The sequence below is a fragment of the Streptomyces sp. NPDC079167 genome, from assembly GCF_040686735.1.
Taxonomy (GTDB): Bacteria; Actinomycetota; Actinomycetes; order Streptomycetales; family Streptomycetaceae; genus Streptomyces.
Map to the genome: position 1 here is coordinate 1 of NZ_JBFBLO010000007.1, position 57,421 is coordinate 57,421.

Here is a 57,421-nt window from a genome sequence, read left to right on the forward strand (position 1 = left end):
TTCAGGGAGACCAGCGGGGCACCGGCCGAGATGGCCATGTCCATGATCTTGTGGATCTTCGTGGCGTGGGCCTCGCCCAGCGCCCCGCCGAAGATGCGGAAGTCGTGCGCGTAGACGAAGACCGTCCGGCCGTCGACCGTGCCCCAGCCGGTGATGACACCGTCGGTGTACGGCTTCTTGGCCTCCAGGCCGAAGCCGGTCGCCCGGTGCCGGCGCAGCTGCTCGACCTCCTTGAACGATCCCTCGTCCAGCAGCAGCTCGATGCGCTCGCGCGCCGTCAGCTTGCCCTTGGCGTGCTGCGCCTCGGTCGCCCGGTCGCTCGGTCCACGCCGGGCCTGCTCGCGCAGTGCCAGCAGTTCGGCCACCCGGCCACGCGTGTCACTCGGCTCGCCCGGGATTTCGTCCACAACGGTCATACGTCGACCCTACGAACCCGACCGCGCAATTCCTGCCGTCCACACCGAACAGTCTCCTGCCCGGTTTCCTGGTGGCACCTGACAGAAGCGGTGCACCATGCATCCCATCTGCCAGCTCACAGGGCTTCCGCGTTGTAGAGCTTCGACAAAGCGGGGAATGTGTCCCCGGCCACACGCCGCTCCGCGCGCCACGCCGCGGAGCCACCGGGGCGGACGACCGGACCCACCGGAATGGCCCCGCAGCCGGCCGGGGCGGCCGCGTTCAGCATCTGTTCACCCGGTGCACACGGCGAGGGACCATGCGTGGTCAAAACCCGTCCCACGGCGTCGAGTTGTGAAGAACGACAACTTCTTGAGAGCGCTCTCAGTCCTAACTCTTGACGCCCACCGGAGCCGTAGCGAGAGTGGTGCGCACCGCAGACGGCCCCACCGCTCCACCTCCCCGCACCACCCCTGACCCCTGTCTGCGGCCCCCCACACCTCGGGAGTCCTCCGTGATTTCGCGCAGAATGTTCCTGACGGGCGCCGCCGCCTCCGCGACCGCGCTCACCTACCCCCTCTGGGGCAGCGCCCTGAGCCCTCGTACGTCGGCCGCCCCCGCGACCTGCGAACTGGCCCTGGAGAACAAGTCGTTGCCGGGCACCGTGCACGCCTATGTCACCGGCCACGAGCAGGGCACGGACCGCTGGGTGCTCCTGCGCCCGGACGGCAGCGTCTACCGCCCCGACTCCCCCGGCGCCCCGCAGACCCCGCTGCCGGTCGACTGCGCCATTCCGCTGAAGGCCGCGGGAGCCGGCCCGGTCGTCCTGACCCTGCCCCAGATGTACGGGGCGCGGGTCTACTTCGTACGCGACGACAAGCTGGACTTCTACCTCAACCCGGGCCCGTCCCTGGTCGAGCCGGCCTTCGCGACGCCCACCGACCCGAACTACGGCAGGACCTGGTCGTTCTGCGAGTTCACCTTCAACCCGCAGCAGCTCTACGCGAACATCAGCTACGTCGACCTGGTGACGGCGCTGCCGATCGGGCTGACCCTGGAGGGTGACGCCACGCACACGGTGGCCCCGCTCCCGGACGGCGCGGTCCAGCGCATCGCCGACGACCTCACGGCCCAGGCGGCGTCCGACGGGCAGCCCTGGGACAAGCTCGTCACCCGGAGCTCGGACGGGCAGGTCCTGCGGGTCGTCTCGCCGCAGAACCTGATGGCGCCGTTCTTCGACCGGCCCGCCGAGATGCCGTTCCGCGATCTGTTCACCGGACAGATCGACGAGGTCTGGGAGAAGTACCGCTCCACCGATCTGCGGATCGACCTGCAGGGCGGCCGGGGCACGCTCGCCGGCCGGGTCAGCGGGGACACCCTGACGTTCGAGGGCGGCCACACCTTCGTCAAGCCGACGTCGAAGGACATCTTCACCTGCAACCACGGCCCCTTCACCAACAACCCCGGGGACTCCGACGACAAGAAGGCCCTGCTGGCCAGGATCGCGGCCGGCTTCAACCGCTCGATCATGCTCAGCCACCCCAGCCAGCCGAACGGCACGTCGGTGGCGGACTACTACCAGGGCGCGGTGACCAACCACTGGTCACGCGTGGTCCACGCGAACTCCCCGATCGGCTACGCCTTCCCCTACGACGACGTACGCCCGGACGGCGAGCCGGACGTGTCGGGGGCGGCGCACGACGGCAACCCCCGCCGCTTCACGGTGAGCGTGGGTTCCTGATCAGCCACCCGTGACACCGTGGCCCCCGTCCCGCCGGACGGGGGCCACGGTGCGTACAGGGGAGGTCAGCAGCCGCCGCAGTTGTAGTACGTCACGTCCCAGTGGTTGCCCTCGTCGGCGTAGACGTTGCCGGAGCCGGACCGGTACTGGGGCGCGCCGTCACCTCGCACACCGATGTACGTGAAGACGCCCTTCACGTAGTTCGTCAGGCAGGTGCTCTTGCCGAAGTCCAGCTTGTAGCCGTTCCAGTGCGAGTACGTGCCACTGGCGTGCCCGGTCTCCGTGCCCCCGGTGATGTTCAGGGCGCAGCCCGTGGCGCTCTTCAGAGTCTGGGCGCCCTGGGCGCTGGTCAGGTTGAGCTGGTCGAAGGACGTGCAGGTGGAGACGTTCCGGTTGGAACAGCCGCCGGAGGACGACCAGGTGATCCCGGACGAGCTGAAGCGGGAGGTCGCCTGCGAGTGGGTCAGCTTGGTGACGGCGTGCGCCTCGGTGGCGCCGCCGCCGAGGACACCGACGCCGGGCGCGAAGAGCGCGCCCAGGACGAGTGCGAGAGCGGTGAGGGCCGAGCGGAGTCGGGGGCGGGTCAGCATGGGGGATCCTCCTGCTCATGACAACTTATGGGCAGGGAGATAGTGCCCCAGTTCTACGCGCGTCCGCCAGAGGGCGACCGGCGTCCGCGTCATCCGCCGAAGCGGCGCGGAGGCAGACCGCGCCCCGGCTACCTGACGAGGTCGAGCCAGTGGCGGTATGCGGAGGCGAAGGGCTCGGCGCCGTCACCGTCGCGGCAGCCCGCCTCCATCAGCCACTCGCAGGTCTGCCGAGCCTTGCTGACCAGGCTCTCGGGACAGCCGTAAAGCACTCGGTGCTCGGCGAATTCGTCCTCGTCCTCGACCCGGGGCAGACCTCGGCCCGCGGGACCGCCATCACGCACGCGAACCGACTCGTCCAGCCTCCCGTGGCGGAACTGACCGCGACCCCCTGTGCCGTACCCAGCCACACGCCGTGCTCGTCCTCGCCGAGCCGGTCAGCCGTCCACCGCGCACTCAGGCTGCCGTCGTACTTCCGGATGTCGACCGACACGAGGGGCCTGCCCACCTCAGGTCCAGGGGAGCGTGCGCCACGGGCTGGTCGGGTCGCTGGTCAGGGCGCGGTGGGTCGCGAGGACGGTCTCGTACCACTCGCCGAACTCCTCTTCGTCGAAGTGGAGGCAGCGGCCGAGGACGTAGGCGGCCGAGAAGCTCTCCCACGAGCGGTAGTTGAGCTGGACCAGACGGCCGGCGCGGACCACGGCCGCCTCCGCCTCCGGCAGGGAGCACAGGCGGGCGGCGAGGCCCCAGCGGGCCATGCCGGAGGCCCGGCCGTAGTCCCAGGCCTCGACGCTTCGGACGTAGCCGCCTTCGGGTAGCAGGCCGTCGGCGCGGAACCGTGCCTCGTAGCGGGCGATGCGGCCGATCAGCCGCTGCACGCCGGTCACTTGCCCCTCCAGCTCCGCGGCGGTGACGGTGTGGCCCTGGGTGACGCCGTCCGGGGTCAGGCGGGGCTCGGTGGCGGCCTCGGTGCGCCTGCGCACCACGTTCGCCGCGGCCTGGCGCCAGTGGTCGACGTCGACGGGGCCCGCGAAGTCCAGGGCCATGGAGCGGCGCAGTTGCAGGACGAACTCCCAGACGCCGCTGACCATCCCGGCGCGCAGCAGTTGTTCCTGCGCGTCCTGCCAGTCCTCGCGGGTACTGACGCCCCACCAGCGTTCCAGCGTGTTCTTCTCGTTGCGGTAGCCGCTGCCGTGGTACGCCATCGAGTTCCAGTAACGCCCGTTGCGCACGTTGATGTGCGCGCCGACCGCGAGACCGAAGGCGACGGGGCCGCTGCGTGGCCCGCCCACCTCCAGGGTGTGGACGACGTCCTGGGCCAGCCCCGGCAGTTCGACCGGGGCGGAGTGGCGCTGCCACAGGGCGCGGCCCTCCGGCCCGGCCGGCAGGATGCCCTCGCAGGGGCTGCCGGGGTTGACGACGAGGTAGGGCGGGTCGTGCGGGTCCCAGGCGTCCGCGAACCACCCCAGGTCGTAGCAGTTGTAGACCGGGTCCGCGACGGGCGGTGGCAGCATGCCGCCGGTGTAAACGGCCAGGCACATGGTCCGGGTCTGCGGGCTCCAGTAGGGGTGGAAGCGACTGTTGCCCGGGTTCGCGTCGACGTACGCCCGCGACTGCATCATGTACAGGTCGGCCCGGGCGACGAGGTCGTAGTACGCGGGCCAGTCGCCGCGCGCCTTCGCCTCGTACAGCCCCCGCTCGACCGCGCTCGGCGCCTGCCAGCCCTGTACCGGGGCCGGCGGACCGGGCAGGGCTCCTCCCTCGTGACCTGCTGTCAAACCCATGGGCAAACTTTAAGGGGTGATCCGGCACGGTCGGCGTGCCGGATCCTTCGGGCCGGGGCCGGCCTGAGCGAGGGCGCCGAGGCGGGCCTCGAAGGCCTTGTGGGCCGATCCGGATCCTTGATGTTGAACTTTGAACAAGATGGGTCTACAGTCGAAGTCGTTGAAGGTTAAACCAACGCTTCGACGACCACTCGCTGAATCCGTCCCCCGAGGAGGAGCCATGGCTCTGTTCAACCGCAAGAACAACGACGCCCCGGCCGCCACCGCCACCCTCGCGGTGGACCCCGCGCTGGCCGCGCTGACGGGCACCTACACGATCGACCCGGCCCACAGCAGCATCGGCTTCACCGTGCGCCACGCCATGGTCACCAACGTGCGCGGTTCCTTCGGTGAGCACGAGGGCACCCTGGAGCTGGACGGCTCCGACCCGTCCAACTCCTCCGCCTCCATCGACGTGAAGATCGCCAGCGTCGACACCGGCATCGCCGACCGCGACGGCCACCTGGTCAGCGGCGACTTCTTCGACGCCGAGACGTTCCCCCTGATGACGTTCCGCTCCACCGGGGCCGAGCAGCTCGGCGGGGACACCTACCGCGTCACCGGCGACCTCACGATCAAGGACGTGACCCGCCCGCTCTCCATCGACCTGGAGTTCAACGGCTCCGCCACCGACCCCTTCGGCAGCCAGCGCGTGGGCTTCGAGGGCAGCGCCGAGATCCTGCGCTCCGACTGGGGCCTGACCTACAACGCGGCGCTGGAGACCGGCGGCGTGCTGGTCGGCGACAAGGTCAAGCTGAACTTCGACATCTCCGCGATCAAGGCCGTCCCGCAGGCCTGACCCTCCCGCACCGAGCGCGCCCGCCGGCCCTCCCCTTCCCCGGGGAGGACGGCGGGCGCTCGGCGTCAGCGGCCTGCGTTCCGGCGGTTCAGCGGCCCGCGTTCCGGCGCACCTTCAGCGCGTTGTCCGTGCGGGTGGTGGGGTTGCCCTCCGGGTCGTTCTGGATCCGCTCGTGCTCCTCGCTGAGCAGCACCTCCCACTCACCGTCCGGCAGTTCGAGCGAGGCGAGAACCTCGTCCGTCGTCGGCAGCTCCATGTCCGGGTGGTCGTGCTCCCACGAGGGGAAGCCGGCGTGCCCGACGATCAGGAGCACGCCCCCCGGGGCGACCGCCCTCGCCGCCCTGCGCAGGATCTCCTCGCGGGGCAGGTCTCCCATCGAATGCAGGAACTGGGCGGAGACCAGGTCGTACTCCCCTCCGGGGAACGAGGCGCCCAGGTCGTGCCACTGCCAGTCGATCCGGTCGGCGACACCGGCCTCGGCCGCGTGGACCGCCGCCCGCTCCAGTGCGACCCGCGAGATGTCCGTGGCGGTGACCCGCCACCCCCACCGGGCCAGCCAGACCGCGTCCGCGCCCTCGCCGCACCCGAGGTCGAGGGCCCGCCCCGGTGTGAGGCCCTCCACCTCGCGGACCAGGGCGACGTTGGGGTTTCCGCTCCAGATCCGGTCGCTCTCGCGGTACCGGTCGTCCCACATCTCGGCGTCGGTACGGGTGCTGTCGGTGGTCATCGTGAGGTCTCCTGAAGTCCGTGACGGCGGTCTCCGAGCACACGCTCGGTGACCTGGCGCTCGGCCTCGGCCGAGAAGGGTGCGCGGCGGGCGTCGACCGCGCGGCGGGTGTCCTCGGTGACGAGGTCCATGTTGATGGCCGAAGCCGACTTCACCCCGGCGGCAGCAGCCCCGACGACCTGCTCCATGAGGTTGGTGACGTTGCCGGCCACCCAGACCCCCGGCACAGCGGTCGCCCCGGTCGGGTCTGCCGCGATGTACGTGCCGATGACCTGGTCACCCATCGTCATCTCGGTCGGCACCAGCCCGAGGCTCTCCAGGACCGCCGACCGCGCGGTGAAGCGCGGCTGGACCACGAGCGCCTCACGCGGGATCACCGTGCCCCCGGCCAGCCGCACCCCGGTGAGCCGGCCGTCGGCCACCTCCACCGCCGCGACCTCGCCGTCCACCACCGAGATGCCCCGTGCGGCGAACTGCTCGTACTCCTCGTCGCTGAAGTCGGGCTGGTCGTTGCGGAACAGCGCCACGTCGTCGGTCCACTGCCGCCAGAGCAGCGCGTGGTGCACGGCCATGGGGCTGCTCGCCAGAATGCCGACCGGCCTGTCCCGCACCTCCCACCCGTGGCAGTACGGGCAGTGCAGCACCTCGCTGCCCCAGCGCTCGGCCAGGCCCTCCACGGCCGGCAGCTCGTCGACGATCCCGGTGGTCACCAGCAGGCGACGGGCGTGGACGGCGCTCCCGTCCTCCCGCACGACGCGGAAGCCGTCGGACAGCCTCTCCGCCGAGACGACGCTGCCCCGGACGATCTCCGCCCCGTACTCCGCCGCCTCGGCCCGGCCGATGGCCAGCAGCTCCAGGGGCGGGACACCCTCCCGGCCCAGGTAGTTGTGCGCGTGGGACGCGGGGGCGTTGCGCGGGCTGCCCGCGTCGATCACAAGCACGGAACGCCGCGCCCTGGACAGGGCGAGGGCCCCGCTCAGCCCGGCGGCGCCACCGCCGATCACCACTACGTCGTACCGCTGGTTCGTCTCACTCATGCGGATCACCTCCTGTTACGGACGATGGTGCGCGCATGGCGGCGATTCGACAAACCTGCTTGCCGAACCGGCAAACTCGCACCAGACGGTCTTCCCAGGGTCCCTCTCCCCCACTCCCCACGCATCGGCGAGCGCCCCGACGAGCGCGAGCCCTCGCCCGTACTCGGCGAGGGGCCCGGGGTCCGCCGGCTCCCCGACCTGTCCCCCGCCACTGTCGTGCACCTCGATCCGGAGCGCGCTCCCCCAGGTGAGCTGGACCCGGAAACCCCTCCCGGGCGGGACGCCGTGGACCAGCGCGTTGGTCGCCAGCTCGCTCACGCAGAGCAGTACGTCATCGAGGTCCACCTCGCACGCCCAGTCGACCAGAGCCTCCCGTACGAACTGGCGCACAAGCGGCACCGACCTGCGCTCACGGCGGTAGAACGCCTCACGGAAGGAGGCGAGTTGCGTTGTCTCGTTCACGGGACGACTGTCACAGAACGTCACTACTGTTGGTCACCGCGTCAGGTCGTACACCGCGTCTGTACGAGCGCTGACGGGTCAGGCGGTGCTCGCGTACGGGGAGAGGCACGTCATGCACTCGGTGAAGAGGAACAAGCGCGTCACGTCCTGGCACGTCATCGGCGCCCAGCTCGCCGCGTTCCGGCGCGCGGCCGGATACACCCAGGCGTCACTGGCCGACCGGTGCTGCGTGGGCGAGGACACGATCGCCTCCATCGAGCAGGGCCGCCGACCGCTCCAGGCGGACTTCGCGGCGCTGCTGGACGAACTGCTGGACACGAAGGGGGCGTTGGCGGTCGCGGTGGCGAAGGTGCCGCAGAGGGAGCGGTTCCCGGCGTTCGTGCAGGACTTCGTGGAGTACGAGCAGGAGGCGGTGACGCTGCTGTCTTATCAGAACCAAGTGGTTCCTGGGCAGCTCCAGACCGAGGCATACGCGCGCGCTGTATTCACAAGCCTCTACCCTCCCCTTGAGGACGACGAGCTTGAGGAACGCATCGCAGCCCACCTCGACCGGCAGCGCTTCCTCAGCCGTAAGCCCCGGCCGATGGTCAACTTTTTGATCGAGGAGTCTGTTCTGGCGCGGCCCCTCGGAGGCCGGTCCGTACTCCGCGAGCAGATCCTGCATCTGCGAAGGTGCGCCGAACTTCCGTTCCTGGGGCTACAGATCATGCCGACCGACCGCGAGACCCACTCCGCGCTGGACGGTCCGATGGTGCTGCTTGAGACCCCTGACCACGATCAGCTGGCCTACATCGAGGGACAACGCGTCAGCGTCCTGATCGACGACCTCGACGAGGTCAGTGTGCTGCAACAGAAATATGGGATGCTGCGTTCGCAGGCGATTTCCCCCGAGGAAACCATGCGCCTACTGGACGACCTGCTAGGAGAGTCATGACGCGCGCAGCACACGACACAGGCCTCACCTGGTTCAAGTCGAGCTACAGCGGAAGCGAGGGCGGCGACTGCCTCGAAGTCGCCTACGACTGGCACAAATCCAGCTACAGCAGCGATCAGGGCGGCAACTGCGTAGAGGTCGCCGCCCACCCCGCCGCCATCCACATCCGCGACTCCAAGGTCACCGACGGGCCGGTGCTGACCGTGCCGCCGGCCGCCTGGGCCGCGTTCGTCGCCTCCGCAGCCTGAGGGCGCGCGCGTGACCGGCCCGCACGGCTCGCTCGCCCGGATCGCCGAACGGGTACGCCCGCCCGCCGTGGCGGTCGACGGCCGGGGCGACTGGGCCGAGGTGGAGAGGGCCCTGGGCACCCCGCTGCCGGAGGACTACAAGCAGCTGGTCGCAACGTACGGTCGCGGGGACTTCTGGGGCGCTCTGTGCCTTTGCACCCCGTTCGGTGATGACAACCCGGTCCCGCTCACGGCGGAGCTCCTGGACGACTACGGTCCGCTGCGCGACTTCTCCCCCGAGAATTACCCCTACCCGCTCTTCCCGGAGCCCGGCGGGCTGCTCGCCTGGGCGGTGACGGAGAGCGCGGCGCACGTCTGCTGGCTGACCGAAGGGCCTCCCGAGTCCTGGCCCGTGGTCATCTGGTCACGGGACGACGACTACGAGCGGTTCGACTGCGGCGCCGGCGCGTTCCTGGACGGCCTGACGAGCCGCAGCATCACCCCCGGTCTCCTGCATCACACCCCCGAGCTCGCCCCCTGGTTCGACCCCGCAGTCGAGCTCGACCACGTGTACGTCCGGCTGGGCGAGGGGGCCCGTCCGTACGCCGAACGCCTGCGGATCCTGCGCGACGCGCTCGCGCCCACGTCCGACCGTGGCGGCTACGAGCACGACGGCCAGCGGCAGGACCACTTCGCCGTGGAGGCCACCGGCTGGCTCATGACGTACGAGTCGGCCTACGGCCATCAGCTCCGGGTCGCCTTCCCGCCCGCCGACAGCGCGGCGGCCCGCCGTGCCGTGCTCGCGGCCGTGGAACGTATGGGGTGCCCCGTGCAGTCGGCCGACACCGTGCACGGCACATCGTCCTGGGCCTGACCGTTACATCTTCCCAGCTCGCCGCCACAGCGTAGCCATGGCCTCCCGTACCTCTCCTCACCGAAGCCTGCCGGATGTCTGTACGCGCATCCCCACACCGTGTACGGTCTCGGCCCGATGGACCTTGGGAGCGCTCCCACCCCCCACTGTTTCCGCTTCGCACGAGGAGGAGCACCATGAAACGCCTGTTCGCCTTACTCGCGACATTCGCGACCGTCCTGGGCCTCACGGCAGCGTTCAGTTCCCCCGCTGTGGCAGCCACCGGCTGCAAGGTCGACTACACGGTCTCCAGCCAGTGGTCAGGCGGCTTCCAGGCCGGCGTGAAGGTCACCAACCTGGGCGCTCCCGTCACCGGCTGGACGCTCGGCTTCACCATGCCGGACGCGGGCCAGAAGGTCGTCCAGGGCTGGAACGCCACCTGGTCGCAGTCCGGCCCGGCCGTCAGCGTCGCGGGGCTCGACTGGAACCGCACGCTGGCCACCGGCGCGGCGGCGGAGGTGGGATTCACGGGCTCCTTCACGGGCGCCAACCCGAAGCCCACGGCGTTCACACTCAACGGTGTCGCCTGCACGGGCTCCCTCGAAGAGGAGCCCCCGCCGGTCCCGTCCGACGGCACCCCCGTGGACATCAACGGGCCGCTCCACGTCTGTGGCGTGAACCTGTGCAACCAGTACGACCGCCCCGTCCAGCTGCGGGGCATGAGCACGCACGGCATCCAGTGGTTCGACGCCTGCTACAACGCCGCGTCGCTCGACGCGCTGGCGAACGACTGGAAGTCGGACCTGCTGCGCGTCTCCATGTACGTACAGGAGGACGGTTACGAGACGGACCCGGCGGGCTTCACGGCCCGCGTGAACGAACTCGTCGACATGGCCGAGGCCCGCGGCATGTACGCCCTGATCGACTTCCACACCCTGACGCCGGGTGACCCGAACTACAACCTCGACCGCGCGAAGACGTTCTTCGCGTCCGTCGCCGCCCGCAACGCGGCCAAGAAGAACGTGATCTACGAGATCACCAACGAGCCCAACGGCGTGAGCTGGTCGGGCATCAAGAGCTACGCCGAGCAGGTCATCCCGGTGGTCCGCGCGGCCGACCCGGACTCGGTCGTCATCGTCGGCACCCGCGGCTGGTCCTCGCTCGGGGTCTCGGACGGCTCCAACGAGAGCGAGGTCGTCAACAACCCCGTCAACGCGTCCAACATCATGTACGCGTTCCACTTCTACGCCGCGAGCCACAAGGACTCCTACCGCTCCACCCTGAGCCGCGCCGCCTCGCGACTCCCCCTGTTCGTCACCGAGTTCGGCACGGTGAGCGCCACGGGCGGCGGAGCGATGGACCGGGCGAGCACCACGGCCTGGCTGGACCTGCTCGATCAGCTGAAGATCAGCTACGCGAACTGGACCTACTCCGACGCCCCCGAGAGCAGCGCGGCGCTCCGGCCCGGCACCTGCGGCGGCGGTGACTACAGCAGCAGCGGCGTGCTGACCGATTCCGGTGCGCTGCTCAAGAGCCGCATCAGCACCCCGGACAGCTTCCCCACCAGCTGACCGGTGGCGGGAGCACCCCCGCCGCTCCGGCGCCTGCCCTCAGGCAGGCGCCTCCACCGGCAGTCCGGCCTCGCGCGCGGCGTCGGCAAGCCACTTGTCGTACGTGAGGAACGCGGTGAGCCGGGACCGTGTGCGAAGGGCCGTCGCCAGGTGAATGGCGTCAAGGCTGTGCACGGTCGCCGGCTTCACCGTCTGCGCCAGAATCCTTACGCCGGCGTCGATGTCCACCATCTCGATCAGGTCGAGCACCGAATGCAGCCGGACAACGGCTGCGGGTGCGTGGCGAGCCAGCGCTCTGACCGTTTCGATCTCGGTCAGGGCAGAACTCGTCCACGCGGTTTCCACCCGCTCGTCGAGCCATGCCCGCAGCGCGTGTGACTCCGACTCGGCGTGGACAAGCTTCACGACGGCGGCCGAGTCCAGATAGATCATCGACTCTCGCCTTCGCGATCACGGGAGATCTCGGCCGCCACATCGATGCCGTCGGGCTCCCCCAGCGGCATGCGCAGAGCGGCTCGCCGCATCGCAGCTGCCCGTTCCTTGCGCCGGGCAGCTTCCAGCACCGCCTGTCTTATGGCCGCCGACCGGGAATCGCCGTCCGATGTGAGGACCTCAAGAGCGCGCTCGGTCTCCGAGTCGGTGCGGATCGTTACGGTGTCAGCCACGATCCGAGCGTAAGACGATCCGTCTTACGCCGCAACTGCTGCACATCGGGTCACCCATGGGACGGCCCTGCGTGCGCGGGGTCAGATCGTCGTTGGGAATCAAGGGACGGGAGAACCGGACAATACGCCCGACTTTCTGTCCGTGACTTCCCGACGACGGGAGGGGTCCCGGGGGGGGAGGGGAGGGTGATTGTGTGCGTGCGCATCTTGCGGCAGATCGTTGTGCGGGAGATGCCCAGGCGCTGGGCTGCCAGGAGTTTGTTGCCGCCCCCGGCACCGCGGGTGCTCAGGCGACGGCCCGGCGATAGACCTGCCGTGAACCGCCTTCCGGGCCGGGTCCGGCGGCCTCGGCCGGTGTGAAGCCGAGACGCTCGTAGAAGACGCGCGCCCCGCTGTCCACGGCACCCGGGTGGTCGGCCCCGAAGGTGACCACCTCGACGGTGCCCGGACCGCGCACATACCGGCGGAACGCGTCCGCCATCAGTGCCCGGCCGGCACCGGTTCCGCGCGCCTTCTCGGCCACGACGAGCCAGTGCACATGATGGACCGGCGCCTCCGCGCCGAACAGCAGGCCTCCGACGATCTCCGCATCCGGCGAGACCGCGACGAGCGCCGCGGACCGGCGGATGTGTTCCTCCACCGCACGGTGGAAGCCGGGCTCCTCCACCATCGGCCCGAACCACTCCTCGACCTGGGCCGCGAGCGCGATGAAGCCGGCCAGATCCTGTTCCCGCGCGAGTCTGACGATCACTCAAGAAGTCTGGCAGATGAAGTCGTACGGTCATATCGGAATCGGGCGGCTCTTCACCGTCATCCTGGCTAAAGTCCCGCCATGGCCACCACACCCGACGCCCCCGCCCTGCCCTCCCTGACCGTACGCAGCCGAGCCGGCTCCTTCTCGCTGGAGAAGCGGTCGATCCTCCTGGAACAGGGCGGTGTCCGAAGACGCATACCGCTGGAGGCCGTCGAGGAAGTGCGCCTCGAAAGCCGGCGCGGGCCCGGGGTGGAGGTCGTCCTCACCGCTCCCGCGGGGGCGTCGGGCACCGTCTACCGGGTGGGCTGCCGCAACCGGGCGTCGGCCACGGCCTTCGTGGACGCGGCTCAGCGGGCGCTGCCCGTCCGGGACGCGGGCGCAGCACGCGAGGACGGCGCGGCACAGGTCGTCGTGCTTCCCCGACTCGCGGACAAGGACAGGAGAACGGCCCGCGACCGGCTGCTGATCGCCGCCGCGCTGTTGCCCGTGGCGCTCTACGTGGCGGGCCTGGTCGTCCTGATCGCGCACGGGGACATCTTCGGGGTGGTGTTCTGGCTGCTCGGTCTGAAGCCCCTGGCCTTCGGCCTGCTCCTGTACGGCCTGTCGGCCAAGAACCTGTACGACCGGTGGCTCCTGCGCCGTCGGGGCATCTCGGTGCTGGCGACGTCCGACCACGTCCAGGGCAAGAAGCAGATGTACGGCTTCGTCGACGCGGAGGGCGTGAAACGGTTCTGCGAGCCCGACTCCGCCGCTGAGCCCGTCAGCGTCTCGCCCCGGCAGGTCGCCGTCGTGTACGACCCCGAGCACGTCGGACGGGTCAAGGCCGTCCTCCCTCTGCGCACCTGGGTGCTCAGGACGATCGGTGTCGCCTTCGGCGGCACGTCGCTGCTGGTCCTCGGGTTCTTCCTGGTCCCCTACCAGCTCATCGAGGTGCTGTCCCGCTGAGTCACGGTCGTGCGGCCGTCTCCTGCCATGGGACGGCCCGGTGCGGGGAACACGGGCAGGCATGGACATCACCGCTGTCACGCACCGATCGCGATGGGCCGCGCTGCTGGCGGCCGTCCCCCTCCTGGCCGCGTGCGGCGGGGACCCCGGCGCACGGCTCGACGGAGCGCCGCCCGCCCTGGGCCGGGACTCACATCTGGTGATCACGACCGACAACGGCGTGCGTCTGCGGCCCGCCGAGGGCGACCGGGCGGTCACCGGGGCCCGGATCGACAGCCGTTGGTCCCACCGCGACGGCACCTGGGTCCTCGATCTGTCCTGTCCCGGGCACGAGGATCAGGGGGAGCACGAGGACGGGCCGTGTCCCCGTATGCCCGCGGTCGGCGTCCCCGACGGCGTCCCGGTCACGGTCACCGCCAGGAACGCGGGCATCGACGTGGCGGGTGTGGCTGCGGCACTGGACCTGACCACCGTCAACGGGGACGTGACGGTCGCCCGGTCCGGCCATGGTGACGCCACCGTCCGGCTGGCCACCCGCAACGGCTCCGTGCGCACCGGGGCCGTGAGTTCGGCGCGCCTGCGCGCGGAGACCGTCAACGGTGACGTGACGCTCGGCAGCACCACATCGCCGTCCCGTGTCGACGCCGCCACGACCAACGGCTCGGTACGGGTGTCGCTGCCGCACGACGCGCCCCCGTACGCCGTCGACGCGACGACGCGGAACGGCCGGGCCTCGGTGGCCTTCCCTTCCGCCGCGGAGGGGAACGGGCACGAGATGACCCTGGCTACCGTCAACGGTGACGTCACCGCCACACATGACTGAGCCTTTTACGGGTGCGCCCCCGGCCCCTCGGTGTTCGGAGCGAGGCGGGTGGGCGAGAGGGCGGTGTCCTCCTCGCCCGGTTCCAGCAGGGTGGCGGCAGGGCCCACGACGAGGGGGTCCGGCTTGCCGACGGCCTCCTCGCTCTTCGCCGTGTAGTCGACGCGGGCGAGCAGGCTGCGCATCGCTTCGAGGCGGGCCCGGCGCTTGTCGTTGCTCTTCACGACGGTCCAGGGCGCGTGCTCGGTGTCGGTCGCGCGGAACATGTCGACCTTCGCCGTGGTGTAGTCGTCCCAGCGGTCCAGCGAGTCGATGTCCGTCGGCGACAGCTTCCACTGGCGGACGGGGTCGACCTGGCGGATGGCGAAGCGGGTGCGCTGCTCGGCGCGGGAGACCGAGAACCAGAACTTGACCACGATGATGCCGTCGTCGACGAGCATCTTCTCGAACTCCGGGCACTGCCTGAGGAAGAGCTCGTACTCGGGCGGGGTGCAGAAGCCCATGACGCGTTCGACTCCGGCCCGGTTGTACCAGGAGCGGTCGAAGAAGACGAGCTCGCCGGGTGCCGGCAGATGGGCCACGTAACGCTGGAAGTACCACTGGCCGAGCTCGCGGTCCGTGGGCTTGTCCAGGGCCACGATGCGCGCGCCACGCGGGTTGAGGCGCTCGGTGAACCGCTGGATGGTGCCGCCCTTGCCGGCCGCGTCCCGCCCCTCGCAGACCACGACCACCCGCGCGCCGGTGTTCTTGGTCCACCGCTGGAGCTTGAGCATCTCTATCTGCAGGATGCGCTTGATCCGCTCGTACTCGTTGCGGCGGATCTTGCGGTCGTACGGGTAGTTCTCACGCCAGGTCCTGATCGGCCGGCCCGTCTCGTCGAGCAGGATCGGCTGCTCAGGCCGGCTGGTGTCGACGGTCAAGCCGTCCAGCAGTTGCTTCTCCACCTGGTCACGGTCCACCTGATCAAGCTTGTCACCCGTTCGGCCCTCGCGCCACCAGGAGGTGGGGGCGGCGGGCAGCGGCCCGCCCCTACGTAAGGTTGTCCTCACAGTGCCAGGTCAGCGATCCGCTGCTGTGCCCCCGCGAGGTACGGAGAACCCCTTGTCGAACAGCGCGCCCGTGGCCGCCACCACCGACGCCCCCTCCCCGGGCGGTGAGCCCCTGGCCGGGGCGGTCTTCCTGGAGTCGGCCGAGCAGCTGCGGGAGATCCTCGGCACCCCGTGGCCGCTGGTCATCGACAAGGTCCACGACGAGCTCACCGAGGACGACCTGGACCTGCTGGCCCGCGCGCCGTTCTGCGCTGTCTCGACGTCCGACGCCGACGGCAACTGCGACACCTCCCCGCGCGGCGGCGCACCGGGCTTCACCCGGGTCCTGGACGCGCGGACGCTCGCCCTGCCCGACCTGCCGGGCAACCGTCGTGGCGACAGCTTCCGGAACATCCTGTCCAACCCGCACGTCGGCCTGCTCTACCTGATACCCGGCGTGATGACCGTCCTGCGGATCAACGGCCGCGCCCGCGTCCTCACGGACGCCCCCTTCTTCGACGCGATGACGGTGAAGGGGCGGCGCCCCGACCTCGCCCTGGTCGTGGAGATCGACGAGATATATCTGCACTGCCCGGCCTCGCTCAAGCGCTCGGGCATGTGGGCTCCGGAGACGTGGGAGGGCGCGGCGGGAAAGGCCGAAAGTGCCCGGGGTCTAGAACCCGCCGCCGTCGAAGCCTCCGCCGCCTCCGAACCCTCCGCCGTCGCCGAAGCCGCCACCGCCGAAGCCGGACGAGTCGAAGTCGGAGCCTGAGACGTCTCCGCCGCCCCAGTCACCGCCCCCGCCGCCTCCGCCGAAGTCACCGCCGCCGTACTCGGCCGCGTACGCCGGGGTGGCGAGCATCGAGCCGAGCATGGTGCCGACCAGCAGGCCCGGGAGCAGGCCGCCGCCGAAGTAGCCGCCGGCCCAGGGGCCGTAGGCCGGGCCCGCCTCCCAGTAGGGGCGCCGTCGGCCGTCGCCCACGTCGACCGTGCGGCTCATGGGGTCCTCGCCGTCGCGCAGCCGCACCTCGTCGGCGCCGCAGACCGGGACCTCTCGGGCCGCTCCGCCGGACGGCGTCCACAGGACGTCCGCGACCGACGGGCCGTGGCGCGGGTCGAAGAAGCAGGGCGGGCGGCGGGCCGGGAGCGCGCGGCCCTTGCGACGGGCCTCCAGGACGGCGAGCGAGAAGCGGCCGTCCTCCAGAGCCTGGGTCACCCCTCGTACGTCGGAGGGCTGCCGGGCGTTGCCCATGCGGGACTTGGCGTCCTCGTAGGAGTCGAGCGCGCGTTCGTAGTCGACGCGCATCGCGTCGTTCGCGCCCTTCTCGGCGGGGTGGAAGTCCAGCCGGTCCAGGGTCTCGCCGTACGCCGTGATGTCCTCGTCCACGACGACACGGAGCTTCTCCAGGGCGGCCCGCTCCTCCTCCTCCTTGCGCTTCCTGTTGCGGCGGACGACCGCGAGCGCGGTGCCTCCGCCCACCAGGACCACGCCTCCGAGGACGATCAGACCGGCCACCGGAGTGCCGTCCTGCGCGCCGTCGCCGGCGCCGCCGCCGGACCAGGAGGCCGGGGCGCTGCCCCTGGCCTCGTCGACGGCGCGGTCGACGAAGGCGTTGAGCTGGGTCGCGGCGTCGGTGTCCGTGCCGGGTGCCTTCACGGCTGTGGTGAGGTTGTCGACGGCCCGGACCGGCATCACCTGCGGGTCGGCGCCCGCGTCGAAGCCGTCACCGAGGCGGACCGCGTAGACGCCGGTGACTCCGGTGTCGGTGCGCAGGTTCTGCAGGAGGTTCTCGGGCGGGTACTCGGACGTCGCGGGCAGCACGGCCACGAAGACCGGCTTGTCGGCGTCCTCGATCTTCTTCTCCAGGGCGGCCTCCTGGGATGCCGAGAGCTGACCGGTCGCCGCCGGGTCGACGTAGACGGGGTCCTCGCGCAGGGCGGTGGCGACGTCGTCGATCGTCGAGGGGGCGGCGGCCTGGGCAGCTGGGATGATCGCCAGCACGGCCGCCGAAACCATCAGCAGCAGGCAGGCCCACAGGGGAGCGAACAGCCTCTTCCGCATACTCCGAAAGTAACCCGAACGGGCGAAAAATGCGTCGCCCGCCCGGGTCCCTTCCATGCTGTTACGCGGCTTCCCGCTGTCACACGGCGCGGTACGCCGTGCGCAGCTTCGCCACCGCCCCGGTGAGATCGCCGGTGAGCAGCAGGTGGTCGGCCTCGGCGAACGGCTTGGACACCGCCGCGGTCAGCTTGCCGCCGGTGTTCCGCTGGACCAGGAGTCTCGCCCGGTCCACGATCTCCTTGCCCACCGCGGTCCTCCCGAGGCCGGCTCGCTCGGCGAGCTGCGCGGCGACGGCGAGGCCGGTGAGGGTGGCTTCGCCGCCCTGCGGGACCTTCCGCAGGGTGGTCAGTCCCCAGCCGTACGGGAACTGCGGGTCGTACGCGGCGTCGCCGACGTTGACCGGCAGCTGCGACTCGGACTTCGGCCAGGTCACCGGAAGCTGCCCGGTGAAGGCCCGCTTGCCGTAGAGGACGTCGGCGACTCCGTCGCCCTCGGTGCCCGGCAGCCAGGAGGCGACCAGGGCGTCGATGTCCCCGAGCCGGTCGCCGATGAGCTGGGGGCGGCCCGACACGACGAGGACCGCGCACCTCATGGCGGCGCAGACCGTGTCGACGGCCTTCTTGTCGGCGTCGGTGAGCTCCAGGTCGTGGCCGTTGCCGACGTCCCCGATGCCTTCGGCGTACGGCTTCTCACCGACCACGACGACTCCGGCGTCGTATCCCTCGGTCGGGGCGGAGGCGTCCTGGGAGAAGGTGGCCGAGGAGGTGTTCTTCTCGATGCCCTTCAGGATCGTCGTGCCCGGGGTGGTGGCGCCGGAGGCACCCTGCCAGCTGACGGTCCAGCCTCCGGCCTGGTTGCCGAGGTCGTCGGCGTTGGATCCGGCGACGTAGACCTTCTGGGACGCCTTGAGCGGCAGTACCGCGCCGTCGTTCTTCAGGAGCACCTGGGACTTGGCGGCTGCCTCGCGGGCGACCGCGCGGTGCTCGGCCGAGCCGACCTTGCCGAGGTTCGACGTGTCCGCGTACGGCTTCTCGAACAGTCCGAGGCGGAACTTCTGGGTGAGGATCCGGGAGACGGCGTCGTCGATCCTGGCCCGGCTGATCCGGCCGTCGGTGACCTCGTCCTGGAGCGTCTTCGTGAAGTCCTGGTACGCCGTAGGGACCATGATCATGTCCAGGCCCGCGTTGACCGAGGTGCGCACGTCGCTCGCGTAGTCGCCCGGGATCTGGTCGATGGCCTGCCAGTCGCTGATGACGAAGCCGTCGAAGCCCATCCGGTCCTTGAGCACGCCGTTGATCATCTCGGCGTTGGCGTGCATCTTCACCGGGCCGGCGTCGTCGCCGAGGACGTCGAGCGAGGAGTACGACGGCATGACCGTGCCGACGCCGCGCTTCACGGACTCGGCGAACGGCGAGAGGTGCACCGCTTCGAGCTCCTGGCGGGTGACCTTCGTGACCCCCTGGTCGATGGTGTAGGACCCCGTGGTGGAGGAGCCGAACTCCGTGCCGCCGTCGCCGACGAAGTGCTTGGCGCTGGCCAGCACCTTGTCGTTGCGGTCGAGGTCCTTGCCGGAGGGGTGGCCCTGCATGCCGGTGATGACCGTCTCCATGGCCTCGACCAGCGCCGGGTCCTCGCCGTACGCCTCGTAGGAGCGGCCCCAGCGCTCGTCGCGGGTGACGCAGACGCAGGGGGCGAAGTCCCATGGGATCCCGGTGGCGCGGACCTCGTTCGCCGTGACGGCGCCGGTCCTCTCCGCGAGCTTCGGGTCGCGGCCGGCGCCGATGCCGATGTTGTGCGGCATGATCGTCGCGCCGATCACGTTGTTGTGGCCGTGCACCGCGTCCACGCCGTAGATCAGCGGGATCTGGAAGCGGGTGGCCTGCGCGCGCAGCTGGTAGGCGTCGGTCATCTTCGCCCATGCCTCGGGCGTGTTCGGCGTGGGTACGGAACCGCCGCCGGAGAGCAGCGACCCGAGGTCGTACGTGGCGATGTCGCCCGGCGACCTCAGCGCGTTGCGCTCCGCCTGGGTCATCTGGCCGGCCTTCTCGGCCGGGGACATCCGCCCGAGCAGGTCGGCGACGCGCTTCTTCACCGGGAGCTTCGCGTTCTGGTACGGCAGCCCGTGGGCGTCGATGACGACCTGGGGGTTCTCCTTGGGCGCCTTGGCCCCGGTGACGGTGAGTTCGAGCGGGATCGTCTCCGCCGACTCGGCGCCCTTGTCCTTTGTGGTGGCCACGGAGACGGTGTGGGTGGTGCCGGAGGCGGTGCCCGCCGGGAAGGTGTGCGTGCCGGTGACGGGTGTGTAGTCCTTGCCGGACCCGGCGCTGCCGCCCTCGGTGGTGTACGCGACCGTGACGGGCTCCTCCGTGGGGGCCGATCCGGTGGTGGCGACGGAGATCCTGATGTCCGCCGTGGCGCCCTCCTCGACCGGGTGCACGGCGGAGTCGACGACGACGCTCGACTTCAGGGCCGGGTCGGCCTTGCCGTACAGCTCCACGGCGTCCATGGCGAAGGAGCCGGGGGCGCCGGTCGGGAGGGTGAGGGCGTAGCCCCACATCTCGTTCAGGCCGAGGATCTGGTCGATGCCGCCGACGGGCTGGTAGTCGGCCCGGTAGACGAAGTCGGCGAAGGGGATCTCGACCTGGTGCCAGCCCTCCCAGTCGTCGGTGAAGGAGGTGGTCCACAGCTCGGAGGCGCCGCCGTTGGCTCCGCCGTCCTTGATCTCGAAGTTGATCCGCTTGCCCGAACCGGGCGGCAGGGGCGCGGTGTTCTGGCCGTACCACCAGAAGCGGATGCCCTTGTGGGCCGTCCAGTCCTTCGGGGGCTGGTCCACGGCGAACTCGTGGCTGAGCCCGCCGTAGGCGCTGATGTCGTAGGTGCCCTGGAGGACCTTGGCGCCCTCGGGGGCGTCGGCGCGCTCCTTCAGCTCCAGAGCGGGGTGGTCGTCGGTGTCGCCGCCCCAGGTGAAGAGGGCGTCGGCGGGTGGGTTGCCGAGGGGGACCTCACCCTCGAAGCGGTCGACGAGGACGGGGGCGGGGTCCTCGGCGCCGGCCGCCGCGCTGGGGACGGCCCCGGCGAGCAGGGAGGCGAGGACGGTGGCGGCGGCGAGCGCGGCCGTGGCCGGTCTCGCCCGGTGGCGGGCGCGGGTGTGCGGTGTACGGGGCATGTGCGGCTCTTCCCTACTCCGGTGACGGTGCGGGCGGTGGACTGCTGCGGCGGGCTACTGTCCGGTGTCGGGCCGGCCGTCGCGGGTGAGGCGGATCGTGTCGCGGTACCACTTGGCGCTGTCCTTGAGCGTCCGCAGCTGTGTGTCGTAGTCGACGCGGACGATGCCGAACCGCTTGTCGTACCCGTAGGCCCACTCGAAGTTGTCCATCAGCGACCAGGCGAAATAGCCGCGGACGTCGGCGCCCTGCGCGCGGGCCTCGGCCACGGCGGTGATGTGGTCGGCGAGGTAGGCGGTGCGGTCGGTGTCGGGCACGGAGCCGTCGTCGGCGACGGTGTCGTCGAAGGCCGCCCCGTTCTCGGTGATGACGGTCGGCAGCGCGTAGTCGCGCTGGAGCCGCAGCAGCAGGTCGGTGAGCTCGGTGGGGGTGATCTCCCAGTCCATGGCGGTGCGGGGCAGGTCGCGCTCCACCCCGCGGACGACGGGGAGGCCGTCGGCGTCGGTCGGTGAACCGTCCTCGGTCACTCCGGAGAACAGGGCGCCGCGGTAGAAGTTGACTCCGAGGACGTCGAGGGGGGTCGCGATGGCGGCCAGGTCGCCGTCCTGGACGGGCAGCTCGATGCCCTGGGCGGCGAGGTCCTCGACGACGTCCTGCGGGTAGCTGCCGTGGACGATCGGGTCGAGGTAGAGGCGGGTGCCCATGCCGTCGGCGCGGCGACAGGCCTCCCGGTCGGCCTCGCTGTCGGTCTCCGGGGTGGCGGTGCCGAGGTTGAGGGTGATGCCGAGCTCCAGCGGGCTGCTGCCCGCCGCCTCGCGCATCTGCCGGGCGGCGAGCCCGTGGCCGAGCAGCAGGTGGTGGACGGCGCTCACGGCGTCGCCCATGTCGGTGCGGCCGGGGGCGTGGGCCCCGTAGGCGTATCCGAGCATCGCCGAGCACCACGGCTCGTTCAGGGTCGTCCAGTGCTCGACGCGGTCGCCGAGCGCCTCGTACGCGAGCATGGCGTACTCCGCGAAGCGCAGGGCGGTGTCGCGGGCCGGCCAGCCGCCGGCGTCCTCCAGCTCCTGCGGCAGGTCCCAGTGGTAGAGGGTGATCCAGGGGGTGACGCCGCGCCCCCGGAGCTCGTCGGCCAGCCGCTTGTAGAAGTCGAGGCCCTTGGCGTTGGCGGGGCCGCGGCCACCCGGCTGGATGCGCGGCCAGGCCAGCGAGAAGCGGTACGTGTCGACCCCGAGGCCCGCGATCAGCTCGACGTCCTCGGGCATCCGGTGGTAGTGGTCGCAGGCCACGTCGCCGTGCTCCGCGTTGTGCACGGCGCCCGGCACCCGGCAGAAGGTGTCCCAGATGGACGGGGTGCGGCCGTCCTCCGAGGCCGCCCCCTCGATCTGGTACGAGGAGGTGGCCACGCCCCAGCGGAAGTCGGCAGGGAGTCCCTGGACGGCGGCGGGCTGCAGGCTGCTGCGGGGCGTGACGGGATTCATGGGTCTTGGGACTCCGGTTCTGCTGTGGGTGGTGGGCGTCGTGCGGTCGGTCAGTGGTGCAGCCAGCAGGCGACCTCGCGGTCCTGGCCGGCGTCCGGCGGGGCCAGCACCGGCACCCGCACGGCGCACGGCTCGAAGGCCTTGCCGCAGCGGGGGTGGAAGGCGCAGCCGGCGGGCATCGCGGAGAGGTGCGGGGGCGAGCCCGGGATGCCGGTGAGCTCGCGGCGGGGGCCGTGCAGCGCGGGGAAGGAGTGCAGCAGGCCGTCGCTGTAGGGGTGGCGGGGGTCGCGGTATATCTCGGCCGCGCCGGCCTGCTCCACGATCCGGCCGCCGTACATGATCGCGATGCGGTCGGAGAACTCGATCAGCAGCGAGATGTCGTGGGTGATGAACACGACGGAGAAGGAGAGGCGCTCCCGCAACTCCACCAGCTTGCGAAGAATCTGACGCTGCATCACGACATCGAGCGCGGTGGTGGGCTCGTCCATGATGACGATCTCGGGTTCCAGCGCGAGCGCCATCGCGATCATCACACGCTGGCGCATGCCGCCGGAGAGCTGGTGCGGGTAGGCGGCGAGCCGGTCGGCGGAGATGCCGACGAGGCCCAGCAGCTCCTCGGCCCGCGCGGTCCGCTCGGCGGCCCGCATGCCGGGGCGGTGCGCGGTGAGCACGTCGGTGAGCTGGCTGTGGACGGTGTGCACGGGGTTCAGCGAGTTCATCGCCCCCTGGAACACGATCGACAGCTCCTGCCAGCGGAAGGCGCGCAGCTCGTCCGGGGTGAGGGAGAGGAGGTCGACGGCCTCGCCGCCGCCGGGCCGGTGGTAGTGGACGTCGCCGCCGGTGATCACCCCGGGCGGGGAGAGCAGCCGGGTGACGGCGTAGGCGAGGGTGGACTTGCCCGAGCCGGACTCGCCCGCCAGGCCGAGGACTTCGCCGCGGTGCAGGGTGAGGTCGATGTCCCTCAGGGCGCGGACGCCGTTCGCGCCGGTGCCGTAGTCGACGTTCAGGCCGCTGATGGTGAGGATCGGCTCGGCGGTCATGCGCTGTGCTCCTTGCTGGGCGTTCCGGGCGACTCGGGCGTTCCGGGCGTACCTGGCGACTCGGGTGCGGCGGACGGCCCGGGTGCGGCGGGCTCGGCGGTGCGGGCCACCGGGGTGAAGCCGGGCGCGGTCCCCTCGGGCGCGGAGGTCCGGGCCACGGGGGTGAAGCCGACGCGCATCCGGACCTTCCGGGAGGAGCCCGTCGCGGTGCGCAGGCGCGGGTTGACGAACTCGTCGATGCCGAAGTTGATGAGCGAGAGGGCGGTGCCCAGCAGGGCGATGCACAGCCCGGCGGGAACGAACCACCACCAGGCGCCCTGGGCCAGGGCCTGGTTGGACTGGGCCCAGAAGAGCACGGTGCCCCAGTTCCAGTGGGAGATGTCGGCGACGCCGATGAAGGCGAGCGTGATCTCCGAGAGGACGGCGAAGATGACGGTGCCGACGAACCCGGACGCGATGACGGCCGTGAGGTTCGGCATGACCTCGAAGAGGATGATCCGCCATGTGGACTCGCCGGTGGCCCGCGCCGCCTCCACGTAGTCGCGGCGCCGCAGCGACAGGGTCTGGGCGCGCAGGACGCGCGCGCCCCAGGCCCAGGAGGTGAGGGCGATGACGGAGGCGATGAGCATGTCGCCGGTGTCCTCGACGAAGCTCGCGATGATGATGATCAGCGGCAGGCCGGGGATGACGAGGAAGATGTTGGAGAGCATCGAGAGGATCTCGTCGGCGGCGCCGCCGAGGAATCCCGCGCTGACCCCGATGAGCACGGACAGCACGGTCGCCAGGATGCCGGCGAGGAATCCGACGAGCAGCACCCCGCGGGTGCCGACGAGGATCTGCGAGAGGACGTCCTGCCCGGTCTGGGTCGTGCCGAACCAGTGCTCGGAGGACGGAGGCTGCAGCAGCTGGTCGCTCATCGCGTCCGGGTCGTACGGGGCGAGCCAGGGGCCCGCCACGGCGAGGATGACGAAGAAGGCGAGGATGAGCAGCCCGGTGCGGGTCTTCCCGCCCCGCAGGAAGCGGAATCTGGCCCGGGAGGCGGCGGGGACGGCGTCGCTGACGACGACGTCGGTGGTGGTGGTGACGGACATCGGCGTCACGCCTCCTTGCGGGTACGGGGGTCGAGGAGGGCGTAGGCCATGTCGGCCAGCAGGTTCGCGGCGAGGACGGAGAGCGTGATGATCAGGAAGACGCCCTGCATCAGCGGGTAGTCCTTGGCTCCGACGGCCTGGAACAGCTGGTAGCCGATGCCCGGGTAGGAGAAGACCATCTCGACCAGCAGGGTGCCGCCGACGATGAAGCCCAGCGAGAGGGCGAAGCCGGAGATGTTGGGCAGGACGGCGTTGCGCGCGGCGTAGGAGAACATCACGCGCCGCTCGGACAGCCCCTTGGCCTGCGCCACCATGACGTAGTCCTCGGAGGAGACGGTCACCATCATGTTGCGCATCCCGAGGATCCAGCCGGCGATGGCGCTGAGCACGATCGTCACCCCGGGGAGCACCCCGTGGTAGAGCGCGCTGGAGACGAACGGCCAGTCGAAGGCCGGGATCAGGGAGTTGTCGTACCCTCCGGCGGCCGGGAAGATCTGCCACTTCACCGCGAACAGGGCGATGGCGATCAGGCCGAGCCAGAAGTACGGGATGGCCGAGATGAAGGTGGTCACGGGCAGCAGCCCGTCCAGCCAGGAGCCGCGCCGCCAGCCGCTGTAGACGCCGATGCCGGTGCCGAGCAGGAAGCTGATCAGGGTGGTGATGCCGACCAGGGCGAGCGTCCAGGGCAGCGACTGGGAGATCACCTCGCCGACCGGCGTCGGGAAGAAGGTGAAGGACAGTCCGAGGTCGCCGTCGAGGAGATGCGACCAGTAGTCGGTGTACTGCGCCCAGATCGACTGGTTCTCGTCGAGACCGAACAGCGCCTTCAGCGAGGCGATGGCGGTGGTGTCGAGCTGCCCCTGGTAGCGGCTCATCAGGGCGTCGACAGGATCACCCGGCATCATGCGCGGGATCAGGAAGTTGATGGTGATGGCGGCCCACGCGGTGACCGCGTAGAAGGCGATCCGCTGGAGGATGTACTTCACTTCGCTGCTCCCTCGGCGGTCGTGCCGTCGTACAGCCAGCAGGCGGCCCACTGGCCGTCCGCCAGGTCGAAGCGGGGCGGCAGTTCGGTGCGGCAGCGCTCCATGGCCTTCGGGCAGCGGGGGTGGAAGCGGCAGCCGTCGGGCGGGGCGATCAGGGAGGGCGGTTCGCCGCTCCCGGTCTCCTCCTGCGCCCCCTCGTCCGCCACCCGGTCGGGGTCGGGCGCGGAGGCGATCAGCAGCTGGGTGTAGGGGTGCGCGGGGTGCTGGGTGACCTGCTCGCTGTCGCCGCCCTCGACGATGCGGCCCGCGTACATCACCAGGGTGGTGTCGGCGAAGTAGCGGGCGGACGCGATGTCGTGGGTGATGTAGAGGATCGCGAGGTGCAGGCGTTCCTTGAGGTCGCGCAGCAGGTTGAGGACGCCGAGCCGGATCGACACGTCGAGCATCGAGACCGGTTCGTCGGCGAGCAGCACCTGAGGGTCGGCGCCGAGCGCGCGCGCTATCGCGACGCGCTGGCGCTGCCCTCCGGACAGCTCGTGCGGGAACTTGTCGAGGAACTGGTGAGGAGGAGTCAGCTGGACGCGTTCCAGCAGGGCCGCCAGGTTCGTCTCCAGCTCCGCGTCCCCGCTCCCGGCCCGTCCGTGGATCTTCAGGGCGCGGGTCAGGTGGTAGCGCACGGTGTGCACCGGGTTGAGCGAGGCGAACGGGTCCTGGAAGATCAGCTGGACCTGCTTGACGTATCTGCGGAAGGACCGGCCACGCCCGGCCTTCACCGTCGTGCCGCCCAGCTGGATCTCGCCCGCGGTGAGCGGGTACAGCTGGGCGAGCAGCCGTGCGACGGTGGACTTTCCGGAGCCCGACTCCCCCACCAGGGCCGTGACGGTGCCGCGCCGGAGCTTCAGCGAGACGTCGTCGACGGCGTGGACGGTGCGGCGTCTGCGGGCGACGAGGTCGCCCGCCGTGCGCCGTACGGGGAAGTGCTTGGTGACTCCGCGTGCTTCGAGCACCACATCGGTCTCGGTGCGCACGTCTGCGGACTGTTCGGTGGTCATGGCCGGTTCTTCCCCGTGACTACTTGGCGGGCTTCAGGTTCAGCACGACTTCCAGCGCGTCCGGCTGGGTGTGCTGCGGGGCTGCGTACTGGTCCTTCTCGGTCGGCCAGCCCACCCAGTTCTTCGTGGAGTACTCGGCACCGATGGGGGCCGCGGCGGTCGGGATGAGCGGCGCCTGCTCGACCATGATCTTCTGGAGGGCGTTCATGGCCTTGGTGCGCGTGGGGTCGTCCGTGGCGTTGGCGTACTCCTTCAGGGCGGCGGTGGCCTCGGGGCTCTTGAAGCGGCCGAAGTTGCCGAGCTGGGAGGGCTTGCCGATGGGCTGGAGGATCGCCCCGTCCATGATGTTCTGGTACATGTCGTACGGAGTGGCGCCGCTGTTGGTCCAGTGCAGGGTGGCGTCGAAGTTGCCGGCGGCGACGTCGTTGGTCCAGGCCTCGGCGGTCTGCGTCTTGACCTTGGCCTCGATGCCGAGCTGCTTGATGTTGTCCTTGATGATCGAGAGCCCGGTGATGTAGTCGTTCCAGCCGGCCGGGTCGGTGAAGGTCAGCTCCACCGGCTTCCCGCTCGGGTCCTTGAGGACACCGCCGCTGAGCTGGAACCCGGCGTCCTTGAGGAGCGCCTTGGCGCCGTCGACGTCGGGCTTCGTGGTGGCGCTCCTGTACTCCGGGGCGAGGAACTTCTCGCCGGCGGGCAGGGGGATGCCGGTCGGGTTGGTGATCTCCGGGTAGAGGGTCGCCTGCGCCTGTACGTGGATCGCGTTGCGGTCGACGACCATGGCCATCGCCTTGCGCAGCGCCGGGTTGTCGAACGGCTTGCGGGCGGTGTTGAACCACAGGCCGTGGATGCCGAGCCCGGAGGGGAACCAGAGCTTGTGGTTCTTCGGGTCCTTGGCGACGTACAGCTGCTTGTAGTTCGGCATGAAGACGAACGACCACTCGAGCTTGCCGTTGGCCAGGGCCGTGGTCGCGGCGCTGTTGTCGTTGTACGTGCTGTAGCGCAGCTCCTTGACCTTGGTCTCGCCCTTCCAGTAGGTGGGCGTGGCGGTCAGGGTGGTGGTCTGCGGGGTGAAGGTCTTCAGCTTGTACGGGCCGGAGCCGACCGGGGTGCGGTTGGGCCAGGTCTCCGGGTTCTCGACCTTCTCCCAGATGTGCTTGGGCACGACGAACGTCGTGATGATCTTGTTCTGGTTGACGAACTGGGATTCCTTGAAGGTCAGGACGACCTTCTTGCCCTCGACGGTGATGCCGTCATACGGGATGCCGTTGCCGTTGAGTGCCGGGTGCTTCTTCAGCAGCTCGAAGGTGAACGCGACGTCCTCGGCGGTCAGCGGCTTGCCGTCGGCCCACTTGGCCCGCTCGTCCAGGGTGAAGGTGACCTTGGTGAAGTTGGCCTCCCAGTCCCACGCGGTCGCCAGCCACGGGTCCCCCTTGTCGGTGGGGCGGATCAGGTTCGTCATGACCAGCGGCTCGTAGATCATGAAGCGGTAGCCGAGGGTGGCGCCCGCCGACGTCGCGAGGAACGGGTTGCTGTTGTTCGTCTGCGGCCCGTCCGGCTTGCCGAGGGTCAGGACGCCGGACGCGCCGGCACCGCCTCCCTTGTTGGCACCCGAGTTGGCGGACGAGCAGCCGGCGGCGAGCGCGACCACGGCGGTGGCGGCTGAGAGCGCTCTCAGGGTGTGACGACGGCGTACGGACATGGCGACTCCAGGAGGACTGCGGGTCTGGGAGATCCGGCGGTGGTGGCAGCGCTGGACGCGCGGGGTGCGGGTGAGGCGGGTGCGGCTGGTTCGGGGATACGGACGGGTGACCGGCGGGACCGGGTCCGTTACGGCGCCGAGTGGCGCACGACCAGTTCGGTGGGCAGCACGACCGGTCCGTCCGGTACGGCGGTGCCGCCGAGGTGGGAGAGCAGCAGGCTCGCCGCCGCCTCGCCCATCTGCCGCGTGGGCTGATGCACGGTGGTCAGCGGTGGTTCGGTGTGCTCGGCCATCGGGATGTCGTCGAAGCCGACCACCGCGATGTCGTCGGGGACGCGGCGGCCGGCGGCTCTCAGGGCCCGCAGGACCCCGGCCGCGGAGATGTCGTTGTGGGCGAAGACGGAGTCGAACTCCGTGCCGGCCGCCAGGAGTTCCTCCACGGCGAGACGGCCACGGCGCTCGGTGAAGTCCCCGTCCACGACCAGCTCGGCGGGCAGGACCGAGCGGAAGCCCGCGAGCCGGTCCCGGACACAGCCGAAGTGGCGCGGGCCGGTGACGACCAGCGGTCTGGTGCGCCCTCCGTCCCGCAGATGGCGGGCGACGGACGCGCCTCCTTCGTGGTTGGTGGTCACGACGGAGGGGAATTCCGGGTGGTGGCCCCGGTCGTCGATCAGGACGATCGGCAGACCGGAGCGGTGCAGTGCGGTGAGCTGGTCGAGCGTGTTCTCCGGTTCGACGACGACGAGTCCGTCGAAGGCGCGTGCCGACACCTGGGTGGTGAAGCGCTCGACGGACCGCGCGCCCCGGGTGCACGTGAAGAGCAGGAGCCCGTAGTCGGCGGCCTCGACCGTGTCGACGATCCCCTGGAGCACCTCACCCATCCAGGGCCAGGTGAACGAGGGCACCAGCAGCCCGACCGTACGACTGCGTCCGCGTGCCAGCCCGACGGCGCCGGAGCTGGGTACGTAGCCGAGGTCCGCGATCACTTCACGAACGCGGGCGGCGGTCGAACCGTCCACTTCGCCCTTGAGGTTGATGACCCGCGAGACGGTCGTCTTGCTGACGCCGGCCTCACGGGCGACATCGGCGATGGTGACGCGCAACGGGGCCTCCAGGGACAAGGCAGGACAGGGGGTGGCACGGAATTCGGTACCGGTTCCGTAACCGGTACCGGAACCGGTACCGGCGTTGCGGCTGGAGTTAACCGCGCCGGAACAGGGTCGTCAATACTTCACACCGAGATTGGTCCGTACCGATGATCGAAGCAGGTCCAGGAGAGCTTCCGTTCATTTGTTGAACGAATGAAGCTCTTGACGCGAACACGTAAGAGCAGTTCACTCACGGCTCGTTCGACGGCAATTCCCCACGCCCCTGCCGAGAAAGGCAGCAGCCCATGATTCGGACAAGCAGAGCGGCGAGCGTCCTCGTCGCGACGGCGCTCGCGACCGCGGGACTGGCCGGGCTCTCCTCCGGCACCGCCCAGGCCGCGGGCGAGACCGTGAACATCGTGCTGACCACCACGGACGACTCCGGCGGCCGGCATGTCACCCGGGGTCTCCAGGCGCAGACGCCGGCCTCCTTCGGCGCCGGCAACGGCGGCTCCGGCACGAACATCACCGTCGACGAGAACACCCGCTACCAGACGTTCACCGGCGGCGGGGCCTCGTTCACGGATACCGCGGCCTGGCTGATGAAGGGCAGCGGCGCGCTGAGCCAGGCGACCCGCGACGAGACGATGAAGAAGCTCTTCTCCCCCACGGAGGGCATCGGGCTGTCGTTCGTACGCAATCCGATGGGCGGTTCGGACCTGGCGCGGTTCGGTTACACGTACGACGACCTGCCGGCCGGGCAGACCGACCCCGGCCTCACGAAGTTCTCGATCGCACACGATCTCCAGGACGTCCTGCCGCTCACCAAGCAGGCCCGGCAGCTCAACCCGGCGCTGACGACGGTCGCCTCCCCGTGGACGGCGCCGGCCTGGATGAAGGACAGCGGGCAGCTCAACGGCGGGTGGCTGAAGGCCGAGAACTACGGCACGTACGCCGACTACTTCGTGAAGTACCTCCAGGCGTGGAAGGACCAGGGCGTCCCGGTCGACTACGTCACCGCGCAGAACGAGCCGACCTGCTGCTCCGGCTATCCGTCGATGAGCTGGAACGGCTCGGGCCTCGCGTACTTCACCAAGAGCGAGCTGCTGCCGAAGCTTCAGGGCGCGGGGCTCCCCACCAAGGTGCTGGCCCACGACTGGAACTGGGACACCTACGACGCGTACGCCGCCCCGACGGTCGACGACGCGGCGGTGCGCAGCCACCCGAACTTCGGCGGGATCGCCTGGCACGGGTACGGCGGTGACATCGCCAAGCAGACCGCGGTGCACGACAAGTACCCCGGTCTGGACGCCTTCCAGACCGAGCACTCGGGCGGTACGTGGATCGCCGACCAGCAGCGCGAGGACATGCTGAACATCATCGACTACACCCGCAACTGGGCGAAGTCGGTGACCAAGTGGTCGCTGGCCGTGGACCAGAACCGCGGCCCGCACAACGGCGGCTGCGGCACCTGCGACGGGCTGGTCACGGTGCACAACGGGGACGGCAGGCACGGGCAGGTCGACTACACGGTCGAGTACTACACGATGGGCCACCTCACGAAGTACGTCCGGCCCGGCGCCTCCCGCATCGACTCCACCGCGAGCTCCGCCGTACCCAACGTGGCCTGGCGCAACCCGGACGGCTCCAAGGCCCTGATCGCCTACAACGGCTCCTCGTCGGCCCAGCAGCTCACGGTCAACTGGGGCGGGCAGAAGTTCACGTACTCCCTGCCCGGCCGCACCTCGGCGACTTTCACCTGGTCGGGAACCCAGTCGGGCTCCTCGGGCAGCAGCGGCGCCCTCGCGGGCACCGGCGGGAAGTGCCTGGACGCCACGGGCAGCACCGGAGCCGACGGCACCCCCGTCCAGATTTGGTCCTGCAACGGCGCGGCCAACCAGCGCTGGACGGTCAGCGGCGACGGAAGCATCACGGTGCTCGGCGCCTGCCTGGACGTCACCGGGGGCTCCACGGCGAACGGAGCAAAGGTCCAGCTGTACACCTGCAACGGGACGGGCGCGCAACGCTGGCGGTACGACGCCGGGACGGGGGACGTCGTCAACACGGCGGCGGACAAGTGCCTGGACGTGACCGACCAGTCCACGGCGAACGGCGCCCGCGTCCAGATCTGGACCTGCACGGGAGCCGCGAACCAGAAGTGGCGGCTCCGGTAACGGGCCCTGCTCCAGGCCCGCTCACACGCGTGCCGCCCGTCCCCGGCGGGGACGGGCGGCACGCGGGGTCGCTCAGTCGGTCGGCTCGACGCCCGCGCGCAGCAGGCCGTACGTGTACGCGTCCTCAAGGGCCTGCCAGGACGCGGCGATGACGTTCTCGGCCACGCCGACCGTCGCCCAGTCACCGGTTCCGTCACCCGTCGTGATCAGCACCCGGGTGGTGGATTCGGTGCCCGTGCGGCCTTCCAGGATGCGGACCTTGTAGTCGATCAGCTCCAGCTTGGCGAGCTGCGGGTAGATGCGTTCCAGGCCTACGCGGAGCGCCCGGTCCAGGGCGTTGACCGGGCCGTTGCCCTCGGCGGTGGCGACGATGCGCTCGCCCTTGGCCCAGAGCTTCACGGTCGCCTCGTTGGCGTGGGTGCCGTCGGGGCGGTCCTCGACGATGGCCCGCCAGGACTCGGTGCGGAAGTAGCGGCGGGGCCTGCCGTCGACCTCCGAACGCAGCAGCAGTTCGAAGGAGGCGTCGGCCGCCTCGTAGGTGTAGCCCTTGAGCTCCCGCTCCTTGACCCGCTCGACGACCCGCTGGACGAGTGCGCGGTCGCCTCCCAGGTCGATGCCGAGCTCCTTGCCCTTGAGCTCGATGGAGGCGCGGCCCGCCATGTCGGAGACCAGCATCCGCATGGTGTTGCCGACGCGCTCCGGGTCGATGTGCTGGTAGAGGTCGGGGTCGACCTTGATCGCGGAGGCGTGCAGCCCGGCCTTGTGCGCGAAGGCGGAGACACCGACGTACGGCTGGTGGGTGGAGGGCGTGAGGTTGACGACCTCGGCGATGGCGTGGGAGATGCGGGTCATCTCGGCGAGCGCGCCCTCGTGCAGGACGGTCTTGCCGTACTTGAGCTCCAGCGCGGCGACGACGGGGAAGAGGTTGGCGTTGCCGACCCGCTCTCCGTAGCCGTTGGCGGTGCACTGCACATGGGTGGCGCCGGCGTCGACGGCGGCCAGGGTGTTGGCGACCGCGCAGCCCGTGTCGTCCTGGGCGTGGATGCCGAGCCGGGCGCCGGTGTCGGCGAGGACGGTGGAGACGACGGCCTGGACCTGGGCGGGGAGCATCCCGCCGTTGGTGTCGCAGAGGATGACGACGTCGGCGCCGGCCTCGTGGGCGGTGCGCACGACCGCCTTGGCGTACTCCGGGTTCGCGCGGTAGCCGTCGAAGAAGTGCTCGCAGTCGACGAAGACCCGGCGGCCCTGCTCCCGGAGGTGGCTGACGGTGTCGCGGACCATCTCAAGGTTCTCGTCCAGGGTGGTGCGCAGGGCCAGTTCCACATGCCGGTCGTGCGACTTGGCGACCAGCGTGATCACCGGGGCGCCGGAGTCCAGGAGCGCCTGCACCTGCGGGTCCTCGGCTGCCTTGCCGCCGGCCCTGCGGGTGGCGCCGAAGGCGACGAGCTGGGCGTGCTCGAAGTCGATCTCCTGCTGGGCGCGGGCGAAGAACTCGGTGTCGCGGGGGTTCGCGCCGGGCCAGCCGCCCTCGATGAAGCCCACGCCGAAGTCGTCCAGATGCCGGGCAATGGTCAGCTTGTCCGCGACCGTCAGGTTGATGCCTTCACGCTGCGCACCGTCGCGCAGGGTGGTGTCGAAGACATGGAAGGCGTCGTCGGGGGCCGTGGCCTTGGTGGTCATGCTGATCTGACTCCTGTCGGGTGAGCGGATCCGGACGAATCGGCTCCACTTGCCCCCATCATCTCGCGTGCCTCGCCCCGGCCGTGGTGTGGGCCGGAAAACGAAAAAACCCCTCGCGGGTGCGAGAGGTCTGCGCGCGGGTCTGGGGCACGATGTCCGTTCCGTACGTGGTGGTACGGGACGGTCACTGCGGACCGGCGCGCCTGCTGCCGATAATCATGGCGAACGAGGACACGCCCGCAGTCTGGCACAGCGGCGCTCCCGCGTCCCGGCCCGTCTCAGGATGCGGGCGTGATGTCCGTCGCAGGCGCGGCCGGGCCGGGAGGCGTGAGCGTCTCGTCCGCATAGCCGCGCATCTGGTCCAGGACCTGCTCCCGCCCGGTACCGGGGATGCCCACGGTGACATGGACGCTGAAGCCGTCCAGCAGGGCCCGCAGGCGGGTGGCGGCCCGGTCGGTGTCGACGGCGCGGAACTCGCCGCGCGTGATGCCGTCGGCCAGCAGCTCCGTGAGGTCGCGGTGCCAGGCGTCCTCGATGGCGGCCTGCCGGGCGCGGGCGTCGTCGTCGGCGTCCTGCGAGCGGTTCCAGACCTCCAGCCAGAGCGTCCAGTGCGGGTCGCGGTGGCCGTCGGGGACGTACAGCGCGATGTAGGCGTCGAGCCGCTCGCGTGCGGTGCCTGGGCCGGTGAGCAGGGCCCGGCGCTCGGCGCCGAGCCGTGCCTCGCTCCACTCCAGTGTCTGGAGAAGCAGCTCGTCCTTGGTGCGGAAGTAGTAGAGGAGGTGGCCGCTGCTCATCCGCACCTCGCGGCCGAGCCCCGCCATGGTGAGGCCGTCGAGTCCGCGCTCGGCGACGGTGGCCATGACGGCGGCGAGCACGTCCTCCCGGGGCGGGGCGATGTTGCGACTGCGACGGCGCGGGGTACTGGGCACGGTTTCAGATCCTGGGCTGTTGCTGCGTGATGCAGTGGATGCCTCCACCACCGGCAAAGATCGTACGGGCGTCGACGGGTGTCACCGTACGGCCGGGGAAGAGGTCGCCGAAGACGGCCGCCGCTTCTTCGTCCCTCGGGTCGTCGAACGCGCAGAGGACCACTCCGCCGTTGCAGAGGTAGTGGTTGATGTAGGAGTAGTCCACCCACCCGCCCTCGTCGTCGGTGAGCGCCGTGGGCGCGAGGACCTCCACGACCTCCAGCCGGCGGCCCCGGGCGTCGGTCGCGGCCCGCAGGATCCGTACGGTCTCCCGGGTGACCGCGTGGTCCGGGTGGGAGGGGTCCGGCTGGACGTGGGCGACGACGACACCGGGGCGGGCGAAGGCGGCGACGATGTCGACATGGCCGAGGGTGCCGTACGTCCCGTAGTCCCCGGCCAGGCCCCGGGGCAGCCAGATCGCCTTCTCGGTGCCGAGGCGTGCGTGGATCTCGTCCTCGACGGCCTGCCGGGTCCAGCCGGGGTTGCGCTCCTTGCCGAGCTGGACGGTCTCGGTGAGCAGCACGGTGCCTTCGCCGTCCACGTGGATCGCGCCGCCCTCGTTGACCAGGGGCGAGCTGTGCACGGGGACGCCGGCGAGGTCGGCGACTGCCCGCGCGATGTGCCGGTCGTGCTCCCAGCGGGCCCACCCCTGCGCGCCCCAGCCGTTGAACGTCCAGTCCACGGCCGCGAGTTGCCGGCCGTCGGTGACGAACGTGGGGCCGATGTCGCGCATCCAGGCGTCGTCGAGAGGGCGTACGGCCGTCTCGATGTCCGGGCCGAGGAGCTCCCGGGCGCTGTCCTCCTGGCCCGGCCCGACGATCACGGTGACGGGTTCGAAGCGGCGTACGGCTCGGGCGACGCCGGCCCAGGCCCGGCGGGCCTCTTCGAGCTCGGCTCCGGTGGCGAAGGTGGGGTTGGGGCCCGGCCAGGCCATCCAGGTGCGCTCGTGGGGGGCCCACTCGGGCGGCATGCGGAAGGTCATGGCGGGTCCCTAGAGGAAGTAGAGGCGGTTGAGGGAGACGGAGTCGGCGGCCGGTGAGCGCAGCGGGTCGCCGTCGAGGGTGACCAGGCCGGTCTCGCCGTCGACTCCGACGTGGCCGGTACGGGAGTTGAGGCGCAGGTCCGCGGGGCCGATCCCGCGTGTGCCCCGGACCGCGACCCTGCGGCGGCGGGTGGGCATGAGGTCGGCGCCCAGCTGGGTGGCGGCCTCGGCGACGAAGGCGACGGAGAGGTCGGCGGCCGTGGCCCCGTAGGCGCCGAACTGCGGCCCCAGGACGAGGGGTTCACAGGTGTCCGTGGCCGCGTTGGGGTCGCCCGTGACTCCGTAGGCGGGGAAGCCGGACTTCAACACCAGCTGGGGCTTCGCGCCGAAGAACTCGGGGCGCCAGAGGACGATGTCGGCGAGCTTCCCCGGCTCGATGGAGCCGACCTCGTGCGACAGTCCGTGGGCGATGGCCGGGTTGACGGTGAGCTTGGCGATGTAGCGCAGCACCCGCGCGTTGTCGTCGCCGGGGCCGTCACCCTCCATCGGGCCGAGCTCGGCCTTCATCTTCGCGGCCATGGCGAAGGTGCGGCGTACGGTCTCGCCGGCCCGGCCCATGCCCTGCGCGTCGGAGGAGGTGATCCCGATGGCGCCCAGGTCGTGGAGCACGTCCTCGGCACCCATCGTGCCCGCCCTGATCCGGTCGCGGGCCATCGCCGCGTCGCCGGGGAGGTCGGTCTTGAGGTCGTGGACGGAGACGATCATCCCGTAGTGCTCGGCGACCGCGTCCCGGCCGAAGGGGAGCGTCGGGTTGGTGGAGGACCCGATGACGTTGGGGACCCCGGCCATCTTCAGCACGTTGGGCACGTGTCCGCCGCCGCAGCCCTCGATGTGGAAGGCGTGGATCGTGCGGCCTTCCAGCACGCTCAGGGTGTCCTCGACGGACAGGCACTCGTTCAGCCCGTCGCTGTGCAGGGCGACCTGGACGTCGTACTCCTCCGCGACCCGCAGCGCGGTGTCCAGGGCGCGGGTGTGGGCGCCCATGTCCTCGTGGACCTTGAAGCCGCAGGCGCCTCCCTCGGCGAGCGCCTCGACCAGCGGCGCCTCGTGGGAGGACGAACCCCGGCCCAGGAAGCCGATGTTGACGGGCCAGGCGTCGAAGGCGCTGAAGGCGTGGCGCAGGGCCCACGGGGAGTTGACGCCCACGCCCCAGACAGGGCCGAACTCCTGGCCGATGATCGTGGTGACGCCCGAGGCCAGGGACGCCTCCATGATCCGCGGGGAGAGCAGATGGACATGAGGGTCCACGGCGCCTGCCGTCGCGATCAGCCCCTCGCCGGAGACGATCGTCGTACCGGTGCCGACCACCACGTCGACCCCGTCGAGGGTGTCCGGGTTCCCGGCCCGTCCGATCGCGGCGATACGGCCCTCCCGGATGCCGATCGACACCTTCCGGATACCGAGCACGGCGTCGATGACCAGGACGTTGCTGATGACGACGTCACAGGTCTCCCGGACTGCGGCGGCCTTGAGGTGCAGGCCGTCGCGGGCCGTCTTGCCGAAGCCGGCGAGGAACTCGTCGCCCTGCTTCTGGGCGTCGGACTCCACGCGCACGGTCAGCCCGGAGTCACCGAGCCTGACCCGGTCCCCGGCGCGCGGTCCGTGCGCGGAGGCGTATGCGTACGGGTCCATCACTCCCCCTCCCCCGTTCCGAGGTAGCCGCAGGCGGCCGCTCTGCGCAGCGCCTCCTCCTTGGCGCCCGGCGCGTCCAGCGGTCCGTCGACGAGCCCGGCGAAGCCGATCGCGACCCGGTCGCCGCCGATCGGCACGAGGGCCGCCTCGGCGCTCTCCCCCGGACCGAAGCGGACCGAGGACCCGGCCGGCACGCACAGCCGCATCCCGTACGCCGCCGCCCGGTCGAAGTCGAGCCGGGGGTTGGCCTCGAAGAAGTGGAAGTGGGACGTGACACTGACCGGGACCGTCGCGGTGTTACGGACGGCGATCCGCACGGCGGGCTCCGGCTCGGGCGTCGTGGGCCCCGGGAGGAGCGCGCCGGGGGCGTCGTCGCCGAGCGTCCCGCCGTCGAGGGGATCGCTGACGACGGCGAGCCGGGAACCGTCGTCGAACACGGCCTCCACCTGCACCTCGGTGACCACGTCTGCCACGCCAGGCAGTACGTCGTCCGGCCCCAGCACGGCGCGGGCGGCCTCGATCGCCTCGGCCAGCCTCCGTCCGTCCCTGGCCGCCTCGCAGACGGTGTCCGCGATCAGAGCGGTCGCTTCGGGGACGTTGAGCCGCAGACCACGGGCGCGCCGGGCCCTGGCCAGCTCGGCCGCGCCGAAGAGCAGCAACCGGTCACGTTCGGTCGGGGTCAGTCGCACGTCACGGCACCTCCTGGTTGGAGCAGCACTCTAACCAGCCTTTGAGCAACACTCAAACCCCCCGTCCCCCGACCCCCGCCCCCCTCGCTCCGCTCCGCCGCTCGTTGGGAAGTAACGGACGGAGGAAACGGACAGAAGCACCCGCGATCGGTCCGCAACTTCCCAACGACCTGCACCACGACGAAGGCCGCGACCCGGGGTGGGGGCGCGGCCTTCGGGGGTACGGCGGGTGGCTAGCCGAGCTTGTGCATCCAGCCGTGGGTGTCCTCGGCGGTGCCGCGCTGGATGTCCAGCAGGCGGTCCCGCAGCTTCATGGTGACCTCGCCGGGGGTGCCGTCGCCCTGGGTCCACTCGCCGCCCGCGGACTTCACGGTGCCGACGGGCGTGATGACGGCTGCGGTGCCGCAGGCGAAGACCTCGGTGAGGGTGCCGTTCTCGGTGTCCGCGCGCCACTGGTCGATGGAGACGCGGGCTTCCTCGGAGGCGTAACCGAGGTCACGGGCGACGGTGAGGAGGGAGTCGCGGGTGATCCCGGCGAGCAGCGAACCGGTGAGGGAGGGGGTGACGATCCGCTTGCCGCCGTCCTCCTGCCCGTAGACGAAGTAGAGGTTCATGCCGCCGAGCTCCTCGACCCACTTGTGCTCGACCGCGTCGAGGTACGCGACCTGGTCGCAGCCCTGCTCCGCCGCCTCGGCCTGGGCGAGGAGGGAGGCGGCGTAGTTGCCGCCGGTCTTCGCGTCGCCCACGCCGCCGGGAACGGCGCGCACCCGGTCCTGGGAGAGCCAGATCGAGACCGGCTGCACGCCGCCGGGGAAGTAGGCGCCGGCGGGAGAGGCGATGACGACGAAGAGGTACTCGTTGGCCGGGCGGACCCCGAGCCCCACCTCGGCGGCGATCATGAACGGGCGCAGGTAGAGGGACTCCTCGCCACCGTGCGGCGGGACCCATGCCTGGTCCTGCTGGACCAGGACGTCACAGGCTTCGATGAAGGTCTCGACGGGCAGTTCCGGCATCGCCATGCGGGCGGCGGACCGCTGGAAGCGGGCGGCGTTGGCCTCGGGCCGGAAGGTGGCGACCGAGCCGTCGGGCTGCCGGTAGGCCTTGAGTCCCTCGAAGATCTCCTGCCCGTAGTGCAGGGTCATGTTGGCCGGGTCGAGCGACAGCGGGCCGTACGGCACGAGCTGCGCGTCGTGCCAGCCGCGGCCCTCGGTCCAGCTGATCGTCACCATGTGGTCGGTGAAGTGCCGGCCGAACCCGGGGTTGGCCATCGCCGCCTCGCGCTCCGCGTCGGACAGCGGGTGCGAGGAGGGCTTGAGCTCGATCGTGGGCGTCGTCATGAGTGCGTGTCCTTCACCGGTCTTGTGTGTGATGGACCGCGCTCACGCCCGATCCCGCCCGGCGGCGGCCGGGCAGGTTGTAGGACGTCCGAGCTCTACCGCGTGCCGCGGTCCCGCGTTCGATTATCTCCCGGGGGCGGCTGTGCACGAAATGATGTGATTGCGGTGAAGCTCACGGTGACGTTCACGCGACGCGAAAACGCGGTCCTGGGGTCGATGGTGGCACCCGGGGACCGCGAGAAGAAGCCGCCGGGTGCGGTTGCGACCCGGCGGCTTCGAAGTGGAGTCGTCGGGTCAGCTCGCTACGCGTACCGCGAGCGCGTCGCCGATCTCGTCGGTGGTACGTGCGTTCTTTCCGTCACGCTCCGCGAGGTCGGCGGAGACGGCCTCCTCGATGCGCACGGCCTCGGCCTCGTAGCCGAGGTGGCGCAGCAGGAGGGCGACGGAGAGGATCGTGGCCGTCGGGTCGGCCTTGCCCTGGCCCGCGATGTCGGGCGCGGTGCCGTGCACCGGCTCGAACATGGACGGGAAGGCGCCCGTCGGGTTGATGTTGCCGGACGCGGCCAGGCCGATGCCGCCGGTCACGGCTGCGGCCAGGTCGGTGAGGATGTCGCCGAAGAGGTTGTCGGTGACGATGACGTCGAAGCGCTCCGGCTGGGTGACGAAGAAGATCGTCGCGGCGTCGACGTGCAGGTAGTCGGTGGTGACCTCGGGGAACTCGGCCGCGACCTTGTCGAAGGTGTTCTTCCACAGGTGGCCGGCGTGCACGAGGACGTTGTTCTTGTGGACCAGCGTCAGCTTCTTGCGCGGGCGGGCCGCGGCACGCGCGAAGGCGTCACGCACGACGCGCTCGACGCCGTAGGCGGTGTTGACGCTGACCTCGGTGGCGACCTCGTGCTCCGTGCCCGTGCGCAGGGAACCGCCGTTGCCCGTGTACGGGCCCTCGGTGCCCTCGCGGACGACGACGAAGTCGATCTCGGGGCGGCCCGCCAGCGGGGTGGCGGTGTTCGGGAAGAGCTTCGACGGCCGCAGGTTGATGAAGTGGTCGAAGGCGAAGCGGAGCTTCAGCAGCAGTCCACGCTCCAGCACGCCCGACGGCACGGACGGGTCGCCGATGGCGCCGAGCAGGATGGCGTCGTGGCCCTTGAGGGCCTCGAGCTCCGCGTCGGGAAGGGTCTCACCGGTGCGGTGCCATCGCTGGGCGCCGAGGTCGTACTCCTTGGTCTCCAGCTTCACATCCTGCGGGAGAACAGCGTTGAGAACCTTGAGGCCCTGGGTGACGACCTCCTGGCCGATACCGTCGCCGGGGATCACTGCGAGATCGATGCTGCGAGACATACAGGCACCCTAGCTTCCGTCCCACCCCATGACATTCGGCGTCCATGATGCGGACAGCGGGTGTCCCGTGCGAGGGACGGACGCCACGGGGCGGGACCAGGACCTCAGTGGCCGGTCGACCCGCCGTTGTCCCGGCGGTCGAGGGCACGCTGCAGGGCGGCGGCGGCGTTCTTGCGCTCCGACTCGGCGGAGCGGGTGCTGTGACGGACGCGGCGGACAGTGGTCTCGGCCATGAGGGATCGACTCCTTGAGATCGCGTGGATTTCGAGATCGGGACTTCGCACGACGGATATCGAGATCGGGATTTCGAGGCGCCGGCAGGGCGGGGAGCTGCCGCAGGGATTGCCTGCTCGGGGCACGCTCACACACGCCGGTCGCTGGATCAGCGATTCGTTCGGCTTCTACAAAGCTAGGACAGCTCGGGCCATCTGTCTCTACAGATACTCGGACTTCCTACTATCTGAGACGGCGGCGCCCGCCGGACCGCGCGGCCGGGCCTCAGAACTCCACGGTGAGCTGCGCCTCGATGTGCGCGCGCAGGACGCCCGCCATGTCCGTGGCGCAGTCGCTGAGCAGCCACTGCACCTGGAGCCCGTCCATCAGCGCGATCAGCTGCCGGCCCGCCGCGGCCGGGGCGATGCCGGGCCGCAACGCGCCTTCCAGGCGCACCTGCTCGTAGGTGAGCTGTGCGCCCGCGACCGAGTTCTCGTATCGGCGGACGAAGTAGCGGTGGGCGGGGTGGTCGGCGGCCGTCGCCTCGGTGGAGACCACCGAGAAGAGTTCGACGATCCCGCGCCGCCCGGCGTTCCGCTCGGCCAGCTCGGTGAAGCGCCGCAGTCTTTCCACGCCGGTGGTGCCGCCGAGCGAGAGCCATACGTCGTCCACCTCGTCACGGTGTTCCAGCACGGCGAGCAGCAGCGCCTCCTTGGTCGGGAAGTGATGCAGCAGGCCGGTGTGCGAGATTCCGCTGCGGGCCGCGATCACCCGCAGCGACGCCCCCCGGTAACCCGCCTCGCCGAACAGGGCCATGGCCTGATCGAGGATCTCGCGCCGCTTGGCGCGGCCCTTCGCGTAGCCGCGCGGTGCTTCGGCCGGCACTCGCCACTCTCCCGGTCCGCCGGCCATCGGTCAGGCCGGCTCTTCGGTCCGTCGGACACTCACGCGACCGATCGGACACCCATTCAACCGCCCACAGGTCCGGCCCCGGAGATTGGACCCCGGAGATACTTACCAGGTGGTCGGTATTGACTCTATGGTGAAGGCGAACCATGTCGCGAAAGGACCCCCCGGTGGCCCCCTCCCTGCCCTATCTCGACCCCGCTCTCCCCGTCGCCGAGCGGGTCGACGACCTCCTCGGCCGCATGACCCTGGCCGAGAAGACCGGTCAGATGCTCCAGCTCAACGCCAAGGACGGGGTACGTCACCTCATCGAGGACCTGCACGCCGGCTCGATCCTCCACGCCTCCCCCGAGCGTGTCCTCGAAGCCGCGGCGGTGAACGGGCGGACCCGGCTGCGCATCCCTCTGCTCGTCGCGGAGGACTGCATCCACGGCCACTCCTTCTGGGAGGGGGCCACGATCTATCCCACGCAACTGGGGCTGGCGGCCACCTGGGACCCGGAGCTCGTGGAGCGCGTCGCGAGGGCGACCGCCGTCGAGGTCGCGGCGACGGGCGTCCACTGGACGTTCTCGCCGGTGCTCTGCATCACGAGGGACCTGCGCTGGGGCCGGGTCAGCGAGACCTTCGGCGAGGACCCCTTCCTGATCGGCGAGCTGGCCTCGGCCATGGTCCGCGGTTACCAGGGCGAGGGGCTGAGCGACCCGACGGCGGTGCTGGCCTGCGCCAAGCACTTCGCGGGGTACTCCGAGACGCAGGGCGGCCGTGACGCCAGCGAGGCCGACATCTCCCGGCGCAAGCTGCGGTCCTGGTTCCTCCCGCCGTTCGAGCGGGTGGCCCGCGAGGGCTGCCGTACGTTCATGCTCGGCTACCAGTCCATGGACGGGGTGCCGATCACCGTCAACGACTGGCTGCTGAGCGAGGTGCTGCGCGGCGAGTGGGGCTACACCGGCACGCTGGTCACCGACTGGGACAACGTCGGCCGCATGGTGTGGGAGCAGAAGATCTACGCCGACCACACCCAGGCCGCCGCGGCGGCGGTCCGGGCGGGCAACGACATGGTGATGACCACCCCCCAGTTCTTCGAGGGCGCGCAGAGCGCGGTCGCCGAAGGCAGCCTGGACGAGGCGGAGATCGACGCGGCGGTGCGGCGTGTCCTGACCCTGAAGTTCGAGCTCGGCCTCTTCGAGAACCCCCGCCACCCCGACGCCGCCCGGCAGGCCGCCGTCATCGGCAGCGCCGGGCACGCCGCGCTGAATCTGGAGGCGGCGCGCCGCTCGCTGGTCCTGCTCACCAACGACGGCACCCTGCCGCTGGCCGGCGGTCTCACGGCCGGCCAGGACGGACGTGCCGTCGCGGGAGCCGGCTCCGCGCCGCGTACGGTCGCCGTGATCGGCCCCAACGCCGATGACGCGCAGACCCAGCTGGGCGACTGGGCGGGCTCCTCCGGCCAGGCGGACTGGCTGCCGGACGGTCACCCCCGCGCCATGATCCGTACGGTCCTCGACGGCTTCCGCGAGCACGTCCCGGACAGCTGGCACGTCACCTACGCCCGGGGGGCCGAGATCCTCTCCGTGGGGCCCGACCCCGAAGGGGCGTACTTCCCGGACGGGCAGCCCCGCCCGGACGTGGTCGTCCCCGCGGAGCCCTCCGAGACCCTGATCGCCGAGGCCGTCGCCGCTGCCGAGGCCGCCGACCACGTCGTCGCGGTGGTGGGCGACCGCATCGAACTGGTCGGCGAGGGGCGCTCGACCGCGACCCTGGAACTCGTCGGCGGCCAGGTGGCGCTGCTCGACGCCCTCGCCGCGACCGGCAAGCCGCTGGTCGTCGTGGTCATCAGCTCGAAGCCCCTGGTGCTGCCGCCGTCCGCGCTGGGCGCGGCGGCGATCCTGCACGCCTTCAACCCGGGCATGCAGGGCGGCCGTGCGGTGGCGGAGGTGCTGCTGGGCCTCGTCGAGCCGTCGGGCCGGCTGCCGGTCTCCTTCGCCCGGCACGCGGGGCAGCAGCCGACGTACTACAACCAGATCCGCGGCCAGCACGGCTCCCGGTACGCCGATCTGACGCAGCGTCCCGCCTTCGTGTTCGGCGAGGGCCTGAGCTACACGACCGTCGCGTACTCCGGTCTCGAGGTGCTCACCGCGAGCGTCGGGGAGAGCGACACGCTGCGGGCCCGCGTCATTCTGCGCAACACGGGTGAGCGGCCGGCCCTGGAGACCGTGCAGGCGTACATCAGCGACATGGTGACGTCCGTGACCTGGGCCGAGAAGGAGCTCAAGGCCTACCGGCAGGTGACGCTGGCGCCGGGAGAGGAGCGCGAGGTGCTGCTGGAACTGCCCGTCTCCGAGTGCACCCTCGTGGACGCCGCCGGCCGGCGCGTCGTCGAGCCCGGCGCCTTCGAGCTGCTCGTCGGTCCGTCCTCGTCGGACGACGCCCTCCTGCGGGCGGGCTTCACCGTCAAGGGCTGAGGTTTCACCGTGCGGGGGCGAAACGGCCCCTGACATGGAAACCGCCTCCCGGCCGGCGGGGGGAGCCGGTCGGGAGGCGGAGTGCGGGGGCGCCCCTGAGGGCGGCCGTCAGCCCTGGTGGGGGTAGGTGTACTCGGTCGGCGGGACCAGCGTCTCCTTGATGGCGCGGGTCAGCGTCCAGCGCTGCAGGTTCTGCGGGGCGCCCGCCTTGTCGTTGGTGCCCGAGCCACGGCCGCCGCCGAAGGGCTGCTGGCCGACGACGGCACCGGTCGACTTGTCGTTGATGTAGAAGTTGCCCGCGGCGTAGCGGAGCTTGTCCATCGTGTACGCGGCGGCCGCGCGGTCGTTGGAGATGACCGCTCCGGTCAGCGCGTAGTCGGAGACCGACTCCATCTGCTCCAGCATGGCGTCGTACTTCTCGTCCTCGTAGACGTGCACGGCGAGGATCGGGCCGAAGTACTCGGTGGTGAAGACCTCGTTGGCCGGGTCGTCGCAGACGATGACGGTCGGGCGGACGAAGTAGCCGACGGAGTCGTCGTACGTGCCGCCGGCGACGATCGTGCACGTCGGGTCGGCCGCGGCGCGGTCGATGGCGGCCTTGTTCTTCGCGAAGGACCGCGCGTCGATGACGGCGCCCATGAAGTGCGACAGGTCGGTGACGTCACCCATGGTGATGGAGTCGACCTCGGCCGCGAACTCCTCCTTGAAACCGGAGTTCCAGATGGAGGCCGGAACGTAGGCGCGGGAGGACGCGGAGCACTTCTGGCCCTGGTACTCGAAGGAGCCTCGGGTCAGCGCGGTCTTCAGGACGGCGCGGTCGGCGCTCGGGTGCGCGACGACGAAGTCCTTGCCACCGGTCTCGCCGACGAGCCGCGGGTAGGTGCGGTAGTTCTCGATGTTGTTGCCGACCGTCTTCCACAGGTGCTGGAAGGTGGGGGTCGAGCCGGTGAAGTGGACACCGGCCAGGTCGCGGTGGTTCAGCGCGACCTCGGAGACGGCGATGCCGTCGCCGGTGACCAGGTTAATGACGCCCTTGGGCAGCCCGGCCTCCTCCAGGAGCTGCATCAGCAGCACGGCGGCGTGGGTCTGCGTCGGGGACGGCTTCCACACCACGACGTTGCCCATGAGGGCGGGCGCGGTCGGCAGGTTGGCGGCGATGGCCGAGAAGTTGAACGGCGTGATCGCGTAGACGAAGCCCTCGAGCGGGCGGTGGTCCATGCGGTTCCACACGCCGGGGGAGTTCGCCGGCGGCTGCTCGGCGAGGATCTGGCGCGCGTAGTGCACGTTGAAGCGCCAGAAGTCGACGAGCTCGCAGGGGCAGTCGATCTCGGCCTGCTGCGCGGTCTTGCCCTGGCCGAGCATCGTGGAGGCGGCCAGCGTCTCGCGCCAGGGGCCGGACAGCAGCTCGGCGGCGCGCAGGATGATGGCCGCGCGGTCGTCGAACGACATGGCGCGCCAGGCCGGAGCGGCGGCGAGGGCCGCGTCCACGGCGTCCTGGGCGTCCTGCTCGGTGGCACCGGCGAAGGTGCCGATGACGGCCTTGTGGTTGTGCGGCTGCACCACGTCGACACGCTCGCCGCCGCCCATGCGCTTCTCGCCGCCGATGGTCATCGGCAGGTCGATGGGGTTCTCGGCGAGCTCCTTGAGCTTCGCCTCCAGGCGGGCGCGCTCCGGGGAGCCCGGGGCGTAGGAGTGGACCGGCTCGTTGACCGGCGCGGGGACCTGGGTGACAGCGTCCATGAGTGCCTTGTCTCCTTGGTTGAGGTGGGTGGTCGGCCGGGCGGGTCAGCCCTTGGTGACGACGGAGCGGGCGAAGAAGAGCAGGTTGGCCGGCTTCTCCGCGAGGCGGCGCATGAAGTATCCGTACCAGTCGGTGCCGTAGGCCGTGTAGACGCGCATCCGGTGGCCCTCGGCCGCGAGCCGGATGTGCTCGTCGCTTCGGATGCCGTACAGCATCTGGAACTCGTACTCGTCCAGTTTGCGCCCTGCCTGGCGCGCGAGCTCCTGGCCGATGGCGATGAGACGGGGATCGTGCGAGCCGATCATCGGGTAGCCCTCGCCCAGCATCAGGGTCTTCAGGATGCGGACGTACGCCTTGTCGATCTCCGGCTTGCTCTGGTACGCGACGGAGGCGGGCTCCTTGTAGGCGCCCTTCACCAGGCGGACCCGGCTGCCCGCGGCGGCGAGGCGGCGGGCGTCGGCCTCGGTGCGGAACAGGTAGGACTGGATCACGCAGCCGGTCTGCGGAAAGTCCTTCCGCAGCTCCTCGTGGATGGCGAACATCGAGTCGAGGGTGGTGTGGTCCTCGGCGTCCAGCGTGACCGTGGTGCCGATCGCGGCGGCGGCCTCGACGACGGGGCGGACGTTGGCGAGAGCCAGCTCGTGGCCGTTCTCCAGCGCCTGGCCGAACATCGACAGCTTGACGGACATCTCGGCCCGGGTACCGAGACCGAGCTCCTCGAGGCGGCCGACGAGCTCCAGGTAGGCGTCGCGCGCGGCGGCGGCCTGCTCGGGGGTGGTGATGTCCTCACCCACGACGTCCAGGGTGACCTCGAGGCCCTTGGCGGCCGCGTCCTGGATGACGGGGACGACCTGGTCGACGCCCTCACCGGCGATGAAGCGGTCGACGACCTGCTTGGTGCCGGGCGCGGCCGAGATGAAACGACGCATCTTGTCGCTGCGTGACGCGGCGAGAATCACGGGACCCAGCACGGGGCACCTCCACGGAGTACGGACGGGGCCGGACCGGTACGCGTATGAACAGACCGGGACGGCACGGAGAACCACTGTGAAATCTAGGGACCCGCGTACCCGCCTGCCATCGACAGCTGTCACGCATCCGTGTACTGGATCTCAGACATTTGTCTGAAGGGGTGCGAGAATGGCGGGGTGAAGGGCGATTACCAGGAGCTGGTCGACGAGATCTCCGCGCTGCTCAGCGCCCCCGCGACGCTGGAGAACCGCGATTTCGGCCTGGTCGCCTTCGGAGCCCACGACAGCGACGACGACACGGCCATGGACCCCGTGCGTACGCGCTCGATCCTCACCCGGCGCTCCACCCCCGCGGTCCGCGCCTGGTTCGAGGGCTTCGGCATCACCCGTGCGACGGGCCCGGTCCGCATCCCGGCCGCCCCGGAGGCCGGGGTGTTCCGGGACCGCATCTGCCTTCCGGTACGCCACAGGGGTGTCGTCCTGGGCTACGTCTGGCTGCTGGACGCCGACCCGGGGCCGACGGACGGGCAGCTGGGAGCGGCGATGGATGTGGCGTCCCGGATCGGGGCCCTGCTCGCCGACGAGGAGCGGGCGGGCGCGGATCTGTCGCGGGAGTTCGGCGCGGTGCTCGTCGCCGGGCGCGGCTGGCAGCGCGACATGGCGGTGGCCGCGCTGCACGACGCTCTGGGAGCCGACGCGGCCGGGCTCCACACGGTGGTCTGCGTGACCCCGTGGCCCGGCGAGACCCCGTCCGTACGTACGGTGCCCTCGGCGGCGGCCCTCGCCACGGCTCCCTGGACGGGCGGCCAGGCCCTGGCCGCCCTGGTCCGGCTCCGCTCCCCCGAGGCGCTCGACCCGGCGACGACGGCCGCTGAGCGGCTGCGCACCACCGCCGGGCCGGCCGCGACCGCGGGCCTCGCCGCCGCCCGCCGGGGCCTGGCGGAGCTGGCGGACTCCTGGCACGAGGCCCTGTCCGCCGCCCGCGCCGCCGCGGCGGAGTCCCGCTTCGGCCCGGTCGCCGACTGGTCGGCCATCGGCCCGTACCGGCTCCTGACCGCGCTGCCCCGCACCCTGGACGACGCGCCTGACCGGGCCGTCCGCCCCCTGCTGGCCCCGCCCCACGCGGAGCTGGCACGCACCGCCGAGGTGTTCCTCGACCTGGCGGGCCAGGCGAGCCGGACGGCCACGGAGCTGGGGATCCACCGCCAGACGCTCTACTACCGGCTCGCCCGGGTCCAGCAGCTCACCGGCCTCGACCTGAACGACGGCGAGGACCGGCTCCTGCTGCACATGGCGCTGAAACAGGCCCGGCTGTGAGTCCCGGACCGTGAGAACGGCCGCGCCCGGGGACAGAGCGAAGAGTCTGTCCACCGGGCGCGGCCGTCGTGCGTGCGAGGACCGGTCAGTCGGTGAGGTTCACCGAGCGGGCCGAGGCCGCGCCGATCTCGTCGGCGATCTCGTTGAGGACCGACTGCGGGATGGTGTCGTCGACGGTGAGGACGACCAGCGCCTCGCCGCCCGCGTCCTGCCGGGAGACCTGCATGCCGGCGATGTTCAGCCCGGCCTCACCGAGGATCTTGCCGACCGCGCCGACGACGCCGGGACGGTCCTCGTACCGCAGGACGACCATGTGGTCGGCGAGGGCCAGGTCGACGTCGTGCTCGCCGATGGCGACGATCTTCTGGAGGTGCTTGGGGCCGGCCAGCGTCCCGGAGACCGCGACCTCCTCACCGTTCGACAGGGTGCCGCGGACCGTCACCACGTTGCGGTGGTCCGGCGACTCGGAGCTGGTGGTGAGGCGGACCTCGACACCGCGCTCCTGCGCGAAGAGCGGGGCGTTGACGTAGCTGACGGTCTCGTCGACGACGTCCTCGAAGACACCCTTGAGCGCGGAGAGCTCCAGCACCTTCACGTCGTGCTGGGTGATCTCGCCGTAGACCTCGACGTCGAGACGGGCCGCGACCTCGCCCGCGAGCGCGGTGAAGATCCGGCCGAGCTTCTCGGCGAGCGGCAGCCCGGGACGCACGTCCTCGGCGATGACGCCGCCCTGGACGTTGACCGCGTCGGGTACGAGCTCGCCGGCGAGCGCCAGGCGGACGGACTTGGCGACCGCGATGCCCGCCTTCTCCTGCGCCTCGTCGGTGGAGGCGCCGAGGTGCGGGGTACAGACGACCTGGTCGAACTGGAAGAGCGGGGAGTCCGTGCAGGGCTCCTTGGTGTACACGTCGAGGCCGGCGCCGGCGACCCGGCCCTCCTTGAGGGCGGAGGCGAGTGCCTCCTCGTCGACGATGCCGCCGCGCGCGGCGTTGACGATGCGCACCGAGGGCTTCACCTTGTGCAGCGCGTCGTCGCCGATCAGGCCGAGCGTCTCGGGGGTCTTGGGCAGGTGCACCGTGATGAAGTCGGAGACCTCGAGCAGCTCGTCCAGCGTGAGGAGCTTGACGCCCATCTGCGCGGCGCGCGCGGGCTGCACGTAGGGGTCGTACGCGACGATCTTCATGCCGAAGGCCGACATGCGCTGCGCGACCAGGACGCCGATGCGGCCGAGGCCGACGACGCCGAGGGTCTTCTCGCTGAGCTCGACACCCGTGTACTTGGAGCGCTTCCACTCGCCGTTCTTCAGGGCGGTGTTGGCCTGGGGGATGTTGCGCGCGGTGGCGACGAGCAGACCGCAGGCCAGCTCGGCGGCGGTGACGATGTTGGACGTCGGCGCGTTGACGACCATCACGCCGGCCTTGGTGGCCGAGGAGACGTCGACGTTGTCCAGACCGACGCCCGCGCGGGCGACGACCTTCAGCTTCTTCGCGGCGGCGATGGCCTCGGCGTCGACCTTGGTGGCGGAGCGCACCAGGATCGCGTCGACGTCGGCGATCGCGGGGAGGAGTTCGGCGCGGTCAGCGCCGTTGCAGTGCCGGATCTCGAAATCCGGACCCAGGGCGTCAACCGTGGCGGGCGACAGCTCTTCGGCGATGAGTACGACAGGTTTCGAGCTCACGTGTGTCCTCACAAGTCCAGTGCGGACGGCCGTCCCGACGGCCGCAGGCGGTGGAGGGGCTAGCCGCGTGGAAGACGCACGACACTGTGGGCCCTGACGCGTGTATGTGTTTGAGAGTGTAGTCATGCGGCCGGGCGCGGACTGCGCCCCGGTGGAAGGATCACCCGCACGGGGTGGACGGTCTGTACAGACGTACGGTGCCGCCTCCTGCCACCCGCCCCTCCCCGCAGTGACACGGGGTGTGAGGCCGGCCTTGCGCCGGAGGGCAGGCCCTTTCGGACCTGCCCTCCGGCGAGAACTCAGGCGTCCTCGTTGTCGACCCAGCTCATGAGCTTGCGGAGCTCCTTGCCGGTGGTCTCCAGCAGGGACTCGCTGTCGGCCTTCTTGTACTCGTTGTACTTGGGCAGACCGTTGTGGTACTCGGCCATCCACGCCTTGGCGAAGGTGCCGTCCTGGATCTCGGCGAGGACCTTCTTCATCTCGGCCTTGGTGGCGTCCGTGATGATGCGCGGGCCGGTGACGTAGTCGCCCCACTCGGCGGTCTCCGAGATGGACCAGCGCATCTTCTCCAGGCCGCCCTCGTACATGAGGTCGACGATGAGCTTCAGCTCGTGGAGGCACTCGAAGTACGCGATCTCCGGCTGGTAACCGGCTTCGGTCAGCGTCTCGAAACCGGCCTTGACCAGGGCGGCGGTGCCACCGCAGAGGACGGCCTGCTCACCGAACAGGTCGGTCTCGGTCTCCTCGGTGAAGGTCGTCTTGATGACGCCGGCGCGGGTGCCGCCGATGCCCTTCGCGTAGGAGAGGGCGAGCTCCAGGCCCTTGCCCGAGGCGTCCTGCTCGACGGCCACGATGCACGGGACGCCGCGGCCTTCCTCGTACTGGCGGCGGACCAGGTGGCCCGGGCCCTTCGGGGCGACCATGCAGACGTCGACGTTGGCCGGCGGCTTGATGAAGTCGAAGCGGATGTTCAGGCCGTGGCCGAAGAACAGCGCGTCGCCGTCCTTGAGGTTGTCCTTGACGGACTCCTCGTAGACCTGGGCCTGGATCGGGTCCGGGACGAGGATCATGATGACGTCGGCCTCGGCGGCGGCCTCGGACGGGGTCACCACGCGCAGGCCCTGCTCCTCGGCCTTGGCCTTGGACTTCGAACCCTCGTGCAGACCGACACGGACGTCGACACCCGAGTCACGCAGCGACAGCGCGTGGGCGTGCCCCTGGCTGCCGTAACCGAGGACCGCGACCTTACGGCCCTGGATGATGGACAGGTCGGCATCGTCGTCGTAGAACAGCTCGGCCACTGGGTCTTCTCCTTGGTGTGCAGGTGTTGCGTCCCACCGTACGGCGGGGTGCGTCGGATACGTTGCCGGGTCTCGCCATACGAGCGGCGGAGCGACCCGTGCGGGGTCACGCCGTACGGTCGAGTGCGCGCAGAGAACGGTCGGTGATCGAGCGCGCGCCGCGCCCTATGGCGATGGTGCCGGACTGGACGAGCTCCTTGATGCCGAACTGTTCCAGCATCTTGAGCATGGCCTCCAGCTTGTCGGCGCCCCCTGTCGCCTCGATCGTGACCGCCTCCGGGGAGACGTCCACGGTCTTGGCGCGGAACAGCTGGACGATCTCGACGATCTGGGAGCGGGTCTCGTTGTCGGCGCGGACCTTCACCAGGACGAGCTCCCGCTGGATCGCTGCGGAGGGCTCGAGTTCGACGATCTTCAGGACGTTCACCAGCTTGTTGAGCTGCTTGGTCACCTGCTCCAGGGGCAGGCCCTCGACATTCACGACAATGGTGATGCGTGAGATGTCGGGATGTTCGGTGGTACCGACCGCCAGCGAGTCGATGTTGAAGCCGCGCCGGGAGAACAGGGCCGTGATCCGGGCGAGGACACCCGGCTTGTTCTCGACCAGGACGGAGAGCGTGTGCTTGGTGGACATGGAGTCGGTCTCTCTCTGTCTCTCAGTCGTCTTCGTTGTCGCCGAAGTCGGGGCGGACGCCGCGCGCGGCCATGACCTCGTCGTTGGAGGTGCCGGCGGCGACCATCGGCCACACCATGGCGTCCTCGTGGACGATGAAGTCGATGACGACCGGGCGGTCGTTGATCGCGTTGGCCTCGGCGATGACCTTGTCGAGGTCGGCCGGGTCCTCGCAGCGGATCGCGTAGCAGCCCATGGCCTCGGACAGCTTGACGAAGTCCGGGACGCGGGTGCCCTTGGCGGCGTTGCCGTCCGCGTCCGGGCCCGAGTGCAGCACGGTGTTGGAGTAGCGCTGGTTGTAGAACAGGGTCTGCCACTGGCGGACCATCCCGAGCGCGCCGTTGTTGATGATGGCGACCTTGATCGGGATGTTGTTGAGCGCGCAGGTGGTGAGTTCCTGGTTGGTCATCTGGAAGCAGCCGTCGCCGTCGATCGCCCAGACCGCGCGCTCGGGCATGCCGGCCTTGGCGCCCATGGCGGCCGGGACGGCGTAGCCCATGGTCCCGGCACCGCCGGAGTTGAGCCAGGTCGCGGGCTGCTCGTACTGGATGAAGTGCGAGGCCCACATCTGGTGCTGGCCGACGCCCGCCGCGAAGATCGTGCCCTCGGGGGCGAGTTCGCCGATGCGCTCGATGACCTGCTGCGGCGAGAGGCTGCCGTCCTCCGGCAGGTCGTAGCCGACGGGGTAGGTCTCGCGCCAGCGGTTGAGGTCCTTCCACCAGGCGGCGTAGTCGCCGGTGTTGCCCTCGGTGTGCTCCGCCTGGACGGCCTGGACGAGGTCGGCGATGACCTCGCGGGCGTCACCGACGATCGGGACGTCGGCGGCGCGGTTCTTGCCGATCTCGGCCGGGTCGATGTCCGCGTGGACGATCTTGGCGTACGGGGCGAAGCTGTCCAGCTTGCCGGTGACCCGGTCGTCGAACCTGGCCCCGAGCGCGACGATCAGGTCGGCCTTCTGCAGCGCGGTGACGGCGGTGACCGAACCGTGCATGCCGGGCATTCCCACGTGCAGCGGGTGGCTGTCGGGGAAGGAGCCGAGCGCCATCAGGGTGGTGGTGACGGGCGCTCCGGTGAGCTCTGCCAGGACCTTCAGTTCCGCGGTGGCGCCGGCCTTCATGACGCCGCCGCCGACGTAGAGCACCGGGCGCTTGGCCTGGGTGATGAGTTTGGCGGCCTCGCGGATCTGCTTGGCGTGCGGCTTGGTGACCGGGCGGTAGCCCGGCAGGTCCATCGTCGGCGGCCAGCTGAAGGTGGTCTTCGACTGCAGCGCGTCCTTGGCGATGTCGACGAGGACCGGGCCCGGACGGCCGGTCGAGGCGATGTGGAAGGCCTCGGCGATCGTGTGGGCGATGTCCTCGGCGCGGGTGACCAGGAAGTTGTGCTTCGTGATCGGCATGGTGATGCCGCAGATGTCGGCTTCCTGGAAGGCGTCCGTGCCGATGGCCGCGGAGGCCACCTGACCGGTGATCGCGACCATGGGCACCGAGTCCATGGCCGCGTCGGCGATCGGGGTGACCAGGTTGGTCGCACCGGGACCCGAGGTGACCATGCAGACACCGACCCTGCCGGTGGCCTGCGCGTAACCGGTGGCCGCGTGACCGGCGCCCTGCTCGTGACGGACCAGGATGTGACGGACCCGGGTGGAGTCCATCAGCGGGTCGTACGCCGGGAGGATGCAGCCGCCGGGGAGGCCGAATACGGTGTCGGCGCCGACTTCCTCGAGAGAACGGATGAGGGACTGCGCGCCCGTGAGGTGCTCAACGGTGGCGGAGGACGGTCCGCCGTTACGGGCCCGCGGCTGCGGGTGCTGGGCCCCGGTGGCCTGCTCGGTCATCGGCATTCTCTTCTCGAAGCTGAGGGTTTATGCGGTGTTTTTGTGGGGTTTCGAAAGGTCCCGGTGCAACAAAAAACCCCTCGTGCCGTGAGGCAAGCGAGGGGAGCGCGCCGGTGCGGTCTGCAAGGTTTCCATGAGTGACCCTGCTTCAGCCGACGCGCTTTCCAAGTACGAGAATTCGGGTGCGCATGGCATTGACCCTCTCTCCGGCACGCACACGGTGTCAAGTGGGTGGGACGGGAGTCTCATCATGTGAGCGTCCCTGGAGCGGGAGCGCGCCGCCCGCCAGCACCGGCTGAGCGGCCGGGCCGACGCCCGGGACGGGGTACTTCCCCCTGGTCAGCGTGCGCCGCAGCCGGTACTCGTCCAGTGGGCCGGCGAAGGCCATCCCCTGGCCGTGCGTGCACCCCATGGCCCGCAGGGCGCGCACCTGTTCGGGGACGTCCACCCCGTCGGCCACGGACTGCATCCCGAGGTCTCCGGCGATGCGCAGCAGTCCACTGGTGATCTTGTGCAGCCTCGCCGACTCGACGACGCCCTCCACCAGGCACCGGTCCAGCTTCAGCACGTCGACGGGGAGCCGGCGCAGGGCGTTGACCGCGGCATAGCCGCTGCCGAAGCCGTCGAGCGCGATCCGGACACCCAGGCGGCGGAGCGCGACCAGCCGTCGCTCCAGCTCGTCGATGGAGATCCGCGGGTCGCTGTCGGCCACTTCGATCATCAGGGCGCCGGAGGGCAGCCCGTGCCGGGTCAGGAGCGCCTCCACGGACCTCAGGGGGAGGGTGCGGTCCAGGAGCCGGGCGGCCGACACGCGCACCGACACGGAGACCGGATGCCCGGCCCTGGACCGGTCGGCGGCCTGCTCGACGGCCTCCTCCAGCAGCCAGGTGCCGAGCTCGGCGGCGCGGTCGCTGCCCTCGGAGACCCGGAGGAATTCGGCGGGGGTGAACAGGATGCCCTGGGCGGAGCGCCAGCGGGCCTGGGCGGCGACGGCCGCGACCGTGCCGCTGGCCAGGTGGACGACGGGCTGGTGGAACAGGGCGAACTCGCCGTCGCGCAGGGCCGTGCGGAGCCGTGAGGCGAGCTCCGAGCGGCGGACGACGTCCGCCTGCATCTGGGGGGCGTACAGCTCGACCCGGTCCTTGCCGCTCGCCTTCGCCCGGTACATGGCGAGGTCGGCGTTGCGCATGAGGTCCTTGGGCGTGATGGAGGGCTCGGCGAAGGCGACCCCGATGGAGGCGGCCACCCGGACCTCGCCGGTGCCGATCCGGTACGGCTGGGAGAGCCTGAGGCGCAGCCGGTCGGCGATCTCGTGGACCTGGTACTCCCTGGCGGCCTGGTCGCGCGTGCCGTCGCCGACGATGAGCGCGGCGAACTCGTCTCCCCCGAGGCGGGCCGCTGTGTCCGAGGTGCGTACGGACTCCTGGAGGCGGCGTGCGGCCTGGACGAGGAGCTCGTCGCCCGCCTGGTGGCCGATGGAGTCGTTGACCGCCTTGAAACCGTCGAGGTCGATGAAGAGCACGGCGGTGCCCGGGTCCCCGGCCCGGCGTCCGCCGAGCGCCTGGCCGACGCGGGTGGTGAAGAGCGCGCGGTTGGGGAGGTCGGTGAGCGGGTCGTGTTCGGCGTTGTGCTGCAGCTGTGCCTGCAGTCTGACCCGCTCGGTCACGTCGCGGCTGTTCAGGAGCAGGCCGCCCTGGTGGCGGTTGACGGTGGACTCGACGTGGAGCCAGTCCCCCGTGCCCGATCTGAAGCGGCACTCGATCCGTGTGGTGGGCTCCTCCCGTGACGGCACGGCGAGGAAGCGCCGCAGCTCGTGGACCACTCCCCCGAGGTCGTCGGGGTGGATGATCGACGAGAGCTCGGCGCCGACGAGGTCCTCGGCGTCGCGGAGGTAGACGCCGGCCGCCGCGGGACTGACGTAGCGGAGCCTGCCGCTGGGTTCGGCGATCATGATGACGTCGCTGGAGCCCTGCACCAGGGAGCGGAAGTGGTTCTCCTTCTGGGCGAGTTCCTGGGTGAGCGCGATGTTGTCGAGGAGCATGATGGCCTGCCGGAGGACCAGCGCGAGCACGACCGTGCACCCGGTGAGGACCACGACCCGGTCGACCCTGCGGCCCTCCACCACGTTGTACAGGATGCCGAGGGTGCAGACCGCCGCGGCCAGATAGGGCGTGAGCGCGGCGAGGGACCCCGCGATCGGGCGGCTCACGGCCCGCGGCTCCAGGGCGGGGGCCTCGACAGCGTTGTCCTGGCCACGGCGGACACCCCAGGGGGCGTAGGCGAGGAGCAGGGAGCCGGCGAACCAGCCCGCGTCCAGCAACTGGCCCGACTGGTAGGCCGAGCGCAGCAGCGGGGCCGTGAACAGGGCGTCGCACAGCACGGTCAGGGCGAGGCCGGCGATGGCGGTGTTCACCGCGGAGCGGTTCATGTTGACCCGCCGGAAGTGGAGCGCGAGGACCATGGAGACCAGCACGATGTCGAGCAGCGGGTAGGCGAGCGAGAGCGCCGCCCTGGCCACGCTCTCACCGGCGGCGTTGGCGACATGGGCGGTGTGGGCCAGTGCGAGGCTCCAGGAGAGCGTCAGCAGGGACCCTCCGATCAGCCAGGCGTCCAGCACCAGGCAGACCCAGCCGGCCCGCGTGACGGGCCGTTTGGCCAGGACGAGCAGCCCGACGATGGCGGGCGGCGCGAAGCAGAGGAAGAACAGGTCCGCGAGGGAGGGGGCGGGCACGGGCCGGCTCAGCACCACCTCGTACCACCCCCAGACCGCGTTGCCCCCGGCGGCCATGGCCGAGGAGAGCGAGAAGAGGAGCCAGGCGGGCCGGAACCGGCTGCCGCCGGAGCGGGCGTAGAGGAAGCAGGACACCGCCGCGATGAGGGCGGCTGCGCAGAGTCCGAAGTCGCCCATGAAGAGGGCGACTCCGGGCGAACCCCAGCCGAGGGCGGCCCCCACCGCGTATCCGGCGCAGACGGCGCCGAGGACGAGCTGGGAGCGGAGCCCCACGGCCCGTCCCGAGGCCGGCCGCCTGGAGAGCAGGGCCGCGAGGGCGCTCACCGGAAAGCTCCACGGTCGGACCCCGGGGCCCTCGCCGCCGCCTGCCTCGCCTGCCCGTCACGCCGCGTCGGATCGTCTCTCCGCTGGCCGAACATGCCCGTCGCCCCCTCGCGTTCCGCTTCCCCCCCGGCACCGTCCCTTCCACGGTGCAGCCCTCTTGTGGACGATACACCAGAGCCGTCACTCAGGGACATACCTTCTCTACTCTCCGTTACCACCTGCGGCGTTGTCGGGACGGAGAGCGCCGGAACCGCTCCGGAGCGTGGTCACCCGGTGGTGAGTACGAGGTTGGCGACCGGCTCCCCGGCGGCGAACCGGGTGAGCTGTCCGGCCAGCAGGCGCTTGGCCCGGGGCATGAACGCGGAGGTGCTTCCGCCCACATGAGGGGTGATCAGTGTGTGGGGAGCATGCCAGAGAGGGTGGCCGGCGGGCAGCGGTTCGGGGTCGGTCACGTCGAGCGCGGCACGCAGTCGCCCGGACTCGAGTTCGGCCAGCAGGGCCGCGGTGTCGACGACGGCCCCCCGCGCGACGTTCACGAGCAGTGCGCCGTCGCGCATCGCGGCGAGGAAGCCGGGGCCCACCAGCCCCTGCGTGGAAGGGTTCAGCGGGGTGGACAGGATGACGATGTCGGCCTCGGGGAGAAGGGCGGGCAGCTCGTCGAGCGCGTGTACGGGTCCGCGCGCGGTTGTCCGTGCGGAGCGCGCGACGCGCACCACCCGCGCGCACTCGAAGGGTTCGAGCCGGTCCTCGATGGCCGCGCCGATCGATCCGTACCCCACCACGAGAACGGACTTGTCGGCGAGCGCCGGATAGAAGCCGGACCGCCACTCCTCCTTGTCCTGGCCGTGCACGAAACCGGGGAACCCCCGGAGCGAGGCGAGTATCAGGGCGAGCGCCAGCTCGGCCGTCGAGGCCTCGTGCACGCCCTTGGCGTTGCACAGCCGCACCCCGGGGGGCAGCAGGCCGAGTCCGGGCTCCACGTGGTCGATGCCCGCGGAGAGGGTCTGGACGACCTGGACGGCCTTCATCCCGTCGAGCGGGCGGACCGCGACCTCGGAACCCTTCATGTAGGGAACGACGTAGAAGGCGCAGTCGGCGGGGTCCGCGGGGTAGTCCCGGCCGCCGTCCCAGAAACGGTAGTCGAGACCCTCGGGAAGGCCGTCGATCTCATCGGCGGGGAACGGCAGCCATACGTCGGAAGCAGATGTAGAAGTCATGGTCAGGAGGCTATGCGAAGGGCGCGGAGCCGCAGAGGTTACTTTGGGGTGCTGGTGGCCCGTGATCATGGGCCGAGGGAGGGTTCGGGGAGTTGGAGCGCAGGACTATCGGTGCGGCGGCACTCGCCGTGGGCGCGGTCGGGCTGGGCTGTATGCCGATGAGC

49 protein-coding genes and 2 pseudogenes (1 of these 51 cut by a window edge) are annotated in these 57,421 nt (G+C 70.6%); 13 read left to right on the plus strand and 38 right to left on the minus strand.

From position 1 onward, the window contains the following. Positions 1–416: carboxyl transferase domain-containing protein (locus tag AB0P41_RS16295; protein ID WP_365932558.1), on the minus strand; the 416-nt coding region annotated here is incomplete at its 3' end. A gap of 509 nt (positions 417–925) precedes the next feature. Between AB0P41_RS16295 and AB0P41_RS16300 the strand changes: the two genes are divergently transcribed. Continuing rightward, a complete protein-coding gene (locus tag AB0P41_RS16300) occupies positions 926–2,137 on the plus strand; it encodes a glycoside hydrolase family 64 protein (RefSeq protein WP_356711776.1) in 1,212 nt (403 codons plus the stop codon). Between the two features lie 65 nt (positions 2,138–2,202). Here AB0P41_RS16300 and AB0P41_RS16305 read toward each other — a convergent pair whose 3' ends face one another. From AB0P41_RS16305 to AB0P41_RS16315, 3 genes are all read right to left on the minus strand, one after another. After that, positions 2,203–2,727, minus strand: coding sequence for a hypothetical protein (locus AB0P41_RS16305; RefSeq protein WP_356711283.1), 525 nt, complete (start codon positions 2,725–2,727; stop codon positions 2,203–2,205). 128 nt (positions 2,728–2,855) lie between these two features. Then, complete coding sequence (locus AB0P41_RS16310) at positions 2,856–3,068, minus strand: hypothetical protein (protein WP_356711285.1); 213 nt, start codon at positions 3,066–3,068, stop codon at positions 2,856–2,858. 165 nt (positions 3,069–3,233) lie between these two features. After that, positions 3,234–4,508, minus strand: coding sequence for a DUF1266 domain-containing protein (locus AB0P41_RS16315; protein WP_356711287.1), 1,275 nt, complete (start codon positions 4,506–4,508; stop codon positions 3,234–3,236). A gap of 220 nt (positions 4,509–4,728) precedes the next feature. On the opposite strand from AB0P41_RS16315, the gene AB0P41_RS16320 reads away from it, so the two are divergent. Further along, positions 4,729–5,346, plus strand: a complete 618-nt coding sequence (locus AB0P41_RS16320) for a YceI family protein (protein WP_365932561.1) — start codon at positions 4,729–4,731, stop codon at positions 5,344–5,346. Between the two features lie 88 nt (positions 5,347–5,434). Here the strand turns inward: AB0P41_RS16320 and AB0P41_RS16325 are convergent, their stop codons facing one another. The 3 genes from AB0P41_RS16325 to AB0P41_RS16335 are packed head-to-tail and all read right to left on the minus strand — an operon-like array spanning position 5,435 to position 7,572. After that, positions 5,435–6,073, minus strand: a complete 639-nt coding sequence (locus tag AB0P41_RS16325) for a class I SAM-dependent methyltransferase (protein WP_365932563.1) — start codon at positions 6,071–6,073, stop codon at positions 5,435–5,437. Beyond that, positions 6,070–7,110, minus strand: a complete 1,041-nt coding sequence (locus AB0P41_RS16330) for an NAD(P)/FAD-dependent oxidoreductase (RefSeq protein WP_365932564.1) — start codon at positions 7,108–7,110, stop codon at positions 6,070–6,072. Before AB0P41_RS16330 ends, AB0P41_RS16325 begins: the two co-directional genes overlap by 4 nt. Positions 7,111–7,125: 15 nt before the next feature. Further along, complete coding sequence (locus AB0P41_RS16335) at positions 7,126–7,572, minus strand: ATP-binding protein (RefSeq protein WP_365932566.1); 447 nt, start codon at positions 7,570–7,572, stop codon at positions 7,126–7,128. A 112-nt stretch (positions 7,573–7,684) separates the two neighbouring features. Here AB0P41_RS16335 and AB0P41_RS16340 point away from each other — a divergent pair, with 112 nt between their 5' ends. The 4 genes from AB0P41_RS16340 (at position 7,685) to AB0P41_RS16355 (ending at position 11,157) form a co-directional block, all read left to right on the plus strand. Then, positions 7,685–8,506, plus strand: a complete 822-nt coding sequence (locus tag AB0P41_RS16340; protein ID WP_365932568.1) for a helix-turn-helix transcriptional regulator — start codon at positions 7,685–7,687, stop codon at positions 8,504–8,506. Further along, on the plus strand, positions 8,503–8,754 hold the full coding sequence (locus AB0P41_RS16345) for a DUF397 domain-containing protein (protein WP_356711298.1): 252 nt from the start codon (positions 8,503–8,505) through the stop codon (positions 8,752–8,754). Before AB0P41_RS16340 ends, AB0P41_RS16345 begins: the two co-directional genes overlap by 4 nt. A gap of 10 nt (positions 8,755–8,764) precedes the next feature. Beyond that, positions 8,765–9,607, plus strand: coding sequence for an SMI1/KNR4 family protein (locus AB0P41_RS16350; protein ID WP_365932570.1), 843 nt, complete (start codon positions 8,765–8,767; stop codon positions 9,605–9,607). Between the two features lie 176 nt (positions 9,608–9,783). Next, the gene (locus AB0P41_RS16355; protein WP_365932572.1) at positions 9,784–11,157 is read left to right on the plus strand and encodes a cellulase family glycosylhydrolase; all 1,374 of its coding nucleotides are present in this window, start codon (positions 9,784–9,786) and stop codon (positions 11,155–11,157) included. 39 nt (positions 11,158–11,196) lie between these two features. Here AB0P41_RS16355 and AB0P41_RS16360 read toward each other — a convergent pair whose 3' ends face one another. From AB0P41_RS16360 to AB0P41_RS16375, 4 genes are read right to left on the minus strand one after another with little or no spacing between them, the layout of a single operon-like run. Continuing rightward, positions 11,197–11,589 (minus strand): type II toxin-antitoxin system VapC family toxin, encoded by a 393-nt coding sequence (locus AB0P41_RS16360; RefSeq protein ID WP_356711304.1) that lies wholly within the window; start codon positions 11,587–11,589, stop codon positions 11,197–11,199. Further along, positions 11,586–11,822: a hypothetical protein gene (locus tag AB0P41_RS16365; protein ID WP_356711306.1), complete on the minus strand. Its 237-nt coding sequence runs from the start codon at positions 11,820–11,822 to the stop codon at positions 11,586–11,588. Before AB0P41_RS16365 ends, AB0P41_RS16360 begins: the two co-directional genes overlap by 4 nt. Before the next feature lie 50 nt (positions 11,823–11,872). After that, positions 11,873–12,112, minus strand: a complete 240-nt coding sequence (locus AB0P41_RS16370) for a helix-turn-helix domain-containing protein (RefSeq protein WP_365932824.1) — start codon at positions 12,110–12,112, stop codon at positions 11,873–11,875. Next, a complete protein-coding gene (locus AB0P41_RS16375; RefSeq protein ID WP_365932575.1) occupies positions 12,109–12,573 on the minus strand; it encodes a GNAT family N-acetyltransferase in 465 nt (154 codons plus the stop codon). Before AB0P41_RS16375 ends, AB0P41_RS16370 begins: the two co-directional genes overlap by 4 nt. A gap of 81 nt (positions 12,574–12,654) precedes the next feature. Between AB0P41_RS16375 and AB0P41_RS16380 the strand changes: the two genes are divergently transcribed. Both AB0P41_RS16380 and AB0P41_RS16385 read left to right on the plus strand, forming a co-directional pair. Next, entirely contained in the window at positions 12,655–13,521 is an 867-nt protein-coding gene (locus AB0P41_RS16380; protein ID WP_365932577.1) for a hypothetical protein, read from the plus strand. Positions 13,522–13,582: 61 nt separating this feature from the next. Continuing rightward, positions 13,583–14,344 (plus strand): DUF4097 family beta strand repeat-containing protein, encoded by a 762-nt coding sequence (locus AB0P41_RS16385; RefSeq protein WP_365932579.1) that lies wholly within the window; start codon positions 13,583–13,585, stop codon positions 14,342–14,344. Positions 14,345–14,349: 5 nt separating this feature from the next. Here the strand turns inward: AB0P41_RS16385 and ppk2 are convergent, their stop codons facing one another. Continuing rightward, on the minus strand, positions 14,350–15,300 hold the full coding sequence (gene ppk2 / locus AB0P41_RS16390) for a polyphosphate kinase 2 (protein WP_365932581.1): 951 nt from the start codon (positions 15,298–15,300) through the stop codon (positions 14,350–14,352). Positions 15,301–15,442: 142 nt separating this feature from the next. Here ppk2 and AB0P41_RS16395 point away from each other — a divergent pair. Next, positions 15,443–16,015, plus strand: a pseudogene (locus tag AB0P41_RS16395) (MSMEG_1061 family FMN-dependent PPOX-type flavoprotein); the annotation flags it as partial. Between the two features lie 27 nt (positions 16,016–16,042). Here AB0P41_RS16395 and AB0P41_RS16400 read toward each other — a convergent pair. The 9 genes and pseudogenes from AB0P41_RS16400 to AB0P41_RS16440 form a co-directional block, all read right to left on the minus strand. Continuing rightward, complete coding sequence (locus AB0P41_RS16400; RefSeq protein WP_365932582.1) at positions 16,043–17,431, minus strand: hypothetical protein; 1,389 nt, start codon at positions 17,429–17,431, stop codon at positions 16,043–16,045. A 79-nt stretch (positions 17,432–17,510) separates the two neighbouring features. Continuing rightward, entirely contained in the window at positions 17,511–20,597 is a 3,087-nt protein-coding gene (locus AB0P41_RS16405) for a glycoside hydrolase family 3 N-terminal domain-containing protein (protein WP_365932584.1), read from the minus strand. Positions 20,598–20,651: 54 nt separating this feature from the next. After that, positions 20,652–22,073, minus strand: coding sequence for a GH1 family beta-glucosidase (locus AB0P41_RS16410; protein WP_356711319.1), 1,422 nt, complete (start codon positions 22,071–22,073; stop codon positions 20,652–20,654). Positions 22,074–22,123: 50 nt separating this feature from the next. Continuing rightward, positions 22,124–23,113 (minus strand): ABC transporter ATP-binding protein, encoded by a 990-nt coding sequence (locus tag AB0P41_RS16415; protein WP_356711321.1) that lies wholly within the window; start codon positions 23,111–23,113, stop codon positions 22,124–22,126. A 149-nt stretch (positions 23,114–23,262) separates the two neighbouring features. Then, a pseudogene (locus AB0P41_RS16420) lies at positions 23,263–24,204 on the minus strand (ABC transporter permease); the annotation flags it as partial. A gap of 5 nt (positions 24,205–24,209) precedes the next feature. Then, positions 24,210–25,190: an ABC transporter permease gene (locus AB0P41_RS16425; protein ID WP_356711325.1), complete on the minus strand. Its 981-nt coding sequence runs from the start codon at positions 25,188–25,190 to the stop codon at positions 24,210–24,212. Next, the gene (locus tag AB0P41_RS16430; protein WP_356711327.1) at positions 25,187–26,242 is read right to left on the minus strand and encodes an ABC transporter ATP-binding protein; all 1,056 of its coding nucleotides are present in this window, start codon (positions 26,240–26,242) and stop codon (positions 25,187–25,189) included. The genes AB0P41_RS16425 and AB0P41_RS16430 overlap by 4 nt, the downstream gene beginning before the upstream one ends. Positions 26,243–26,261: 19 nt before the next feature. Beyond that, positions 26,262–27,941 carry an ABC transporter substrate-binding protein gene (locus tag AB0P41_RS16435; protein ID WP_356711329.1) on the minus strand — a complete coding sequence of 560 codons (1,680 nt, stop codon included), beginning with the start codon at positions 27,939–27,941 and terminating at the stop codon, positions 26,262–26,264. Between the two features lie 128 nt (positions 27,942–28,069). Next, entirely contained in the window at positions 28,070–29,044 is a 975-nt protein-coding gene (locus AB0P41_RS16440; RefSeq protein ID WP_365932587.1) for a LacI family DNA-binding transcriptional regulator, read from the minus strand. A gap of 290 nt (positions 29,045–29,334) precedes the next feature. On the opposite strand from AB0P41_RS16440, the gene AB0P41_RS16445 reads away from it, so the two are divergent. Next, positions 29,335–31,203, plus strand: a complete 1,869-nt coding sequence (locus tag AB0P41_RS16445) for a ricin-type beta-trefoil lectin domain protein (protein ID WP_365932589.1) — start codon at positions 29,335–29,337, stop codon at positions 31,201–31,203. A 72-nt stretch (positions 31,204–31,275) separates the two neighbouring features. Here AB0P41_RS16445 and cimA read toward each other — a convergent pair whose 3' ends face one another. The 9 genes from cimA to AB0P41_RS16490 all read right to left on the minus strand — a co-directional run bounded on the left by cimA (position 31,276) and on the right by AB0P41_RS16490 (position 40,987). Then, the gene (cimA, locus tag AB0P41_RS16450; protein ID WP_356711335.1) at positions 31,276–32,883 is read right to left on the minus strand and encodes a citramalate synthase; all 1,608 of its coding nucleotides are present in this window, start codon (positions 32,881–32,883) and stop codon (positions 31,276–31,278) included. Positions 32,884–33,161: 278 nt separating this feature from the next. Continuing rightward, positions 33,162–33,812 (minus strand): TetR/AcrR family transcriptional regulator, encoded by a 651-nt coding sequence (locus tag AB0P41_RS16455; protein ID WP_365932591.1) that lies wholly within the window; start codon positions 33,810–33,812, stop codon positions 33,162–33,164. A 4-nt stretch (positions 33,813–33,816) separates the two neighbouring features. Further along, positions 33,817–34,833 (minus strand): agmatine deiminase family protein, encoded by a 1,017-nt coding sequence (locus tag AB0P41_RS16460; RefSeq protein ID WP_356711339.1) that lies wholly within the window; start codon positions 34,831–34,833, stop codon positions 33,817–33,819. Between the two features lie 9 nt (positions 34,834–34,842). Next, positions 34,843–36,525 (minus strand): urease subunit alpha, encoded by a 1,683-nt coding sequence (locus AB0P41_RS16465; RefSeq protein ID WP_356711341.1) that lies wholly within the window; start codon positions 36,523–36,525, stop codon positions 34,843–34,845. Further along, a complete protein-coding gene (ureA, locus tag AB0P41_RS16470; protein WP_365932593.1) occupies positions 36,525–37,214 on the minus strand; it encodes an urease subunit gamma in 690 nt (229 codons plus the stop codon). Before ureA ends, AB0P41_RS16465 begins: the two co-directional genes overlap by 1 nt. A 233-nt stretch (positions 37,215–37,447) precedes the next feature. Beyond that, positions 37,448–38,551 carry a branched-chain amino acid aminotransferase gene (locus AB0P41_RS16475; protein ID WP_356711345.1) on the minus strand — a complete coding sequence of 368 codons (1,104 nt, stop codon included), beginning with the start codon at positions 38,549–38,551 and terminating at the stop codon, positions 37,448–37,450. Positions 38,552–38,845: 294 nt separating this feature from the next. Further along, the gene (locus tag AB0P41_RS16480; RefSeq protein ID WP_356711347.1) at positions 38,846–39,889 is read right to left on the minus strand and encodes a 3-isopropylmalate dehydrogenase; all 1,044 of its coding nucleotides are present in this window, start codon (positions 39,887–39,889) and stop codon (positions 38,846–38,848) included. 104 nt (positions 39,890–39,993) lie between these two features. After that, complete coding sequence (locus AB0P41_RS16485) at positions 39,994–40,122, minus strand: hypothetical protein (RefSeq protein WP_356711349.1); 129 nt, start codon at positions 40,120–40,122, stop codon at positions 39,994–39,996. A gap of 265 nt (positions 40,123–40,387) precedes the next feature. Continuing rightward, positions 40,388–40,987, minus strand: a complete 600-nt coding sequence (locus AB0P41_RS16490) for a TetR family transcriptional regulator (protein ID WP_356711351.1) — start codon at positions 40,985–40,987, stop codon at positions 40,388–40,390. A 191-nt stretch (positions 40,988–41,178) separates the two neighbouring features. Here AB0P41_RS16490 and AB0P41_RS16495 point away from each other — a divergent pair, with 191 nt between their 5' ends. Then, positions 41,179–43,470, plus strand: coding sequence for a glycoside hydrolase family 3 N-terminal domain-containing protein (locus tag AB0P41_RS16495; RefSeq protein WP_365932826.1), 2,292 nt, complete (start codon positions 41,179–41,181; stop codon positions 43,468–43,470). 108 nt (positions 43,471–43,578) lie between these two features. On the opposite strand, the gene pruA is transcribed toward AB0P41_RS16495, so the two are convergent. Both pruA and AB0P41_RS16505 read right to left on the minus strand, forming a co-directional pair. Next, a complete protein-coding gene (pruA, locus tag AB0P41_RS16500; protein WP_365932596.1) occupies positions 43,579–45,210 on the minus strand; it encodes an L-glutamate gamma-semialdehyde dehydrogenase in 1,632 nt (543 codons plus the stop codon). Between the two features lie 45 nt (positions 45,211–45,255). Further along, a complete protein-coding gene (locus AB0P41_RS16505; protein ID WP_356711355.1) occupies positions 45,256–46,182 on the minus strand; it encodes a proline dehydrogenase family protein in 927 nt (308 codons plus the stop codon). Between the two features lie 177 nt (positions 46,183–46,359). On the opposite strand from AB0P41_RS16505, the gene AB0P41_RS16510 reads away from it, so the two are divergent. Then, positions 46,360–47,499 carry a helix-turn-helix domain-containing protein gene (locus tag AB0P41_RS16510; RefSeq protein ID WP_365932598.1) on the plus strand — a complete coding sequence of 380 codons (1,140 nt, stop codon included), beginning with the start codon at positions 46,360–46,362 and terminating at the stop codon, positions 47,497–47,499. Positions 47,500–47,584: 85 nt separating this feature from the next. On the opposite strand, the gene serA is transcribed toward AB0P41_RS16510, so the two are convergent. The 6 genes from serA to AB0P41_RS16540 all read right to left on the minus strand — a co-directional run bounded on the left by serA (position 47,585) and on the right by AB0P41_RS16540 (position 57,257). Next, the gene (serA, locus tag AB0P41_RS16515) at positions 47,585–49,177 is read right to left on the minus strand and encodes a phosphoglycerate dehydrogenase (protein WP_356711359.1); all 1,593 of its coding nucleotides are present in this window, start codon (positions 49,175–49,177) and stop codon (positions 47,585–47,587) included. A gap of 299 nt (positions 49,178–49,476) precedes the next feature. Continuing rightward, positions 49,477–50,478, minus strand: coding sequence for a ketol-acid reductoisomerase (gene ilvC, locus AB0P41_RS16520; RefSeq protein ID WP_031091632.1), 1,002 nt, complete (start codon positions 50,476–50,478; stop codon positions 49,477–49,479). Positions 50,479–50,584: 106 nt separating this feature from the next. Beyond that, positions 50,585–51,112 carry an acetolactate synthase small subunit gene (gene ilvN, locus AB0P41_RS16525; protein ID WP_104789338.1) on the minus strand — a complete coding sequence of 176 codons (528 nt, stop codon included), beginning with the start codon at positions 51,110–51,112 and terminating at the stop codon, positions 50,585–50,587. 22 nt (positions 51,113–51,134) lie between these two features. Continuing rightward, positions 51,135–52,991 carry an acetolactate synthase large subunit gene (locus AB0P41_RS16530; protein ID WP_356711361.1) on the minus strand — a complete coding sequence of 619 codons (1,857 nt, stop codon included), beginning with the start codon at positions 52,989–52,991 and terminating at the stop codon, positions 51,135–51,137. A 217-nt stretch (positions 52,992–53,208) separates the two neighbouring features. Then, complete coding sequence (locus tag AB0P41_RS16535; RefSeq protein WP_365932601.1) at positions 53,209–56,040, minus strand: EAL domain-containing protein; 2,832 nt, start codon at positions 56,038–56,040, stop codon at positions 53,209–53,211. A gap of 266 nt (positions 56,041–56,306) precedes the next feature. Beyond that, positions 56,307–57,257 carry a 2-hydroxyacid dehydrogenase gene (locus tag AB0P41_RS16540; protein ID WP_356711365.1) on the minus strand — a complete coding sequence of 317 codons (951 nt, stop codon included), beginning with the start codon at positions 57,255–57,257 and terminating at the stop codon, positions 56,307–56,309. Between the two features lie 128 nt (positions 57,258–57,385). Here AB0P41_RS16540 and AB0P41_RS16545 point away from each other — a divergent pair, with 128 nt between their 5' ends. Further along, a protein-coding gene (locus AB0P41_RS16545) for an aldo/keto reductase (protein WP_356711782.1) crosses the window boundary here: on the plus strand, positions 57,386–57,421 show its 5' portion. Its footprint extends 921 nt past the window's final position; only the first 36 of its 957 coding nucleotides appear in the window; its start codon is at positions 57,386–57,388; its stop codon lies off the right edge, out of view.

Excerpts from the sequence above, each read along its gene's own strand:
- AB0P41_RS16435 (WP_356711329.1), bottom strand. The coding sequence starts at position 27,941 with ATGTCCGTACGCCGTCGTCACACCCTGAGAGCGCTCTCAGCCGCCACC.
- AB0P41_RS16415 (WP_356711321.1), bottom strand. The coding sequence starts at position 23,113 with ATGACCGCCGAGCCGATCCTCACCATCAGCGGCCTGAACGTCGACTAC.
- AB0P41_RS16345 (WP_356711298.1), top strand. The coding sequence starts at position 8,503 with ATGACGCGCGCAGCACACGACACAGGCCTCACCTGGTTCAAGTCGAGC.
- AB0P41_RS16315 (WP_356711287.1), bottom strand. The coding sequence starts at position 4,508 with ATGGGTTTGACAGCAGGTCACGAGGGAGGAGCCCTGCCCGGTCCGCCG.
- pruA (WP_365932596.1), bottom strand. The coding sequence starts at position 45,210 with ATGGACGCTGTCACCCAGGTCCCCGCGCCGGTCAACGAGCCGGTCCAC.
- AB0P41_RS16360 (WP_356711304.1), bottom strand. The coding sequence starts at position 11,589 with ATGATCTATCTGGACTCGGCCGCCGTCGTGAAGCTTGTCCACGCCGAG.
- AB0P41_RS16540 (WP_356711365.1), bottom strand. The coding sequence starts at position 57,257 with ATGACTTCTACATCTGCTTCCGACGTATGGCTGCCGTTCCCCGCCGAT.
- AB0P41_RS16405 (WP_365932584.1), bottom strand. The coding sequence starts at position 20,597 with ATGCCCCGTACACCGCACACCCGCGCCCGCCACCGGGCGAGACCGGCC.
- AB0P41_RS16530 (WP_356711361.1), bottom strand. The coding sequence starts at position 52,991 with ATGCCGATGACCGAGCAGGCCACCGGGGCCCAGCACCCGCAGCCGCGG.
- ilvN (WP_104789338.1), bottom strand. The coding sequence starts at position 51,112 with ATGTCCACCAAGCACACGCTCTCCGTCCTGGTCGAGAACAAGCCGGGT.
- AB0P41_RS16410 (WP_356711319.1), bottom strand. The coding sequence starts at position 22,073 with ATGAATCCCGTCACGCCCCGCAGCAGCCTGCAGCCCGCCGCCGTCCAG.
- AB0P41_RS16475 (WP_356711345.1), bottom strand. The coding sequence starts at position 38,551 with ATGACGACGCCCACGATCGAGCTCAAGCCCTCCTCGCACCCGCTGTCC.
- AB0P41_RS16480 (WP_356711347.1), bottom strand. The coding sequence starts at position 39,889 with ATGTCTCGCAGCATCGATCTCGCAGTGATCCCCGGCGACGGTATCGGC.
- AB0P41_RS16485 (WP_356711349.1), bottom strand. The coding sequence starts at position 40,122 with ATGGCCGAGACCACTGTCCGCCGCGTCCGTCACAGCACCCGCTCCGCC.
- AB0P41_RS16300 (WP_356711776.1), top strand. The coding sequence starts at position 926 with ATGTTCCTGACGGGCGCCGCCGCCTCCGCGACCGCGCTCACCTACCCC.
- AB0P41_RS16465 (WP_356711341.1), bottom strand. The coding sequence starts at position 36,525 with ATGGACCCGTACGCATACGCCTCCGCGCACGGACCGCGCGCCGGGGAC.
- AB0P41_RS16380 (WP_365932577.1), top strand. The coding sequence starts at position 12,655 with ATGGCCACCACACCCGACGCCCCCGCCCTGCCCTCCCTGACCGTACGC.
- cimA (WP_356711335.1), bottom strand. The coding sequence starts at position 32,883 with ATGACCACCAAGGCCACGGCCCCCGACGACGCCTTCCATGTCTTCGAC.
- AB0P41_RS16305 (WP_356711283.1), bottom strand. The coding sequence starts at position 2,727 with ATGCTGACCCGCCCCCGACTCCGCTCGGCCCTCACCGCTCTCGCACTC.
- AB0P41_RS16325 (WP_365932563.1), bottom strand. The coding sequence starts at position 6,073 with ATGACCACCGACAGCACCCGTACCGACGCCGAGATGTGGGACGACCGG.
- AB0P41_RS16355 (WP_365932572.1), top strand. The coding sequence starts at position 9,784 with ATGAAACGCCTGTTCGCCTTACTCGCGACATTCGCGACCGTCCTGGGC.
- AB0P41_RS16340 (WP_365932568.1), top strand. The coding sequence starts at position 7,685 with ATGCACTCGGTGAAGAGGAACAAGCGCGTCACGTCCTGGCACGTCATC.
- AB0P41_RS16320 (WP_365932561.1), top strand. The coding sequence starts at position 4,729 with ATGGCTCTGTTCAACCGCAAGAACAACGACGCCCCGGCCGCCACCGCC.
- AB0P41_RS16400 (WP_365932582.1), bottom strand. The coding sequence starts at position 17,431 with ATGCGGAAGAGGCTGTTCGCTCCCCTGTGGGCCTGCCTGCTGCTGATG.
- AB0P41_RS16460 (WP_356711339.1), bottom strand. The coding sequence starts at position 34,833 with ATGACCTTCCGCATGCCGCCCGAGTGGGCCCCCCACGAGCGCACCTGG.
- AB0P41_RS16430 (WP_356711327.1), bottom strand. The coding sequence starts at position 26,242 with ATGACCACCGAACAGTCCGCAGACGTGCGCACCGAGACCGATGTGGTG.
- AB0P41_RS16445 (WP_365932589.1), top strand. The coding sequence starts at position 29,335 with ATGATTCGGACAAGCAGAGCGGCGAGCGTCCTCGTCGCGACGGCGCTC.
- AB0P41_RS16385 (WP_365932579.1), top strand. The coding sequence starts at position 13,583 with ATGGACATCACCGCTGTCACGCACCGATCGCGATGGGCCGCGCTGCTG.
- AB0P41_RS16330 (WP_365932564.1), bottom strand. The coding sequence starts at position 7,110 with ATGAGTGAGACGAACCAGCGGTACGACGTAGTGGTGATCGGCGGTGGC.